The organism is Teichococcus aerophilus (assembly GCF_014490485.1).
Classification (GTDB): domain Bacteria; phylum Pseudomonadota; class Alphaproteobacteria; order Acetobacterales; family Acetobacteraceae; genus Pseudoroseomonas; species Pseudoroseomonas aerophila.
Genome location: NZ_JACTVA010000003.1, coordinates 167,175 through 222,703, shown reverse-complemented (window position 1 = coordinate 222,703; position 55,529 = coordinate 167,175). Strand labels below are relative to the sequence as shown.

The following is a 55,529-nucleotide window of genomic DNA, read 5'->3' as shown; positions in this document are numbered from 1 at the left end:
CTTCACCGCGGCGGCGCGACGCCTGGGCGTCGGCAAATCCCGCATCAGCGCTGACGTGGCGACACTGGAAGCCCGGCTCGGCACCGCGCTGCTGCGCCGGACCACTCGCCAGGTCCTGCCGACCGAAGCCGGTGAAGCCCTGGCCCGCGACGCCGCACAACCTCTGCGGGAGTTGCAGGAGGCGCTGGACCGCGCCGCCTGCGCCCAACGCGGGCTGACCGGCACGCTGCGGCTGACAGCCCCCGCCGACTATGCCAGCGCGGTGCTGGCCCCGTTGCTCGCCGCCTTTTCCCGCCGCCATCCCGGCTTGCGGCTGGACCTGGTGGCGACCGATGCGGTGCTGGACCTGGTGGGGGAGGGGTTCGACCTTGCCATCCGCATGGGCGAGCTGCGCGATTCCAACCTGCGGCAGCGTGGCCTGGGGCGCTTCGGGCAAGTGGCGGTGGCCTCCCCTGATTTGATGGAGAGCCGTGCCGAGGTGCTCGGCCCGCCGGACCTGGAGAACTGGCCCTGCATCGCCTTGGCTGGCCTGAGCCATGCGCTGCACTGGAACTTCGCGCCGGATGCCGGCGGTGCGGTGGTGCCGGTACGACTCTCGTCCTCCCACCGGGCCAGCACGGCCCAGGTGGTGCTGCAATGGGCGCGTGCCGGGCTGGGCGCGGCGGTGCTGCCGGACTTCATGGTGGCGTCCGACTTGGCTGGCGGCCGGCTGCGGCGCATCCTGCCCGGGTGGCACCTGCCACAAGCCGGCATCTACGCGGTCTATCCGGCCATGCGGCACCCACCGGCCAAGGTGGCGGCGATGATCGACTTCCTCGCCGCGGCCATTCCTGGCGCGGTGGTCGGCGAAACCTGACCCCAGCGCCCCTTTGGCGCCGGGGTTGCGGCACCGGTTGAGCATGCTGCGTTCCCATCGTTCGCACATCATGCCCTATGTCTTTGTCTGGACGCGTGATTCAGGCTTTCGGTAATTCCACCTCAGGCCATTCCGATCCAAAGCATTGTCCGGTGACACGGGCTCATGTCAAACGCTCTAGCTTGTTGTTCTACAAAGCAGCTTTACTCCATCAGGTGATCCCCACCTGATGGAAATCTGCTCTAGCGCCAGTGCGGCGGTACCCAGACCCAGCCGCCGCGCTCCATGGCCCAGCGGCCATGCTCCCACGCCACGCCCGTCACGGGGCGCAGCACCCAGCGGCCTTCGTTCCAGCTATAGCCGTTGCCGTTCCAGACCCAGTGCCCGGGCTGCCAGACATAGCGCTCCGCCTGCGGTGGTGGCGCGATGCGGATCTCCTCGCGCAGCGGCGGCACTGGCGGGTAGGCCGCCACCACCGGCGGCGGTGGCACGCAGGCGCTGAGGCCCAACAAGGCCAGTCCGGTCAGGGCAGCGAGGCGGCGGCGATGCATGGTGGGTGACATGGCGGCGGTGTCCCTTGGTTCCAGCCAAGGGGAAAACGGCGCAGCCCCGGCCAGCGTCACATGGCCAAAGGATGAACTCGCCTTAGCCCGGGCAGGCTGGCGGCGGTTTGGCTGGCGCTGACCTGCCGCACGCACGGCCACGCCCGCCAACCGGGGTGGCGTGTGGTGGAGAGGCCGGGGGCCGGACCGGAGCCTCACAGCCCCGGCCCGGCCGCTGAACGCCCACCGGGCTCAGCGGTCCTTCAGTACCCGGGCGGCATCCACGGCGAAGTAGCTCAGCACGCCATCGGCGCCGGCGCGCTTGAAGGCCATCAGGCTCTCCATCATCGCCTTCTCGCGGTCCAGCCAGCCATTCTGTACCGCGGCCATGATCATCGCGTACTCGCCACTGACCTGATAGGCGTAGGTCGGCACGGCGAAGCGGTCCTTCACCCGGCGGACGATGTCCAGATACGGCATGCCGGGCTTCACCATCACCATGTCCGCGCCCTCGGCCAGGTCCAGCGCCACTTCGCGCATCGCCTCGTCCGAGTTGGCCGGGTCCATCTGATAGGTCTTCTTGTCGCCCTTCAGCGTGCCGCCGGAGCCCACCGCATCGCGGAACGGACCATAGAAGGCGGAAGCGTACTTGGCGGCGTAGGACATGATGCGGGTATGGACCAGCCCGGCGCCATCCAGCGTGGCGCGGATGGCGGCGACGCGGCCATCCATCATGTCGGACGGTGCCACGACGTCGATGCCCGCCTGGGACTGCACCAGGGCCTGGGCGGTCAGCACCTCCAGCGACTCGTCGTTGGCAACGTAGCCGTCGCGGATGACGCCGTCATGGCCGTGGTCGGTATACGGGTCCAGCGCCACGTCGCCGATGAGCCCCAGCTCCGGGAACTCGCGCTTCAGCAGGCGGGCGGCTCGGCACATCAGGTTGTCGGGGTTCCTGGCCTCCGTCCCCTCGGCATCCTTCTTCTCGGCCGGCGTCATCGGGAACAGCGCGATGGCGGGCACGCCCAGCTCCACGGCCGGCGCCACGTGTGCGAGCAGCCGGTCCAGCGTCACGCGCTGAACGCCGGGCATGGAGCCGACGTCGGAAACGGTGCCGCTCCCTTCCATGATGAAGATCGGCCAGATGAGGTCATCCACCGACAACCGGTTCTCCGCCACCAGCCGGCGGGTCCAGGCATCGTGCCGGTTGCGGCGCATGCGGATGGCGGGGAAGGCGCCCAAGGCAGAATTCATGGGCGGCGTTGGGGAGGTCATCTGGGTCACACGCTCCACTTCTGGTGGCGGGCAGGAAAAGCCGGAACTTCCTTAGCCCTACTTCCCCGTCATGCAACAGCCACGGCGGACCGATTGGCCCCGGGCGGGACATGCCCGGTTTGCACGCAAGGGGTAGTGGTTGCGGTTTCACCCTGGCCCGAGCCGTGGTAACGAACGCGGCATGAATCCGGCCGAGACCCCCATCGCCCTCGGCGCCGACCATGCCGGCGTCGCCCTGAAGGACAGCCTGCGCGCCGCGCTGGAGGCCGCCGGGCATCCGGTGCGCGACTTCGGCACCCATGGCGACGGCAGCGTCGATTACCCCGACTTCGCGCACCAGGTGGCGCGGGCGGTGGCGGATGGCCAGGCCATCTTCGGCGTCCTGGTCTGCGGCAGCGGCATCGGCATGTCCATCGCCGCCAACCGGCACCCGGAGATCCGCGCGGTGGTGGTGCACAACACCACCGAGGCGCGGCTGACCCGTGCCCATAACAACGCCAACATCGCCTGCTTCGGTGCCCGGACGGTGGGTGCCGAGGTGGTGCTGGACAGCCTCTCCGCCTTCCTGTCCACGCCGTATGAGGGCGGGCGCCACGAGCGCCGCGTTTCCAAGATCAATCCGGGCCAGGAGGCCTGAGCCGATGACCGACCAGAACGTGAGCCACTTCTTCTCCGCCCCCCTGGCCGAGTCGGACCCGGATATCTTCGACGTCATCGGCAAGGAGCTGGTGCGCCAGCAGGATGGCATCGAGCTGATCGCCAGCGAGAACATCGTCTCCCGCGCCGTGCTGGAAGCGCAGGGTTCCGTTCTCACCAACAAGTATGCCGAGGGCTATCCGGGCCGCCGCTACTACGGCGGCTGCGAGTTCGTGGACATCGCCGAGACCCTGGCGATCGAGCGCGCCAAGAAGCTGTTCGATGTCGGCTTCGCCAATGTGCAGCCGCATTCCGGCGCGCAGGCCAATCAGGCCGTCTTCTTCGCGCTGATGCAGCCGGGCGATACCTTCATGGGCCTCGACCTGGCGGCCGGTGGCCACCTGACGCACGGCTCGCCCGCCAACCAGTCCGGCAAGTGGTTCAAGGTCGCGCCCTATACGGTGCGGCAGGACGACCAGACGATCGACATGGAGGAAGTCGCCCGCATCGCGCGCCAGTCCCGCCCGAAGGTCATCGTCGCCGGCGGCTCGGCCTATTCCCGCGCCTGGGACTTTGCCCGCTTCCGCCAGATCGCCGATGAGGTCGGCGCCTATTTCATGGTGGACATGGCGCATTTCGCCGGCCTCGTGGCCGGTGGCGCGCATGACAGTCCGATCCCGCACGCCCATGTCGTGACGACCACGACCCACAAGACCCTTCGTGGTCCCCGTGGCGGCATGATCCTCACCAATGACGAGGCGCTCGCGAAGAAGTTCAACTCCGCGGTGTTCCCCGGCCTGCAGGGCGGCCCGCTGATGCACGTCATCGCCGGCAAGGCCGTGGCCTTCGCCGAGGCGCTGCGCCCCGAGTTCAAGGCCTACGCCAGGCAGGTCGTCGCCAACGCCAAGGCGCTGGCGGAGGAGCTGAAGGCCCAGGGCGCCGGCATCGTCACTGGCGGCACGGACAACCACCTGATGCTGGTGGACCTGCGCCCGGTGAAGCTGACCGGCAAGGGCGCCGAGGCCGCGCTGGGCCGCGCGCACCTGACCTGCAACAAGAATGCCGTGCCGTTCGACCCGGAGAAGCCGGCCATCACCTCTGGCATCCGCCTCGGCACCCCCGCCGGCACCACGCGCGGCTTCGGCGAGGCCGAGTTCCGCGAGATCGGCCAGCTGATCGGCAAGGTGCTCAAGGGCCTGGCCAACGCCAACGCGCCGGAAGCCAACGAGCTGGTGGAGAAGGAAGTGGGCCAGAAGGTCCTCGAGCTCTGCACCCGCTTCCCGATCTACAAGGCCTGAGGCGGTAGGGAAGGGGGCGGGACATGCGCTGTCCGTTCTGCGGCAGCGACGACACCCAGGTGAAGGACAGCCGCCCGGCCGATGACGGCGCGGCGATCCGGCGCCGCCGTTCCTGCCCCTCCTGCGGTGCCCGCTTCACCACGTTCGAGCGCGTCACGCTGCGCGAGCTGACCGTGGTGAAGTCCGACAACCGCCGCGTGCCGTTCGACCGGGAGAAGCTGGCGCGTTCCATCCGCATCGCCCTGCGGAAACGCCCGGTGGATGAGGACCGGATCGAGCGCATCGTCAACGGCATCCAGCGCCGCCTGGAAGCCGAGGGCGAGAGCGAGATCACCAGCCGCGCGATCGGCGAGACCGTGATGGAGACGTTGAAGGAACTGGACCCGGTGGCCTATGTCCGCTTCGCCTCCGTCTACCGCAATTTCCGCGAGGCCAAGGATTTCCAGGCATTCCTGGGCTCCTTGAGCAAATCGACAGACGCCGACAACGGCTGAAGGCACTATCGTGAAGATTGTTCCCAAGGCGGCGCCGATGCCGCGCGTGGCCGGCGCCCTGTCCGCCATCCTGCCAAGCCAGAGCTTTGCCATCCGGGAGGCCGAGCTGACGGACCGCCCGGCCCTCGCCACCCTGGCCGCTGCCGCCTTCGCGCAGGGCGTGGCCGTGCTGCTGCCGCCGGACCTTCGGGTACGGGCCAACGTGGCGCGGTTCAGCTGCCTGTTCGGCGCCACCCCCGGCCCGCTGCTGCTGGCTGAGGCCGATGGCGTGCCCGTCGGCTGCGCCATGGCCTCCCTGCCCACCGAATCCGACCCGCCGGCCCGCCTGCTGGGCCTGTGGGTGGCACCGGGCGCGGCTGGCCGTGGCATCGGCTCCGCCCTGTTGGCGGGGATGGAGGAGCATCTCTCCGGCCTCGGCGTGCAGGCGCTGCGGGTGCGCGTGCCCAGCGGCCAGTTGCGCGCGCTCGGCCTGTTCCGCCGCCGCGGCTACCTGTTCCAGGATGCCGGGCTGCGGACGGAACCGGTGCTGGAAGCCCTGCTGCGCCACAGCGTGCTGTCGAAGCGCCTGGCCGCGCCCGTGACCGTCGCCGCCTGAGATGGCCGGGGAGGCGTCCCGGCGGGCGGAGGACGAGGCGCATATGCGCGCCGCCCTGCTTCTGGCGGGGCGCGGCCTGGGGAATACCTGGCCCAATCCTTCGGTCGGCTGCGTCATCGTCAAGGACGGGGTGGTGGTCGGCCGCGGCTGGACCGCCCCCGGCGGCCGCCCGCATGCGGAGACGGAGGCACTGGGCCGTGCCGGCCGCGCCGCCTATGGCGCCACCGCCTACGTGACGCTGGAGCCCTGCTGCCACTGGGGCCGCACGCCGCCCTGCACCGGCGCGCTGATCGCGGCCGGCGTGGCCCGCGTGGTGGTGGCCTTGCGGGACCCCGACCCGCGCGTGGATGGCCAGGGGCTGGACCAGCTGCGCGCCGCCGGCATCGAGGTGACGGAAGGCGTGTTGCGGGAAGAGGCAATGGCGGTGACCGCCGGCTTCATCAAGCGCGTGGCCGATGGCCTGCCGCTGGTGACGTTGAAGCTGGCCAGCACGCTGGATGGCCGCATCGCCACCCGCACGGGCGAAAGCCGCTGGATCACCGGCCCCGCCGCCCGCCGCGCCGTGCACGCCATGCGGGCGCGGCACGATGCCGTGCTGGTCGGCAGCGGTACCCTGCTGGCCGATGACCCGGATTTGACCTGCCGGCTGGACGGCGCCGCCAAGATCCCGACCGTGCGGGTGGTGGCGGATGCGCGGCTGCGCACCCCACCCACCGCCCGGCTGTTCACCAGTACCGCCCCCGCCTGGGTCGCCACCCGCCCCGGCCATCCGGCGCAGGCGCTGGAAGCCTTGCAGGCCCGTGGCGCCGAGATCATCGAGGTTCCCGCTGCCGAGACCGGCGCCGGACTGGATGCCGGCGCGTTGATGCGGGCGCTGGCGGTGCGCGGGCTGACGCGCGTGATGGTTGAGGGCGGCGCTGGGTTGGCAGCAGCCCTGTTGCGTGCCGGGCTGGTGGACCGGCTCGCCTGGTTCCATGCTCCGGCGGTAATGGGCGCGGATGGCCGTCCAGCGGCCGATGCATCGCCATTGGATGTGCTGGCCGCCATGCCCAGATTTCGCCGTGTCTCGGCCGTCTCCCTTGGCCCGGACCTGCTCAGTGAGTTCGAGGCCGCCTGAATGTTCACCGGAATCATCACCGCCATCGGCGTCGTCGCCGCCATCGATCCGATCGGGGAGGGGCAGGACATGCGCCTCGCCATCGACACGCCGGAAGGTTGGCTGACGGGGGCCGAGATCGGCGCCTCCATCGCCTGTTCCGGCTGTTGCCTGACGGTGGTGACACTGGAGACCAACCGCTTCACGGTGGAGGTCTCGGCCGAATCGCTGTCCAAGACCACGCTGGGCGGCTGGAAGGTCGGCAGCCGCATCAACATGGAGCGCGCCCTGAAAATGGGCGACGAGATGGGTGGCCACGTCGTCTCCGGCCATGTGGACGGACTCGCCGAAGTGCTGTCCGAGACGCCGGAGAACGGTTCCACCCGCTGGTTGTTCCAGCTGCCGCAGGGGTTGGCGCGCTTCGTGGCGCCGAAGGGCTCGGTCACCATCAACGGCGTCTCCCTGACGGTGAATGAGGTGGAGGGCGCCACTTTCGGGGTGAACATCATCCCCCACACCAGCACCGTCACCACTTTCGATGAGCTGAAGCCCGGGCAGCGGGTGAATATCGAGATCGACATGCTGGCGCGCTACGTCGCCCGCCTGCAGGAGTTCAACGCATGAATATGACCACCCAGCAGACCTCCCTCCACCAGTTCCTCAGCCCCACCGAGGAGCTGCTGGAGGAGGCGCGGCGTGGCCGCATGTTCATCCTGGTGGATGACGAGGACCGGGAGAATGAGGGCGACCTCGTCATTCCCGCCCAGTTCGCCACGCCGGATGCCATCAACTTCATGGCCCGCTTCGCGCGTGGCCTGATCTGCCTGGCGATGACCAAGGGGCGCGTCGAGCAGCTCGGCCTGCCGCTGATGGCGCAGGCCAACGGCACGCGGCACCAGACCGCCTTCACCGTCTCCATCGAGGCCCGGGAAGGCGTCACCACCGGCATCTCCGCCGCCGACCGCGCCCGCACCGTCGCCGTCGCCATCAATGGCGAGACGAAGCGCGAGGATATCGTGACACCCGGCCACGTCTTCCCGCTGGTGGCGCGGGAAGGCGGCACGCTGGTGCGGGCCGGGCATACCGAGGCCGCGGTGGATTTCGCCCGCATGGCGGGGTTGAACCCCTCCGGCGTGATCTGCGAGATCATGAACGACGACGGCACCATGGCCCGCCTGCCGGACCTGGTGGCCTTCGCGCAGCATCACGGCCTGAAGCTTGGTACCATCGCCGACCTGATCGCCCACCGCCGCCGTACGGAGCGGCTGGTCAAGCGCGTTGAGGAAGGCAAGCTGCCGGATGCCGCCGGCAATGGCGACTGGCGCCTGGTGGTCTACGCCAACACGCTGGAATACGGCGAGCACATCGCCCTGGTGAAGGGCGACCTCTCCCGCCCCGACCCGGTGCTGGTGCGGATGCATGCGGTGAACATCCTCTCCGACCTCGTCGGCATCGCCGGGCCGCATGACGTGCAGCGCTCGATGGCCGAGATCTCGGCGGCCGGGCGCGGCGTCGTCGTCATGATCCGCGACGTCAAGCCGACCTCGATTTCCGAGCGCGTGCGTGCCGGGCGGGACCGCGCTGCACCGCCCGAGCTGCGGGACTACGGCATCGGCGCGCAGATCCTGGCCGATCTGGGCGTGAAGGACATGATCCTGCTCTCCAACCACCCCAAGGCCATCGTCGGCCTGGAAGGGTACGGCCTGACCGTGGCCGAGACCCGCCGTATCGATGAGGAAGGCGCAGAATGAGCACGATTGACGCCCCGGAGCGCGCCACCCCCGCCGTGCCCGGCCCCGCGCCGCGCATCCTGCTGATCCAGGCGCCGTATTACGACGGTGTCGTCTCCGGCATGCGCCGGGGGGCGGAGCGGGTGCTGGCCGAGGCCGGTGCCGAACTGGAGGTGGTGGATGTCGCCGGGGCGTTCGAGCTGCCGGCGGCGCTGCGGCTGGCGCTGAAGAAGGGCGGCTGGGACGGCTACCTGCTGCATGGCTGCGTGGTGAAGGGCGAGACCGACCACTACCAGTTCATCTGCGAGGCCGTGTGCCAGGGCGTGATGGACATCAGCAGCGAGACCGGCGTGCCGCTGGGCTTCGGCCTGCTGACGGTGGAGAGCCTGGACCAGGCCGAGGCCCGCAGCGCTGACGACCGCCACAATAAAGGCGCCGAGGCCGCCATCGCGCTGTTGACCCAGGTGGCGCTGGCCCGCAATTGGGGCGTCCGATGAACACGACCCCGCCCACTGACCAGAAGAACAAGTCCCGCCCCCCGAAGGCGGGCACGGCACCGCAGCAGGGCCGGCCGCGCACCGGCGCGCGCGTCGCCGCCATCCAGGCCCTGTTCCAGAGCGAGCAGGCGGGCGAGAGCGCTGAGGCCGTGATCGACCAGTTCGTCCGCTTCCGCCTCGGCCCCGATGCCGGCGGGTTTGAGGATGGGCGGGTGGAACTGGTGGACGTTCCGCTGTTCACCCACATCGTCCGCGGCGTGGCCAAGCAGGGCGAGACGCTGGACGCCATCATCGGCAGCCATCTGGCCGGTGACTGGACCGTGGCGCGGCTGGACCCGGTGCTGCGCGCGCTGATGCGCTCCGCCGCCTTCGAGTTCTCCTCCTCCGGCGAGCCGCCGGCTCGCGTGGTCATCAACGAATACATGGACATCGCCCACGGCTTCTTTGGCGGCGAGGAGCCGCGTTTCGCCAACGGCGTACTGGATGCGCTGGCCCGCCACCTGCGCGGCGCCGAATTCAACCAGCCGCGCTGACACCCGCCATGTCCCAGGGCCTGCCGCCGGAGTTCGCGCTGATCGCGCGGCACTTCCTGCCTTTGGCGGGGCCGGGGGCGTTGGGGCTGGGCGACGATGCCGCGCTGCTGGACCCGCCGCCGGGCCGGCAGATTGTCATCGCCGCCGATGCCATGGTGGCCGGCGTCCACTTCCTGCCGGATGACCCGCCGGAGACGATCGGCCGCAAGCTGCTGCGCTGCAATCTCTCTGACCTCGCCGCCATGGGCGCGGCACCGCTGGCCTATCTGCTGACCGCCAGCCTACCGCGCGGCCTGCCGGCCGATTGGATCGAGCGCTTCTCCGCCGGCCTTGCCGCCGACCAGGCCGAGTTCGGCCTGCAGGTGCTGGGCGGCGATACCACCTCCACCCCCGGGCCCATCACCCTTTCCCTGACCATCCTCGGCCAAGTGGTGCCGGGCCAGGCGCTGCGGCGCGTTGGCGCCATGCCGGGGCAGGATGTCTGGGTCTCCGGCAGTATCGGCGACGGCACGTTGGGGCTGGCGGTGCTGCAAGGCGAGTTGCCCGCCGATGATGCCGGCTTCCTGGCCGAGCGCTACCGCCTGCCGCGCCCCCGGCTGGGCCTCGGGCAGGCTCTGGTCGGGCTCGCCATGGCGGCGATGGATGTGTCGGACGGGCTGGTCCAGGATCTCGGCCACCTGTGCCGGGCCGGTGGCTGCGCGGCCGAGATCCGCGCGGCGGACGTGCCGCTTTCGGCCGCCGCCCGGGCTCTGCTGGCTGCCGATTCGGCGCTGCTGCCGCGGATTCTGACCGGTGGCGACGACTACGAGTTGCTGTTCGCCGCGCCGCCTGAGGCCGCCGCCGAGATCGCCGCCCGCGCCGCTGCCCAGGGCGTGGCAGCCACCCGGATCGGCCGGTTCCTGGCGGGCGAGCCGGCGGTGACGGTGCTGGACCATGCCAACCGGACCCTGCCCTTGGCGAGGGGCGGCTGGAGTCATTTCTAGGCGTGATGGCTTGCGGTGCAATCACCAGGAAGCCTGGGTCACGACGAGAGCATGGTGCATGAACGGATGTGAACGCATCGGGCCCTAAAGTCGCGCGACGGTCACGACGTAGAGCGCTTTCTTAACCACTCCTGGCGCTTCTTTGCCCCGCACACAGTTCGAGCGGGATCATCCACGCCATGCAGAGTCTTACGATCCGGGCCAAGCTACTGCTGGCCTTCACCCTTCTCCTCCTGGGGACGAGCGGCCTTGGCCTGTTCTCCATCCAACGCCTGGCTGGGGTGAATGCGGTGGTGCGGGACCTCGCCACCAACTGGCTGCCGTCGGGGCAGGTGCTGGGCGACGTCGCCGTCAACCTCGAGATGCTGCGGCTTAACCAGTACAAGCTTATGGTGACCGATACCGCGGAGATCCCGCGCCAGATCACCGCGCTGGAGGCCGCCGCCAGCCGCGTGCGCGATGCGATCCGCCGCTATGAGCCGATGATCGGCCCGGGCGAGGAGCACCGGCTGGCGACGGCGATGTCGGCCGCCATCGACGCCTACGTGGCGGCGACTGCCACCACCACCACGGCGATGCGGCAGGGCAACCAGGACCAGGCCGCGCAGATCGCCGGTGACAGTATGCGCGTCATGGAGGTGGCCCGCGCCGCCGTGCAGACCCTGCGTGAGTTCCAGACGGCCGGCGGCAACGCAGCGTCCCAGTCCGGCCAGAGCCTCGGTGAGGTGGCCAGCTGGATGATCGGTGTCGTCATGGCGGTGATGGTGGCGCTGTGCGTCGCGGTTGGCATCGCGCTGGTGCGCGGCATCTCCGTGCCGGTGACGCGGCTGACCCAGACTATGACCCGGCTGGCGGACCACGATACCTCGGTGGAGATTTCCTTCGTCGAGCGCTCGGACGAGATCGGTGGCATGGCCAAGGCGGTGCTGGTGTTCAAGGAGAACATGCTGCGCGCGGACAGCCTTGCCGCCGCCCAGCAGGACGAGCAGGCCCATAAGGAGAAGCGCTCCGCCGCCCTGGTGACCCTGGTGCGGGATTTCGAGCGCGATGTGGGCGACATGGTCGGCATCCTCTCCTCCGCCTCGACGGAGCTGGAGGCGACGGCGCGGTCCATGTCCGCCACGGCGGGCCAGACCAACAACCAGGCCAGCGAAGTGACCGCCAGTGCCAACGAGGCCAGCGGCGGCGTGCAGACCGTGGCCAGCGCGGCCGAGGAGCTGAGCGCGTCGATCGGCGAGATCAGCCGTCAGGTCAGCCAGGCCACCGGCGTTGCCGCCCGCGCGGTAGAGAATGCCCGGCAGACGGACATGACGGTGCGCGCCTTGTCCGAAGGCGCCACCCGCATCGGGCAGGTGGTGGAGCTGATCAGCAACATCGCCGGGCAGACCAACCTGCTGGCGCTGAACGCGACGATCGAGGCGGCGCGGGCGGGCGAGGCCGGCAAGGGCTTCGCGGTGGTAGCCAGCGAGGTGAAGAACCTCGCCGCGCAGACCAGCAAGGCGACGGAGGAGATCGGCAGCCAGATCACCCAGATCCAGGCGGCGACGCGGGACGCCGTGGCGGCCATCCAGGGCATCGCCACCACCATCGACGAAGTGAACAGCATCACCGGCAGCATCGCCGCGGCGGTGGAAGAGCAGGGAGCGGCGACCAACGAGATCGCCCGCACCGTGCAGCAGACCGCGCGGGCGACCGAGGCGGTGACCCACACCATCGCCGCTGTCAGCGCCGGGGCCAGCGACACCGGGGCGGCCGCCGGCCAGGTGTTGTCCGCCGCGTCCGAGCTCTCCCGCCAGTCCGAGGGGCTGACGGGCATGGTCGGCAGCTTCGTCAGCAAGGTGCGGGCGGCCTGAGGGCAGTGGGCCGAAAAAGACAGGGCCGGAAGCCTGTTGCCCGTGCGGCAACCTGCTTCCGGCCCTGGCCGTCGTTTGGGGTTGGGTGGTTAGCGGCCCGGCCCGGTGCCCGGCCCCTGGTTGTCGGCGCCGAAGCCGTTGGCGCCGACGCGGCCGATATTGCCGAACAGCGCCTGCAGCAGGGTCCGGTCGGTGCCCGGCACCGGCGTCGTACGGTCCACCACCGCGACGTCCCGCATGTCCTGCGGGCCGAGCTCGCGGATGTTGCGGATCATGCCACGGTCATCGAACTGGATGGCCACCACGCGCTGGGAGGACACGCCAGGGGTCTGGCCCGGGCGGATACGGGTGATGGAGCTGATGTAGAACCATTCCTGGTCATCGAAGGTGCCGGTGGCGCTGGGCGGGCCCAGCAGCGCTTCGACATCCGACTTGCCCTGCACGCCGGGGCTGAGCTGAGCCACCAGGTCCGGGTCCGCCCGGTTGCCGCGCGGCACGGCCGGGGCTTCGAAGAGCGAGCAGCCCGTCAGCAACAGGCCGAGGGCAAGCAGGCCCGCGCGCGCCGGGTGCCGGCGCGCCCTCGGGGCTTGGGTGGTGTCGCTGCTGGCCATATGCGCGCCGATCCTCATGGGTTGGTTCATCCGCCGCGCCGTCGCGATTGACCGGGGGCGGGTTGCAGTCCATCTGCTCGGTCGATTGCCACCGCCCCGCATCGGGGTCAACCGGCGCCTGCTTTCTGGCGGCCGGGTAGAGGGAGCCGCGCCGCCCATGGCCCTGTTTGGCCTGTTCCGCCGCAAGCCGCATGAACGCGCTGGCTATGAGCTGTATGGTGCGGCCGTCGCAGCCGCGCGCCAACCGTATTTCTTCACGCAGCTGGCAGTCCCGGATACGCTGGATGGGCGGTTCGACCTCGTCGGGCTCCATGTCGCGCTGTTGATCCGCCGCCTGCACCGGGATACCGACCCGCGCGGCGCCGCCCTGGCCCAGGCGGTGTTCGACGCCATGTTTGCCGACATGGACACCAATCTACGGGAAATGGGCGTCAGCGACATGTCCATCGCCAAGCGGGTGAAGCGGATGTGGGAGGCGTTCCACGGCCGCGCCCAGGCTTACGAGGCGCCGTTGGAAGCCGCCGACCGCGATGCGCTGGCCGTGGCGCTGGCCCGCAATGTCTGGCGCGGCGCCGTGGAGGCCGGGTCGCCGGCAGCGCTGCGCCTGGCCGATATCGTCATGACTATGGATGCGGCCCTGGCCGCCCAACCTGTGGCCACGCTGCTGCGCGGCCAGGTTCACTTTCCGGAGGTCGCGGCATGAGCGACGCAGCACCCGAATTTTCCCGCCCCTTTCCCTGGGGCACCATCGGCAAGCAGGAGCGGCGGGAGGAGGTGCAGGCCACTCCGAAGGAATGCGCCGCCCTGGCCGCCCGCTTCGGCATCCTGGCGATCGAGGCGCTCTCGGCCAGCCTGCGGCTGCGGCAGGAATCCGGCGGCGCCGTGCGCGTGCGCGGCCGGTTGGCCGCCACCGTGGTGCAGCCCTGCGTGGTGACGCTGGAGCCGGTGCGCCAGACGGTGGACGAGGCGGTGGACCTGCGCTTCCTGCCGCCCGGCGCCGAGATGGACGAGGATCCGGAAGGCCCGGACGAGATCCCGACCGAGAACGACGTGCTGGAGCTGGGCGAAGCGCTGGCGGAGCAGCTGTCGCTGGCGCTGGACCCATATCCGCGTGCCCCGGGCGCCAGCCTGGAGGAGGGGTTCTCGGTCGGCGATGACGAACCCGCCCCCGAGTCGCCGGCACCGCGACCCAACCCGTTCGCGGTGCTGAAGGGCCTGAAGCGGGATAACTGAGGCCAGGGCCACCGCCCACGCCTGTTGGCGCAGCGGTGATCGCACCAAAGGCTGGAAAGCCCTGCGCGCGAGGGCTATGCACAGCGCCATGCGCCGCAGAAATGCCTGTCTGTTATTCCTGGCCGCCGCCATGCCGCTACCGGCATTGGCAGCGAGCCCGACCGGGCTGCAGCCCGTCCAACCGAGCTGGGAGGCGCTGTTGCGTCTGTCCGCCCGGCTGCGGCTGCTGGACCAGGACGGATTGAACCCCGGCCACTACGCCATCCCCGAGGATGCGCGAGCGGCCAGTGATCCGCAGGGCTACACCACGGCGCTTTACGCATCGGCCTCGCTGGCGCTGGCGGACCTGACACAGGGCCGCGTGCGCGCCTTGGCAGGCCGTCCGGACATTCAGCGCGAACCCGCTGCCGGCGCCGTCTGGCAGACCCGCCTGTATGGCAGCACCGAGCCGGCGCAGGTGCTGGAGCAGGCGGCGCTGGCCCCTGGCGGCATGGACGCCCTGCGGCTGGCGCTGCGCGAGGCGCGGGCGCGGGTGGAAGCCGGTGGCTGGCCCGTGGTGCCGACCGGCGGCACGATCGACCCCGGCATGACGGATGCGGAGCGCGTGCCCGCCCTGCGCGCGCGCATTGCCGCCGAGGACGCGGCGCTGGCCGCCGCCACGCCCGCCGACCCCGCACTGTATGACGACGTGCTGCTGGAAGCCGTGAAGCGCTGGCAGGGCGCCAATGGGCTGGAGCAGGACGGCCGCGTCGGCGTCAACACCCAGCGCCTGATGAACCGCCCGGCCGATGCGCTGGTCGGCCAGGTACGCGTCGCCATGGACATGCGCCGAGGCTCGCTGCGCCCGGGCCCGGCCCGCCGCATCGAGGTGAATATCCCCGACTACCGGCTGAAGGTGCTGGAGGGGGACAAGGTGCTGCTGGACATGGCCGTGATCGTGGGCAACCGCGCCCGCGCCACGCCGATGCTGGCAGTCACCATGACCACGGTGCAGTTCAACCCGCCCTGGGGCGTGCCCGAGCGCAATGCGCGCGAGGACCTGCTGCCGAAGTTCCGGCGCGATCCGCGCGCGATGATCGAGAAGGGCTTCCGCGTCTACCAGTATATCGGTGGGGAGCGGGTGGAGGTCGATCCGCTGAGCGTGGACTGGGCCTCCGTCAATCCGCAGCGCGTGCCCTATTTCTTCCGGCAGGATGCCGGTGACACCAACGCCCTTGGCCGCATCAAGTTCATCATGCCCAACAGCGAAGACATCTACCTGCACGACACGCCCGACCGGCACCTGTTCCGCCGGCCGGATCGCGCCTTCTCCTCCGGCTGCATCCGCCTGGAGCGGCCGATGGAGCTGCTCGACATCGTCCTGGATGGCATTCCGGGCTGGGACCGGGCGCGGGCGGACCGCGTGCTGGAATCCCGCCAGACTACCGCGGTCGGCCTGCGCCGCACCCTGCCGGTGCGCCTGGGCTATGAGACGGTGACGGTGGATCAGGGCCGGGTGAAGATCCGCCCGGATATCTATGGGCTGGATGCGGTGTATCTGCGCGCGCTGGACCAGCGCTCCGCCCCGCTCGCCGCGCCGGTCATGGCGCGAAGCGCGGCGCCGGCCCCCGTACGCCCGCAGGCGGCCAGTGCCGTGGGGGCGGAGAGCACCGCCGCGGCGGTGGTGGCGCGCTGATGCTGGGCCTGTTCAACCGCCATGGCGGCGCATGCCCGTGCTGCGAGCCGGAGATGGCCGGCCGCCGGCAGATCCTGAAGGCCGGCATCGGCGTGCTCGCCGGTACGGCGTTGCTGTCCGAAAGCGCCGTCGCTGCCAGCCTGCCGCCGGTGCGCCGCCTGAATGCCCAGCGGTTCTCTACCGAGGACAGCTTCGACGGCGTCTATTTCAGCGACGGCAAGTACGACCGGGAAGCCCTGCGCAAGCTGGACTGGGTGTTCCGCGACCTATCCGCCGCCGAGGTCACGCCGATGGACCCCCGGTTGTTCGACGTGCTGAGCAGCGTCGCTGCCCGGCTGGAGACCAACGAGACCTTCAGCATCATGTCCGGCTACCGTACGCCGGAGCACAACGCCAACAACGCCCGCCGTTCGCGTGCCGTCTCGACCGTCAGCCTGCACATGTCCGGCATGGCGGCCGATTTTCGCCTGCAAGGGCGCGACGGCTATGGCGTGGCCCGCACGGCGGCGCAGATGCAGATGGGCGGCGTCGGCTATTACCGCCAGGGATTTGTTCACCTGGATTGTGGCCCGCCGCGCCGCTGGTGAGTCGCGTGGTCTGAAGGGAAGGGGGCAGACGGTCCCTTTCGCTTAAAGCGGGCAACTGCCCCGGCACTCCCACCTTCAGAGCGCCGCCCCAAACTCGAAAAAAAAGAAGGGGTTCGGGGAATTCCTTCCCCGACCTTCTCCCTCAGAGCGTGGTGCGTTCACATTCGTTCACGCACCCACGCTCCATGCCTTTGTTGGGTCGCCGGATTCAGGCTCCCGGCGCTTCTTCCTCAAGCCATCGCGCTCTAGCGGTTCGCCAGGTCCCACACCGTTGCCGCCAGCACCCGCGTCCCGGCCGCGAGCTGCTCAGGCGAAGTGTATTCGGATGGGTGGTGGCTGATGCCGCCGCGGCTGGGCACGAAGATCATCCCGCTCGGGCAGACCGGCACCAGGAACTGGGCGTCGTGGAAGGCGCCGGAGGCCATGCGCAGGCTGCGCAGGCCCAGCGCCTCGGCGGCCGCTTCCACCGCGTCCGGCACCAGCTCCTGAAAGGCGGTGGGCATGGCGGTGAAGCGCTCGGTCACCGTCGCGGTGCAATGGCGCAGGGCGGCCTGCACGGTGCCGGCAATGGCGTCGCCCTTCTCGCGCAGGATATCCGCGTCCGGGTGGCGCAGGTCGATGGTGAAGCGCACGCGGTCGGCGACGGAGTTGGAGGTGTTGGGATGCACCTCCACCCGGCCCACGGTGAAGCGCAGCACATCGGCGGGGTCGTGGGTCAGGGTGTTCAGCGCGTTGACGATGCGCACCATCTCCTGCACCGCATCCTGCCGCAGGGAGACCGGGGCGGTGCCGGCATGGTCCGAACGCCCGGCGACGTCCACGACGAACCAGCGGCTGCCCTGGATGCCGGTGACGACGCCGATATCCAGCATGTCCGCTTCCAGCAGCGGCCCTTGCTCGATATGCGCCTCGATATAGGCGCTGGGACGCGCGGCGCCGACGGGGCCGAGCGGGCGGCGGGGCAGGTCGGCCTCGGCCGCCATCTGCTCCTCCAGCGCGGCGCGGAAGGTGGTGCCGTGCAGGTCCGCCACGCCGTCCCAGGTCGTGGAGGCGCTGTGGCCGGACCACGCCATGCTGCCCATGCAGCCGGGGGCAAAGCGCCCGCCTTCCTCGTTGGTCCAGGCCACGACCTCGATGGGCCGGCGGGTGGTCAGGCCGGCATCGCGGATGGCCTGCACGGCCTCCAGTGCCGCGACCACCCCCCAGATGCCATCGAACCGGCCGCCATTCGGCTGGCTGTCCATGTGGCTGCCGGTCAGCACCGGCGCGGCGCCAGGCTCCAGCCCCTCATGGCGCAGGAACAGGTTGTTCATCTCGTCGACGCTGACGGTCAGCCCGGCCTCGGTGGCCCACTCGATCAGCAGGCGGCGGGCCTGGCGGTCCAGCAGGGTCAGGGCGGCGCGGTCTACGCCATCGCCCGGTATCTCGCCCAGCATGGCCATGCCCATCAGGCGCGCCCACTGCCGGCTTTCGTCGACGGCGGCGGGCAGGGTCGGGGGCACGCGGTTGGTCATGGTGGAGGCTGTCCTGCGAGGAATGGGCCCTGCCATTCGTGACAGGGCCCTGGCGGAAAGCAAGCCTCAGCCGGTGGTCAGCTTCAACCCGGCGATGCCGGCGACGATCAGGCCGATGCAGAGGATGCGCGGCAGCGTCACCGCCTCCCCCAGCAGGGCCATGCCGATGATGGCGGCGCCGACGGTGCCGATACCGGTCCAGACCGCGTAGGCGGTGCCAAGTGGCAAGGCGCGCATGGCGAAGGCCAGCAGGCCGAAGCTGCCGAGCATGGCGATCAGGGTAAAGATGGAGGGCGCGAGGCGGGTGAAGCCGGCGCTCTGCTTCAGGCCAGCAGCCCAGGCGATTTCCAGCAGGCCGGCGAAGAACAGGGCAATCCAGGATGTCGTCACGATCATGTCCTCTCTGGGCCGGGTCGTCCCGGCCAATGGGTCTGATGATCGCGCGGGTCGTCCCGCAGCCCAGGAACTGGGGAAGTCAGGCCCGCGCTTCCAGGGCCGGATGCTGCGGCGCGTCAGGTCAAGGACGCTGACAGCGGGGGGCGCGCGTGTCGGCGGATTTGACGTTCTTACAAAGTAACGAATCTTTAATTTATCTTTGTATGTATTTACATAAGCTTACCAGGCTTCAGTGGCGCGGCACGGCGCTTGCTCAAGGAGTTGCACCGACGGCGAAGGTTATTTCCCACCCGGCGGCACTGCCAATCTGCAACTCCGTGGAGATCGTGTGATGACGATGAAATCCATCCTTCGCCTTACCGTCGCCGCGAGCGCGGTGCTGTTCGCACACTCTGCTTCGGCAGGCGTGGTGCGGGTCAGCGAAGCCGCCTTCGTCGCCGGGTCCGGGCTGATCACCTTCAGCGAATTCGCCCAGGGCACCGTCAACCCCGTCTATGCGCCGGCCACCTATGGCGGCGGCGCCGGCTCCCCCACCGTCACCTTCGACGGCTACTTCACCGGGCAGACGGCCGGTGCCGCCAATCCGGGTGCCTGCCCGGCTGGCGCCGCCGTCTCCGGCTGCGTGCTCGGCAACCCGACCGGTCCGCTCAGCCTCGCGGCGGCGTCCCCGGATACCTTCATTACCCAGGACGGCGCCAACCCGACCTCGCCAGTGCTGTCGGGTACGCCGCAGTTCAACGGCTCGATCGCCATCCTGTTCTCCACGCCGCAGTTTGGCGTCGGCCTGCAGGGCGGCTTCTTCAACGCCATCGCCGGCACCGCCATCACCGCCTTCGACAGCCTGGGCAATGTCCTGGGCTCGGTGACCAATACCGGCCTCGGCATCGAGTTCCTCGGCTTGGTCTCGGATAACGGCCTGGCGCAGATCAGCGGCCTGCTGTTCTCGCTGGTGGGCGCGGAGCCGGCGGGCTTTGCCATCGACAACGTCCGCTTCGGCCTGCAGGGCCAGGTGGTGACGCCGGTGCCGGAGCCGGCGACCGCCGCGCTGTTCGGCGCCGGCATGCTGGGCCTGTTCTTCGCCCGCCGCCGCAAGGCGTGATGTGCGCGGTGGAGGCGCCCGGCCCATCCGCCGGACGCCTCCACCGGTCATCTCCCCGCGCGGCTGACAGCGTTCGCGGCCAAGCGGCCGACGGACGCGGGACCGGAATGCGGGTTCGGACTGGCGTCGGGCGGGGGCGGAAACGCGCCCGGGCCGCCGCGCCAAAGTCGGCAGGTTCATTCCTGCCGGCCGTTTTTTAACGGGCACCGTCGTCGCGGACTGAACCAACCGGAAGCGCGGTGCACGGAAGTAAGTATTTCCTGGGGCAGGAACTGCTTACACACGCTAGCAGGTTCGCGTTAATCTATTGATTCAACGTGTTATTTTCGCCTTCCGGTGGTGCCGCCGCGGGCGACTACGCTCTAATGGTGGTGGCCGCAGGCGTGGGCCCCTTCGGCCTTGGCCACCGGCATGGCCACCGCGCGCTCGATGGCACGGGCAGCACGCAACACCAGGTCGTCCCGCAACTGGGCCGCGGCGAACTGCACACCACGCGGCATGCCGTGCTCGTCCAGGCCGATCGGCACGGAGATGGCAGGCTGCCGGGTCAGGTTGAAGGCGAAGGTCCAGGGCGCCCAGTCCCGCCACAGGGCTTCGGTCGGCCGGATGGTCGGGGCATCGGCGGCGAAGGCGGCGGTCGGCGTGGTCGGGCAGAGCACAAGGTCGTATTTCAGGTGGAAGCGGGCCATGGCGTGCGCCGCCTCGGTCCGCAGCGCCTCGGCCGCCAGATAGTCGGTGGCGGACATCTTGCCCTCGCGCTCGGCCACTTCTTCCAGGCCCTTGTCCAGCAGGGCCCGCTTCTCCGGCGCCATGGTGTTCACCAGCCGCGCCAGCGCCACGCCCCAGACGCGGCCGAAGATCTCCCGCGTATCCGGCAACGCGGGGTTCACGTACTCGACGATGGCACCCTGTTCGGTCAACAGGCGTGCCGCCAGCTCCACGGCGGCCTCGCCTTCCGCGTCGATCGGCGGCGCGTAGCCCAGGTGGCGCACGACGGCGACGCGCAAGCCGGCCACGCCGTCATCGATGCCGTCGCGCCAGTCGCGCATATCGTCCGGCAGGCAATAGGGGTCGCGGATATCGGCCTGGGCCATGGCGGAGAACATCAGCGCCGCGTCCCGTACCGTGCGCGCCATCGGCCCGGCGCAGGAGACCTGGCCGAAGGCGCTGTGCGGCCATTGCGGGATGCGGCCGTAGCTGGGCTTCAGCCCGACCAGCCCGCAATAGGCGGCGGGGATGCGGATGGAGCCGCCGGCATCCGTGCCGACATGCAGCGGGCCGAAATTCGCCGCCCCCGCCGCACCGGCGCCGGAGGAGGAGCCGCCAACGGTGCGTTCCGGGTTCCAGGCATTGCGGGTGATGCCGCCCAGCGGGCAATCGCCCGGCGTCTTCCAGCCGAACTCGGTGGTGTGGGTCTTGCCGAGGATGACGGCGCCGGCCGCCTTCAGGCCCAGAACGGCGGGCGCGTCCTCAGTGGCGGGCGTCGCATCGGTGGTCTTGCTGCCGCGGCGGGTGGGGAAGCCCTGCACATTCAGCAGGTCCTTCACCGTCACCGGCACGCCGTCCAGCGGGCCCATCGGGCGGCCGGCGGCCCAGCGGGCCTCGCTCTCCCCGGCCTGGGCCAGGGCGCGCGGATTCAGCACGGCGAAGGCGTTGACCCAGGGGTTGTAGCGCGCCACCCGCTCCAGCACCGTCTGCAACGCTTCCACCGGGGAGAGCCGGCGGGTGGCGTAGAGGGCGATGAGTTGCTCGGCCGACATCTGGGCCGGATCGGTATCGGACATTCTGGCTTCCGCGCACGGTTCTGATTCGAGGCGCACCATGCGTCCGGCGGCGGCGGGAGGAAAGGGGAGGACCCCCTCTGGCCTCGCACGGCACCCCGGCGCAGACTGCGCGCCCCTACGCCTTGTACCCGGGGCCCTACCGCACCCGCGCGGCCGCGTGCCTTCGAGACAGACCGGAGCTTTGACCATGACCGAGACCCCGAAACAGCAGCCCTGGGAATGGAGCGAGGAGAAGTGGCGTGGCGCCGTGGCCCGCGCCTATGGCGGCCGCAGCCTGGCGCCGCCGGCCTGGCCGGAGGGGGCGCGCTGCTGCGTGGCGCTCTCCTTCGATGCGGACCATGAGACGACGCCGCTGCGCGATGGCGACGAGAGCCCGATGCGGATCAGCCAGGGCCAGTACGGCTCCCGCCAGGGCATTCCGCGCATCCGCCGGTTGCTGGACCGGCACGGCGCCCGCGCCAGCTTCTTCTACCCCGCCGTCTCCGCCCTGCTGCATCCGGAGGAGGTGCGCGCCCTGGCGGATGAGGGGCACGAGATCGGCATCCATTCCTGGATCCACGAAGCCAACACCACCCTGCCGCCCGGCGTGGAGCGCGACCTGACGATGCGCGCCGCCGATGTGCTGGAGAAGATCGCCGGCCGCCGCCCAGTGGGCATCCGCACGGCGAGCTGGGATTTCTCGGTCGACACGCTGGATATCATCCGGGAGATGGGGCTGCTCTATGACAGCAGCCTGATGGCCGACGACGAGCCTTACGAGATCATCGCCGAGGGCAAGCCGACCGGTGTGGTGGAGCTGCCGCCGGAATGGATCCGCGACGACGCGCCTTACCTGAACATGGTGCGCTTTTCCGCCATCCGGCCCTACACGCCGCCCTCGGCCGTGGAAGAAATCTTCCGTGCCGAGTTCGATGGGGCCTTCGAGGAAGGCGGAACCTTCCTGCTGACCATGCACCCGCACATCATCGGCCACCGCAGCCGCATCATGATGCTGGAGCGGCTGGTCGAGTACATGAAGTCCCGGGGCAAGGTGTGGTTCGCCACGCATGAGCAACTGGCATCCTGGTGCAAGCAGCAAGCGGCGCTCTGACGCCAGGGCGTTAAGGCGTGATGGCTTGAGGTTGAATCGCCGAAGGGCCTGAATCCCGGTCAGACAAGTACCGGGAGCACGGAGGTGAACCCACCGTGCTCCCGCGGCCCCTGAACAGAAACAGGCCGTGATGGTGAGCCCATCACGGCCTGTCCTGTCATTCCCAGGTGGACAGGCGGGGCCGGGGCCCCGCCGTACCCTCAGGAGGTCGGCAGCAGCGCGGTGTCCAGGATATGGATCACGCCGTTATTGCCCAGGATGTCGGCGCGGGCGAAGCCGGCGACGGGGCCCGTCACAGTGGTGCGGCCATTGGCCAGCACGGCGCGCTGGATCTTCGCCGTCGGCGCGGGCGCGCCGGTGACGCGCAGCTGGTGGCCAGGCGCCCAGGTGTTGATCTGGCCGTTGCGCACCGCGATGCTTTCCAACCGCAACTGGCCGCTGGCGATCAGGCTGCCCACCGCTTCGCGCAGCTTCGCCTGGTCCGCCTTCGGGTCGGTCAGGATGGCGCGGCTGGCGGGCGGCAGGGCCTCGATGGTCGTGTCGTTCGGCACGAACAGGGTGGCGGGGCCGTTCGCCAGCGTGATGCGCTCGGCCAGGCCGGAACGCTTCAGGGCGTCGGTGAAGATCTTGGTATCCGGGCGCGCGGAGAGCAGCGACATCACATCGATCGTGCCGTCTTCCGGCAGCGGGCCGCTGGCGCGGGGGACAATAGTATCGCAGGCGGCGAGCAGCAGGGGCAGGGCGCCGCCGGCCAGCATCATGGAACGTCGGGAAATCAAGGTGGCTGGTCCTCTCCTGGGTGCCGGCAGGCTGTTTCGGCACACTTGATGGCCGGGATAAGGCGATCTGGTCCGGCCGTCCGCGCCATAGCCCGAAACGACCGGCGCAGCCAGCCATTCCAGGTCAGCCTTATGGCGAATTTACTGAAAGTGCCCGGCGAGGAGAACCCCGCAAGCGCCTGTTACATCACGCGATGAGACGTGCCGCCTTTGTAGCCGCGAGGTCGCGGGGCGGGAAGCCCTGCGGTCTCTCTGTTCCGCCGCCCTGCCGGCTGAAATCCAGCACCCGTCTGCGGGTGGCGGCGAACCGGCCGGAAGGCCGCGAAGCCCGCTTTCAGCGTGGCGATCGGCCGACATCAAAGGGCGTGATCGGCGTCCTTGGCCATCAACGCAGCCCTGAGAGCAGCAGATTGCTGCGTCGGGGCAGCGCGGCCAAGGTGTTGCCATGACCGATACGCTACCTCTCCGCCTGCTCCGCAATCCCCGCCTGGGCGTACCCGGCGTCGTGGTGCTGCCACAGGGTGGCTTCCGCCGCGCCACTACCGAGATCCGCGCCTGGCCGGGTCATGGGCCGGCGCCTGTGTTGCCGCTGCCTGCTTTGGCGGCGGTGGCCGGGGTGGCCTGGGTGCAGAGCGTCGATGGCCGGCGGGCTACCGGCCCGGCCGGTGCCGGAGTGGCGGGCGAAATCCACGCTTTGGGCGCCGGCTACGCGGTGGCCCGGCTGCTGATGGCGGAGCTGGCGCGCGCCGGCATTGCCGCCAGCACCGTCGCGCTGATGCGGGGCGAGCACGCGGCGGCGGCGGGGGACGTGACGCTGGCCTGCGCGCTGGATGGCGGCTTCGCGCCCGCTGTCGCCTGGGCCGCCGCGCAATGTGGTGCTGGATGCGTTGCTTTCGTACCTGTCGGCTCCGACCCGGATGCGAAGCAGGCGCTGGCCGGCTTCGGCGCAGCGCTGCGCGAGGTACCGGGCGATGCCGGCGCTGCGCTGCGCCAGGCGGCGGCGGATGCGGCGCGGGAAGGCTGGACGTTGGTCTCCGATCTCTCCTGGTCCGGCTACACCGAAGTGCCGCGGGACGTGATGCAGGGCTACCGCCTGGCGGTGGAGGATGCGCTGGACGCCTGCGGCGAGACGCCGACCCATGTGTTCGTGCCAGGTGGCGCAGGAGGCATGGCGGCGGCGGCATCCGTGCAACTGCGCCAGCACTACGGCACCGCGCCTGTACTGGTCGTGGTGGAGCCGGAGCATGATGCGCGCCTGCTAGGGGCAGCGCTGGCCGGTGCCGATGCAGTCCTGCCGGAAGCCTCGGCCAGCGGGCCAGAGGGCAGTGCGCCCGGCCTGCTGGCGTGGCAGGAGTTGGAGCGTGCTGCCTTTGCCTTCATGGCCGTGCCACCCGCGCCGGCGGGTTCCGCCGAGGGCCCGGAAGTGCAGGCCCCGGACGGGTTGGCGCTCGGCATCGCCGGGCTGTTGGCCGCCGGGGCGGATGCGGAGGCGCGGCAGTCGTTGGGACTGGATTCGGCCTCCCGCATCCTCTTGCTGCCAGGCTGATGCCTGGCGGGGGCGGTGCCGCGTGGCATGCGGCGATTGGCACCGCCAAGATTGACGCAGTGCGGTGCGGTACCACATAACATGGGGGAATTTTCATAATTACTCTGAACTAAAATTGGGAGTCGTCCATGAAGCGTCGCGATCTGCTTGCCTTCGGTACCGCCGCCACCCTGCCGGCCCTGCTGCCCGGCCTGGCCCAGGCGCAGGGCAACTGGCCTACCCAGCCCGTTCGCCTCGTGGTGCCCTTCGCGGCCGGTGGGCCGACGGACGTTCCGGCCCGCCTGATCGCCGATGAACTCTCCAAGGCCCTGCCGCAGCGCTTCGTGGTGGAGAACCGCACGGGTGCCGGCGTCGTCGTCGGCTCGGACGCCGTGGCGAAGGCGCCGAAGGATGGCTACACCGCGCTCTACACCACCATTGCCCATGCGGCGCTGCGCGAGATTTTCCCCAGCCTGCCGTTCGACCCCATCAAGGATTTCACGCCCGTCGCGCTGACCGGCGTCATCCCGATGCTGCTGATGGTCAACAAGGACCTGCCAGTCAACTCGCTGCAGGAGCTGATCGATCTCTTCAAGAAGAATCCGGGCAAGTACGATTACGCCAGCACCGGCAACGGCGCTGCGCTGCATCTGGCGAGCGAGCTGTTCCTGAAGCAGGCGGGTGACCTGAAGGTCAACCACGTGCCGTATCGCGGTTCCGCCGCCGCTATGCCGGACCTGCTGAACGGTTCCGTCGTGATGATGCTGGACGTGGCCAACAATGCCATGCCGTTCGTAACGCGCGGCGAGGTGAAGGGCCTGGCCATCTCCTCCAACGAGCGCCTGCCGCAGCTGGCCAACATCCCCACCTTCAATGAGGCGGGCGTGCCGGGCTACGAGGCCTATACCTGGCACATGGTGTTCCTGCCGGCCGGCACGCCGGAGCCGATCGTCAACCAGCTGAACCAGGCCATCAACAAGGTGATGGCGATGGACACTGTGAAGGCCCGCCTGTCCGACCTGACGATGCAGACGCGCAGCGACACGACGCCGGCCAGCACGGCGAAGTTCCTGAACGACGAGATCGCCAAGTGGACCGAGGTCATCCGCTCCGCCGGCATCCGCGCGAACTGACGCCGGCTTTAACGGCCTGCGGCAACAGGGGGCGGCCCGGTTCGGGCCGCCCCTTCGTGTTTTCGCCATCGCCGCGCCGGCTGCCACCGACCGGTGGCTTGACGCCGGACAACCGGGCGCCGACCTTGGCGCGGCCTGGGATTGCAGGCTGCAGCGTGGTTCAGGCAGTGGCGCCGCGGCGCGGGTTGGGGAGAGTGCGTATGGCCGGTTTGCCGAGCAACATGACGTTTATCGCGCATGGCGAGGGCGGTGGCCCGGAGGTCATGGTGCCCGCCACCGGCCCGGTGCCGCAGCCCGCCGCCGGCGAGGTGCTGGTGCGCGTGCTGGCCGCCGGCGTGAACCGCCCGGACGTGCAGCAGCGCAAGGGCCTCTATCCGCCGCCGCCCGGCGCCAGCCCGGTGCTGGGGCTCGAGATCGCCGGCGAGGTCGCGGCGCTGGGCGAGGGCGTTTCCCGCTTCGCGATGGGGGATCGCGTCTGCGCCCTGGTCAATGGCGGCGGCTATGCCGAGTACTGCACCGTGCCCGCCACCCAGGCGCTGCACTGGCCGGAGGGCTTCGACGCCATCCAGGCCGCCGCGGTGCCGGAGAACCTGTTCACCGTCTGGGCCAACCTGTTCGGCCACGGCCGGTTGGCGGCGGGGGAATCGGTCCTGGTGCATGGCGGTACCTCCGGCATCGGCGTCACGGCCATCAAGCTGGCCAAGGCCTTCGGCGCCCGCGTGCTTGCCACCGCCGGCAGCCCGGAGAAATGCGCCGCCATCCTCTCCTTCGGCGCAGACGCCGCCATCGACTACCGCCAGCAGGATTTCGCCGCCGAGGTGAAGCGGCTGGCGCCGGACGGCGTGGACGTGGTGCTGGACATGGTCGGCGCCGACTATTTCCAGCGCAACCTGCGTTGCCTGGCTAAGGATGGCAGGCTGGTCCTCATCGCCTTCCTCGGCGGGCACGAGGTCGAGAAGGCCGATATCCGTCCGATCATGGTGAAGCGGCTGACCGTGACCGGCAGCACCATGCGCCCGCGCACCGCGGCGGAGAAAGGCGAGATCGCCGATGCGCTGGAGCAGAAGGTGTGGCCGCTGCTGGCCAAAGGCGAGCTGGCGCCGGTGATCCATGCCACCTTCCCGCTGGCGGAGGCCGCCGCCGCCCACGCCCTGATGGAAAGCAGCACACATATCGGCAAGATCACCCTGCGCGTCGCGGAATAGCGCCGCCCATGATCCGCTGGGCCGATCTGCGGCTGCTGCTGGTGGCCGTCACCCTGTTCGGCGGGGCCTGGCCGATCACGAAATCTGCGCTGGGGGACGCGACGCCGCTATGGTTCGCGGTGTCCCGCACCCTGCTGGGCGCCAGCATGGTTGGTGCCATCCTGGCGGTTCAGGGCAAGCTGCGCTTCCCGGTGCGGCAGGACTGGCCGGCGGTGCTGGGCGTGGGGTTGTTGCAGCTCGGCGGCTATTTCGCGTTGACGCATCTGGCGGTGGCGCTGGTGCCGGCGGGGCGGACGGCAGTGCTGGCCAATGTCACCATCTTCTGGCTGGTGCCGCTCTCGGTGCTGGTGCTGAAGGAGCAGGTCTCGGCCACGCGCTGGGTGGCGGCCGGGCTGGGACTGGCGGGTGTGCTGGCACTGGCCGGGCCATGGGCGGCCGGTGCGGGGGACCAGGGCACGCTGCTGGGCCATGTGATGCTGCTGGCGGCGGCCTTCCTGTGGTCCTGGGCCATCATCGCCACGCGGCTGTTTCCGCCGCAGCGGCCGATGCTGGAGAACCTGCCCTGGTGCTTCCTGCTGGGTGCCATGGTGCTGGTGCCGATGGCGCTGATCCGCGAACCGTTCTCGGCCGGCGGGGGCATCGGCCTGGGCGCGCTGTGGCAGGTGGTGGTGATCGGCTGCCTCGTCGCACCGCTCGGCACCTGGGCGGTGATCGAGGCGGGGCGGCGGCTGCCGGGCTCGGTGGCGGCGGTCGGCTTCCTGCTGGCGCCGGCCATCGGCGTCATCGTCTCCACGCTGTGGCTGGGGGAGCCGGTGGGGTGGGACGTCATCATCGGCGGCGCGTTGATCGCCGCCAGTGTCGTGGTGGCGACGAGGGGTTGATACGATGCTGCTGAACGTGATCGAGATGGGTGAGGGCACCGGCACGCCGCTGGTGCTGCTGCACGGGCTGTTCGGCCAGGCAACGAATTTCGGTGCCGTGCAGAAGGCGCTGGCCGCCGCCGGCCGCCGCGTGCTGGCACTGGACCTTCGCAACCATGGGGCTTCCTCGCACGCGGCGGTGCCCGACTATGCCGCCCTGGCAGCGGATGTGGCGGAAACGCTGCGCGCGTCCGGTGCCGTACCGGCTGACGTGCTCGGCCATTCCATGGGCGGCAAAGTGGCGATGACGCTGGCACTGACCGAGCCGGCGATGGTGTCCCGCCTGATCGTGGCCGACATCGCCCCGGTGGCCTACCCGCCGGCTTTCCGCCCCTATGCCGAGGCGATGCTGGCCGTGACGCTGGAGGCCGGACTGACGCGCCGGCAGGCGGATGCGGCGCTGGCCGGTGCCGTGCCTGCCGCCGGGGTGCGCGGCTTCCTGCTGCAGAACCTGGATTTTGCCGCGAACCCGCCGGCCTGGCGGATCGGCCTGACGCAGATTGCCGACAGCCTGCCAATGGTAGAGGCCGCACTCCCGCTGCCGGACGGCGCCCGCTACGACGGCCCGACGCTCGTGCTCTCCGGCGAACTCTCGGACTATGTGCGGGAGGAACACCGGCCGGTGTTCCGCGCCCTGTTCCCGGCGGCGCGCTTTGGCAAGGTGAAGGGCGCCGGCCACTGGCTGCATGCCGAGAAGCCGGAAGGCTTCCTGGCGGCGGTGCGGGCCTTCCTGGGCTAAGTGCCCATCAGATCGCTACAGGAGCCTTGAAGCGGTTTTCCTTCGCCAGATCCGCCGCCCGCCACAGATACCACGCGGCGGCGGAGCGGAACGGCGCCCAGGCCTGGCCGATCGCCGCCAGTTCCTTCGGTTTTGGCTGGGCATCCAGCCCTGCGGCGTGGCGATAGCCCTCCCGCACGCCGAAATCGTCGATCGGCAGGATATCGGGCCGGCCGAGCGTGAAGATCAGCAGCATCTCCACCGTCCAGCGGCCGACGCCGCGCAGCGCGACCAGGCGGGCAATCAGCTCCTCATCCGGCAGGCGGGCAGCGGCGCGGCGGGTGGGCACCAGCCCGCCGACGCTCTTATGCGCGATGTCCAGAATGGCGGCGACCTTGGCGCCGGAGAAGCCGCACGCCCGCAGCGCGCCATCCTCCATCGCCAGGATGCCGGTGGGGTCGGGGAAGTCCTGGCCGGGAAAATGGGCGATCAACCGGTTCAGCATCGCTTCCGCCGCCCGGCCATGCACCTGCTGGTGGGCGATGGCGCGTATCAGCGCCTCATACGGCTCGCGCTTGATCGGCTTCAGGGTGAAGGCCCCGACCTGCCGGACCACCGGGCCCATCACCGGGTCGGCAGCCAGGAAGGCCCGCGCGGCGCGGGCGCCGGTACCGACGCTGCTGCCCTGGGGGAGAGGGGTGGAGGGTGCCAGCATCGATGCGGTTTCCTGCGGAACAACTGGCGAACATGATGCATGCGGCGGCGCTGGCCGCAACCCCGGCCCGGCAACGCTTCGTAACCTTCAGCGTTGGCGAAGCATCGCCAAGGGCAGGGAGGGGGTCCCATGGACCAGCAACGCGCCAAATCCGAGGTGTTCGAAACGGATGTTCCCGCCCGGCTGGACCGGCTGCCCTGGGACCGTTTCCACTGGCTGATCATCATTGCCCTGGGCGTGACCTGGACGCTGGATGGGCTGGAAGTCACCCTTGTCGGCTCCCTTGCCGCAGCCATCCATGAGAGCCCCAGCCTGGCACTGAGCGAGACGCAGGTGGGGCTCTCGGCCTCTGCTTACCTGATCGGCGCGGTGCTCGGCGCCGTGGGATTCGGCTGGGCGACGGACCGGTGGGGGCGGCGCAAGCTGTTCTTCATCACGGTGGGGCTCTACATGCTGGCCAGCATCGCCACCGGGTTCTCCTGGGATTTCTGGTCCTTCGCCTTCTTCCGGGCACTGACCGGCGCCGGCATCGGCGGCGAATACGCGGCGGTGAATTCCGCCATCCAGGAGATGATCCCGGCCCGCCGGCGCGGCACCGTGGACCTCGCCGTCAACGGCACCTTCTGGGCCGGCGCGGCGCTCGGCGCGTCCTCCGCCCTGGTGGTGCTGGACCCGGCGATCGTGGACCCCGAGATCGGCTGGCGGGCGGCCTTCGTGGTCGGCGGCGTGCTGGCGCTCGGCATCATATTCCTGCGCAACTGGGTGCCGGAAAGCCCGCGCTGGCTGATGACGCATGGGCAGGAAGAGAAGGCGCACCGCATCGTCGCCGAGATCGAGGCGCGGGTGGAAGCACGGCACGGCAAGCTGCCGCCGCTGCCCTACGGCCCGGTGAAGTTCCGCCGGCGCGGCCATACCTCGCTGAAGGAGGTGCTGAACATCATGCTGCAGCAGCAGCGGCGGCGCACCGTGCTGGGCGTTACGCTGATGGCCTGCCAGGCCTTCTGCTATAACGCCATCTTCTTCACCTATGCGCTGGTGCTGACGAAGTTCTATGGCATCGCCTCCCAGCATGTCGGCTGGTACCTGCTGCCCTTCGCGCTGGGCAACCTGGCGGGGCCACTGCTGCTGGGGCCCCTGTTCGACAGCGTCGGGCGCAAGGTGATGATCACCCTGACCTATGCCATGTCCGGCATCCTGATGGCGGCCTCGGCCTTTGCCTTCCAGCAGGGTTGGCTTTCTGCGTGGGAGCAGACTCTGGCCTGGACGGTGATCTTCTTCTTCGCATCCCCCGCCGCGTCCGCCGCCTACCTGACCGTGGGCGAGGCCTTCCCGCTGGAGATGCGCGCCATCGCCATCGCGCTGTTCTACGCCTTCGGCACCGCCATCGGCGGCGTGGCCGGGCCGGCGTTGTTCGGCTGGCTGATCGAGGGCGGGCAGCGCGGCGATATCTTCTGGGGCTTCCTGCTGGCCGCCGTGCTGATGCTGGTGGCCGCCGCCACGGAATGGCGGCTGGGCTTCGCGGCGGAGCGGATGCCGCTGGAGGACGTGGCGGCACCACTCGGGCTTCACCGTGACGATGACGCCATGGTGAAGCGCTGAAAGCAGTGCTTCCGTCCCGTTTCGGGAGTCTGCTAGCGTCTGGTGCAACGGGCCGGGTATCAGGCCCGAGCAAGACGGCTCGACGAGCCGGGGGAACACGGACCAAGGAGCGACCATGAAAAGGCGTTCACTGCTTGCCATGCCTGCGGCCCTGGGCCTGGGCGCGGCACTGACCACGCGTGCCCAGGCGCAGGAAAAGCGTACCCTGGCTTTCGTCGTGAATGTCTCCGCCGATTTCTGGACGATTTGCCGGCGGGGCATCGATAAGGCCAATCGCGAGCACACCGACTTCAACATGGAGATGATCGTTCCCGGCCAGGCCAGCGCGGCCGAGCAGCGACGCATCGTGGACGAATTGCTGGCGCGCAAGGTGGCCGGCATCGCCATCTCCCCGATCAACCCGGCCAATTCGACGGAGATGCTGAACCGCGTTGCCTCCCAGGCCGTGCTGTTCACCAGCGACAGCGACGCGCCGAACAGCAACCGCGCCGTGTATATCGGCACGGACAACGTGGCGGCCGGGCGGGAAGCCGGCAAGCAGATGAAGCGGGCGCTGCCGAATGGCGGCAAAGCCATGCTGTTCGTCGGCACCATGGACGCCGACAATGCGCGGGAGCGCGTGCAGGGCATCCGCGAGGAACTGCAAGGCGGCAACATCAACATCGTTGATATCCGCACGGATGAGAGCGACATCGCCCGCGCGCAGCGCAATGTCGAGGACACGCTGGCCCGCTATGCCGACATCAACCTGCTGGTCGGCCTGTGGGCATACAACACGCCGCAGATCTACCAGGCGGTGAAGGGCGCGGGGCGTGAGGGCAAGGTCAAGATCGTCGGCTTCGACGAGGATGGGCTGACGCTGCGCGGCGTGGCGGAAGGCGTCATCGAATCCACCGTGGTGCAGCAGCCCTTCGAGTTCGGCTACCAGAGCATGGTCGGCATGGTGAAGTACCTGAACAACGACCGCGGCTTCATCCCGGCCAACAAGCAGATCATCATCCCCACGCGCATCATCGACAAATCCAACGTCTCCGAATTCCAGGGGCAGATGCGGGACCTTCTACGCGGGCGGTAGCGTGTCATGACCGCGCTGTTGGAGTTGGACGGCATTAGTAAGACCTATCCAGGCGTGCGCGCCCTGGATGGCGTCAGCCTTGCGCTGAATGCCGGCGAAGTGTTGGGGCTGATCGGCGAGAATGGCGCCGGGAAGTCGACCCTGATGAAAGTGCTGGGCGGCGTCGTGCCGCCCAGCGGCGGCGAGATCCGCCTGAATGGCCGCAGCTACGACCGGCTGACGGTGACGGAGGCGCAGGCCGCCGGCATCGCCTTCGTGCACCAGGAACTGAACCTGTTCGACAATCTCGACGTCGCCGGGAACATCCTGTTCGGGCGGGAACCGCTGAAGGGCGGTCCCCTGCGGCTGGTGGACCGCAAGGCGGCGGCGGAGCAGGTGGCGCCGCTGCTGCGCCGCCTGGGCGCCGACTTCACGCCCTGGACGTCCGTGGCCGAACTCTCCATCGCGCAGCGGCAGCTGGTGGAGATCGCCAAGGCACTGGCGACGGAAGCCCGCATCATCATCCTCGATGAGCCGACTTCGTCTCTGACCCTGTCCGAGACGGCGAGATTGCTGACCGTGCTGGGCGAGCTGCGCGCCAGCGGTACCGCGCTGATCTATATCAGCCACCGGCTGGGCGAGATCATCGACTGCGCCGACCGCGTCGTGTGCCTGCGGGACGGCAAGCTGGCCGGCGCGCTGGCGCGGGAGGATATCAGCCACGCCAACATGATCCGCCTGATGATCGGGCGGGACCTGCGGGCGCTCTACACCCCGCCGGCACGGCCGCCGGGCGAGGGCGGGCTGGCGATCAGCGGCCTCATCACCAGTGCCTTCCCGCAACAGGAGGTTGATCTGCGCATCCGGCCAGGCGAGATCGTCGGGCTGGCCGGCTTGGTGGGCTCTGGCAGGACCTCGCTGGCGCGGGCGTTGTTCGGCATCGACCCGCCCATGGGTGGCAGCATCACGCTGGATGGCGCGGTGCTGCGCGTGCGCGCCCCGCGCGATGCCGTGGCGGCCGGCCTGTACCTAGTGCCGGAGGACCGCAAGAAGGACGGCTTGGTGCTGGACATGCCCATCGCCGAGAACATTACCCTGGCCGACCTGCCGCACTATGCCAGCGCCGGGCTGGTGGACCGGGGCGCCGAGCGGCGCGCGGCGGAGGGGCAGGGCAAGTCCCTGCGGATCAAGGCGCCGGGGGTCGAGGTCATCGCCGGCACGCTCTCCGGCGGCAACCAGCAGAAGGTGGTGCTGGGCAAGTGGCTCAGCATGGCGCCGCGTATCATCCTGTTCGACGAGCCGACGCGTGGCATCGATGTCGGCGCCAAGGGCGAGATCTACACGCTGATGCGGGCGCTGGCGGATAAGGGCGTCGGCATCCTGATGATCTCCAGCGACATGGAAGAGGTCATCGGCGTCTCCGACCGCATCGTGGTGATGCATGAAGGCCGCATCAGCGGCACGCTGCAGCGGGACGCCTTCAGCGAGAAGGCGGTGCTGCGACTGGCGATCGGCCAGGATGGAGAGGCAGCAGAGACATGAGCAAGAAAGAGCTGGGCCTGGCGCTGCTGCTGATCGTCATCGGCGGCATCACGGCGGCGCTGAACCCGTTATTCCTCTCGGGCGTCAATCTGCTGAACATGGCCAACCTGATCGGCCTGTTCGGCGTGTTCAGCATCGGCCAGGGGCTGATCATCATCACCGGCGGCATCGACCTCTCGGTCGGGTCGATGTTCGCGCTGCTGGGCGTGATCTTCATCGACCTGCTGGTGAACTACGAACTCGCCTGGCCGCTGGCACTGCTGGTGGTGCTGGTGATGGGTCTGGTGATGGGCCTGCTGCACGGCCTGCTGGTGACGCGGCTGAAGCTGCAGCCCTTCGTCGTCACGCTGTGCGGGTTGCTGATCTACCGTGGCATTGCCCGCTACTACACCAATGATGGCACCATGGGCTTCGGCTATGCCGGCAACCTGGATACGCTGACCTGGCTGGCCGCCGGGCGCAGCTTCGGCGTGCCGCATCCCTTCATTATCCTGATGGTCGTCGCGGTCGCCATGTGGGTGCTGCTGCATCGCTCCGTCTTTGGCCGCTACCTGTATGCGGTGGGGCGGAACGAGGAAGCGGCGCGGCATTCCGGCATCAACACCAATGCCGTCATCGCCGGGGCCTACCTGATCGGCGGCGGGCTGGCCGGGCTCTCCACCGTGCTGCTGGTGTTCTACACCAGCTCGGTCTCGCCTTCCTCCTTCGGCAATTTCTACGAGCTCTACGCGATCGCCGCGGCGGTGCTGGGCGGCTGCTCTCTGCGGGGTGGGGAGGGCAGTATCCTCGGCATCGTCCTGGGCACGGTGCTGCTGCAGATTCTGCAGAACCTGGTGAACATCCTGGGCATCCCGTCCTCACTGAACTTCGCGGTGATGGGCAGCGTCATCCTGCTGGGCGTCATCGCCGACCAGCAGCTGGGGCGGCGCAAGCAGGCGAAGGCGCTCAACCGCTCCCAGGCCGTGGCGGTTCCGGCGGAATAGACGATGCCTGCCGCCGCAGCTGGCGGATGAAGGCTTGGGTGGCGGGCGCGGCCTCGTTGCGGCGGAAGGCCGCGGCGAGTTCCGCCCGGGGCGGCGTACCGGCCAGCTTGCGGTATTCCAGCCCCGGCAGCCGCACGCAGTGACGGAAGGATTCCGGCACCAGCGCCACGCCCAGCCCCAGCCCGACCAGGCTGACCACCGCGACGAGGTCCCGCCCGCGGTGCGCGATGCGCGGGGTGAAGCCGGCGGCCTGCCCCAACGCCATGGTGTGATGGTGGAAGCCGGTGCCGGTGTCGAAATCCGGGCTGACGAAGGGCTCCTCGGCCAGTTGTGCCGGCGCGACCTCGGGCAGGGCGCAGAGGGCGTGGAAGGCGGGCAGGGCCAGCCAGAGCGGTTCCTGCAACAGAGGCGTGGTGGCAATGCCGTCCGGCGCCTGCACCGGCGGGCGGATGAAGCCGATATCCAGTTGCCCCGCCGCCAGCGCAGCCAATTGCGGGATGGTTTCCAACTCCTGCAGCCGTAGCTCGACCTCGGGGTGGATGGCGCGCCAAGCGTTTACGCTGGCGGCCAGCACGCCGGAAAACGCGGCCGATGCGGCGAAGCCGATGGCGACGATGCCGCGCTCCCCGCGCCCGGCGAGGCGGCCGATCCGCTCCGCCCGTTCCACCTGGGCCAGGGCAGGGGCGGCTTCCTGCAGGAACAGCCGCCCGGCATCGGTCAGCGCCACGCTGCGCTTGGTACGGCGAAACAGCCGGGCGCCCAGCAGCGCCTCCAACCCCTGGATCTGCTCGGTCAGCGCGGGTGGGGAGAGGCCAAGACGTTCCGCCGCCTGCGTGAAATGCAGCGTCTCGGACACAGCCAGGAAGGCGCGAAGGTGGCGGAGTTCCATCGGATGCTTTCCACGGCCAGGAAGACAGTATTCGGCGCCACCGAATTATTTCGCAGGTGCAGCACCGTGGCAAGCGGCACCGTGAAGCGGGCATGCTGGCACCACCCGCTGACTGGACGCTGCCCCGCCGATGAACATGCCCCTGACCGCCCGGCCCATTGCCGCACCGCTGCCCGGACAGGCCACGGCCGAAGCGGTTTCCGAGACCCCGTATATCGAGCGCGGCACCAGCGCCTTCCTGCGCACCAACATCGCCTTCTTCTGCGCCGGCATCGCGACCTTCGCGCTGCTCTACTGCGTGCAGCCGCTGATGCCGGTCTTCTCGGCCGAGTTCGGCGTCAGCCCGGCGGTCAGCAGCCTGTCGCTCTCCCTGCCCACGGCGGCCATGGCGGTGTGCATGCTGGTGGCCAGCGCGGTGTCGGAGGCGGTGGGGCGCAAGCCGGTGATGTTGGTCTCGGTCTTCGCCTCCGCCACCATTACCATCGCCTGCGCGCTGATGCCGGGCTGGGATCAGTTCCTGATGCTGCGGGCGTTGCAAGGGGTGCTGCTCAGCGGCCTGCCCGCCGTTGCCATGGCCTTCATCGCGGAGGAAGTGCACCCGCGTTCCTCTGGCTACGCCATGGGGCTGTATATCAGCGGCTCCGCCATGGGCGGCATGATGGGGCGGGTGCTGACCGGCGTGCTGATGGAATGGGGCGGCTGGCGCCTGGCCATTGGCGGCATTGGCGTGTTGGGATTGATGGCGGCGGTGGTGTTCTGGCGCTGCCTGCCACCCTCCCGCCACTTCGTCGCGCGGCCGCTGGCGATGCGCGGGCTGGCGGCGAACTTCGCCTTCCACCTCCGGGATGGCGGGCTGCGCTGGTTGTTCCTGGAAGGCTTCCTGCTGATGGGGTCGTTCGTGACCCTGTACAACTATATCGGCTACCGCCTGCTGGCCGAGCCGTTCTCGCTCAGCCACGCCGTGGTCGGGCTGATCTTCACCGTCTATCTGGTCGGCATCGGCAGTTCCACACTGGTGGGCGGCATGGCGGACCGCTTCGGGCGCCGCCGGCTGCTCTGGGTGATGCTGCTGGCCATGCTGGGCGGGCTGAGCCTGATGAGCATCGACTCGCTGCCCTTCATCGTCACCGGCATCGCCCTGATCACCTTCTGCTTCTTCGGCGCGCATTCCCTGGCCAGCTCCTGGGTCGGGCGGCGGGCACGGATGGCGCGGGCGCAGGCGTCGTCACTGTACCTGTTCAGCTACTACATGGGCTCCAGCATCGTCGGCGCCGTCGGTGGCCTGGCCTGGAGCGCGGCAGGGTGGCAGGGCGTCACCTGGCTGGTCGGCGGCTGCCTGCTGTTGGCGCTGCTGGGCGGCATCCGCCTGGCCTGGCTGAAGCCGTTGCCAGCGCTGTAGCCGGCTGGCCGGAGCGCGGCTACGGCGGCGGGCAGGGCAGCCGGCGCTACCCCCCCCCCGGCCGATAAAGCCCCGCCCTGGCTTGCCCCCGGGCGCCGTCCGGCCGATCCTGTCGCCAAGGCCGCGGGGCAATCACCGTGGCAGAAGGAGGACCGCCGACCCATGCACACCATCTCCCTCGTCGCCCCACGTAAGTTGCTGATCGGCGGCGGATCCCTGGCGAAGCTGCCGGCGCTGCTGGCCGAATTCGGCCTGTCCCGCCCGCTGGTGGTGACCGATCCGTGGATGGTGTCGTCCGGGTTGATCGATCGTGTGCTGGCGCCGCTGGCCTCGGCCAACATGACGGCGCATGTGTTTTCGGACACCGTGGCGGACCCGACGGATACCGTGGTGAAGGCGGGTGTCGACGTGCTGAAGGGCGGGCATTTCGATTGCCTCGTCGGCTTCGGTGGCGGCAGCCCGATGGACACCGCCAAGGCCATGGCCATCCTGGCCGCCGCACGCACCGGGCAGGTGATGCGGGACTTCAAGGTGCCGGCCTCGGCCGACCGGGCCGCCCTGCCGGTGATCTGCATTCCCACCACCGCCGGCACGGGCAGCGAGGCGACGCGCTTCACCATCGTCACCGACACGGCGCATGACGAGAAGATGCTGATCATGGGCCTGGGTGCGCTGCCGCTGGCCGCGTTGGTGGATTACGAGCTGACCTTCAGCGTGCCCGCGCGCATCACCGCCGATACCGGCATCGACAGCCTGACCCACGCGCTGGAGGCGTATGTCAGCAGCAAGGCCAACAGCTTCTCCGACCTCTACGCCACGGCGGCGATGCGGCTGATCGCCGCCAATCTGCGCACCGCGCATGCGGAGCCGCGCAATGCCGCCGCCCGTGCCGCGATGATGGAGGGCGCGACGCTGGCGGGGCTGGCGTTCTCCAACAGCTCCGTTGCGCTGGTGCATGGCATGAGCCGGCCGTTGGGCGCGCATTTCCATGTACCGCACGGACTTTCCAACGCCATGTTGCTGCCGGCCGTCACCCGTTTCGGGCTGGAAGCCGGCCTGAAGCGCTATGCGGAAGCCGCCCGCATCATGGGCGTCGCGCCCGCCGGCACACCGGATGCCGAGGCCGGCCGCCTGCTGGTGCAGGAGCTGGAAGCGCTGAACCGGGAGCTGCGCGTGCCCGCACCTGGCGAATACGGCATTCCGAAGGAAGGGTTCGAGGGACTGCTGCCACTGATGGCGGAGCAGGCGCTCGCCTCCGGCAGCCCCGGCAACAACCCGCGCGTGCCGGATGCGGCGCAGATCATCGCGTTGTATCGGGAGGTCTATGCCGGATAGAGCGTGATGGCCTCGGCGGGCGACTTGCGCTTGTGGCGGGCCGCATGAGCGCGGCTGGGCGCTCTGGCTAGCGCCGGGTCGGGCTCAGGAAGCCGCGCCCTGGCCTGGCCGCACTGGCTGGCTGCGCCAGGCGTAGTTCCAGGCGCCAAGGGCGGCCGCCGGCAGAGGCCGGCCGATGGCGTAGCCTTGGGCGTGGTCCACCCCGGCTGCGGCGACGGCACGCCAGAGGCAGCTATCCGAAACACCTTCCGCCGTCACGGTCATGCCGGCGGCGTGGGCCATCCGCACCAGGCGCTGCACTTCGGCCCGGGCACGGCGCTTGGAGGGCATGGCGCTGATCAGGTGGCGGTCCAGCTTGATGCCAGCGAAGGGCAGGGAGAGCAGCTCCGCCCGGTCCTCCTCCAGCCCCATGTCGTCGATCAGCACGGCGAGCCCGGCCTCCCGCAGCCGCTCCAGCGCCCGGCGCAGGGCCGAACGGTCCAGCACCGGCGCCGTCTCCGTCATCTCCAGGATGAGGGAGGAGAAGGGGAAGCGCGTCTGCACCTGTAATTCGCGCAGCCAGCCCAGCACGTCCCGCTCCACCAGCACGTTCAGCGGCAGGTTGAGGGACACCGCGGCGCCGATGCGGGCAGCGGGCCGGGCCATCTCGGTAAAGGCGCGGTGGGCGACGGCGATGGAGAGCGCCCGGCCCAGCCCGGAACGCTCGGCCAGCGGGATGAAGGAATCAGGGCTCAGCGGTGTGTCGTCCCGCCGTTGCCAGCGGGCCAGCCCCTCCAGCAACACCGGCTTGCGGTCGGCGATGCGGACGGCGGGCTGGTAGCGGACGGTGATCTCGCCGCGCTTGAGGCCGATGGCGAGGTCGTTGGGATTGTCGGTCGGGATCTGCCGGCGGGTGCTGGCGGCGCGCCGCAGGGCGTGGGCCAGGGCCACCGGCTCCGCCGTCGCCCAGGTAATGCCCTGGGCATGGTCCCGCTTGCCGAGACGATGGCGGCCAGCGTCATCGGCGATGACCACCATGTCGGTAGCGCTGAACGGGTCCATCGCCGTGGCAACCAGCACGGGCCAGGACGCCCCGGCGGCCGAGGCCTGGCAGACGATCTGCCGCGGCGGCTCCCCGGCCGAGAACAGATGCGCGAGAACATCCCGTCCATCCTGCATCAGCAGGGGGGGAGAGCTATCCAAGCCCAGCGCAGCCTCGCGAGCTGCCGAAATCACGGCAGGGTCACGGGCCAGCAGCAGCATTCGAGCCTCGTCCAAACGCGTTGGACGGAAGCGCAGAGACATGGAAGTTCTCCAGAGAACCGCAAGGCGGCTGCTCTCTTTTACGTGTGTTCCATGTCCAAGGCAAAGCCTTGTCTCAGTTTGCGCGGATTTTTGCGGAATAGACCGGAAGGCGCTTCATTTCGGTCTGTTTTGCCTCAAAGAAATGACGTTATACAAATAAAGACATCATTCTGATGAATAAAAAAGAGCGGCCACCGGATTCGGGGCCGCTCTTTTTCGATCTGGCAAGGCATTGATCCGTCACCGGAATGGTGGTGGATCGCTGCTCTCAGCGGGTGCTGGCCCTGCCGCCCAGCGGCGCCGCGACTTCGGCGCCGCGCCGCAGCTTGTTCTCGCCCAAGTAGAGCAGGATGGGTGCGGCGATGAACACCGAGGAGGAGGTGGAGGCAATGATGCCGAACACCATGGTGTAGGCGAAGCCCGACAGCGCATCCCCGCCGAACAGCGCCAGCGGCAGGGCCGAGAGCAGCAGGGTCATCGATGTGCCGAGGGTACGGTTCATCGTCTCGTTGATCGACCGGTCGATCAGCTCGCGCAGCGGCATCGTCTTGTATTTGCGCAGGTTCTCGCGCACCCGGTCATACACCACGACCTTGTCGTTCACCGAGAAGCCGATGATGGTCAGCACCGCCGCCACCGTGGTCAGGTTGAACTCGATGCGCGTCACGGCCAGGAAGCCGATGACCTTGGTGGTCTCCAGCAGCAGGGTGACGATGGCGCCGACGGCGAACTGCCATTCGAAGCGGAACCAGATGTAGATCATCATGGCGACCATCGAGATACCCAGCGCCAGCAGGCTGCCGAGGAACAACTCGCCGCTGACGCGGTTGCCCACGGCCTCGGTCCGCAGGATGCGGGCGCCGGGGGCGACACTCTCCAGCACGCCGCGCACGCTATTGACGGCGGTCTGGGTGGCGGCCTCATCGCCCTGCACGGGCAGGCGCAGCAGCACCGTGTTGGCATCGCCGAATTGCTGCAGGCCGACATCGCCAAGGTTCAGGCCGCCGGTGGCGTTGCGCAGCGCGGAGAGGTTGGCGGGCTCGGGCGTCCGCACTTCCATGACGATGCCGCCACGGAAGTCGATGCCCTTCTCCAGCCCGGGGTAGAAGGCCAGGATCACCGAGGCGATGGAGAGGAAGATCGAGAAGGCGATGCCGATCTTCCCGCCCTTCATGAACGGGATCTTGGTGTCGTCCGGCATCAGCCGGAACAGGGGGCGAGCGAGGAACATGGTCGTAACCCCTCAGACCGGCAGGGTGCGCGGGCGGCGGGCCCGGTACCACCAGGAAACGAATAGGCGCACCAGGGTCGTCGCCGTCCACATCTGCACGATGGTGCCGATGGCGACGGTGACGGCGAAGCCGCGCACCGGGCCGGAGCCCATGGCGTAGAGCACGCCCATGGCGATCAGGTTGGTCAGGTTGCTGTCCAGGATGGTGCCAGAGGCCTTGCTGAAGCCCGCTTCCAGCGCGCTGGCGGGCGGCCGCCCGGCGCGGGCTTCCTCCCGGATGCGTTCGTTGATCAGGATGTTGGCGTCCAGCGCCGTGCCCAGCGTCAGCACCACGCCGGCGATGCCGGGCAGGGTCAGCGTCGCTTCCAGCAGGGAAAGGGCGGCGGCCATCATGATCAGGTTCACCAGCAGGGCGATATTCGCCAGCCAGCCGAACAGCCCGTAGGCCAGGCCCATGTAGAGGAACACGAAGGTCGCGCCCGCCGCCAGGCTGATCAGGCCGGCGCGGATGGCGTCCGCACCCAGCTCGGGGCCCACGGTGCGCTCCTCCACCACGGTCAAGGGCGCGGGCAGGGCGCCGGCGCGCAGCAGCACCGCCAGTTCGTTGGCGCTCTGCGCGTTGAAGCTGCCGCTGATCTGGCCGCTGCCGCCGGTGATCGGCTCGTTGATGTTCGGCGCGGTGATGACCTTGTTGTCCAGCACCACGGCGAAGGGGCGGTTGACGTTCTGGCGCGTCACCTCGGCGAAGCGGCGGGTGCCGACGCTGTCGAAGGTGAAGTTCACCACCCACTGGCCGGTCTGCGGGTTCTGGCCGGCGCGGGCGTCGGACAGGTTGGCGCCATCCACCTCGATCCGGCGGCGCACGGCGTAGCGGGTGCCGGGCTGCTCGCCGTCCAGGAACTCGACGCCCGGGGGCGGCGTGGCGGCCTGCAGGTTGGCGGTGTCGTCCACCAGGCGGAAGGTCATGCGGGCGGTACGGCCCAGCAGGTCCTTGATCCGGTTGGGGTCCTCGACACCCGGCAACTGCACCAGCACGCGGCTGGTACCCTGGCGGGCGATCAGTGCCTCGGACACGCCGGTCTGGTCGATACGGCGGCGGACGATCTCCACCGACTGCTCGACGGCGCCGGCGGCGCGGTCCCGCAGCGCTGCCTCGCTCAGCGTTACCGTCACCAGCCCGTCGGCATTGGCCACTTCCAGGTCCGGCGTGGAGACGCCGGTGGCGAGGCTGGTGATCGGGTTCGCCAGCTCCCGCAGCGCCGCGACGGCCGCTGGCGCCTGGCCGGGGTCGCGCAGGCGCAGGGAGAGGCGGCGCTGCTCCGGCTGCGCGGCGAGGTTGGTGTAGCCGATATTGGCCTGCCGCAGGCGCGTGCGGGCACCGTCAGCCAGGCCTTCCAGCCGTTCCTTGATCACCGCGTTCAGGTCCACCTCCAGCAGGAGGTAGGACCCGCCGCGCAGGTCGAGGCCCAGCGAGATCTGCCGGGCGGGCAGCCAGGACGGGATGGCGGAGCGTGGCAACAGGTTCGGCAGCGTGAGCAACACGCTCAGCAGGATGACGCCGAGAATGGCGGCGACCTTCCACCGCGCGAAATACAGCATGGCCGGCAAGGCCCCCCAGTTCAGTGGCTGCGGAAAATGCTGTCGCGCGAGCTTGGACGCAACCCATCATGCATGCGGGGCCACACTCTGCTACACGCCGGGCCGTCAGAGACTTGTGGATGGAGCAGGCAGATGGGGCTGAAGCTGGGGATTCTGGGGGCAGGGCATTTTGGCCGCTTCCACACGCTGAAGGCCGTGAAGTCTTCTCAGGCGGGGGCCGCCGCCGGCCAGGTGGAGTTCCTCGGCCTGGCCGACGCCAGCCCCGAGCGGGCCGCCCAAGTGGCGGCCGAGGCCGGAACGCGGGTCTGGCAGACGGCGGAGCTGATCGCCGCCGCCGACGCGCTGATCATCGCCGCGCCCACCGCCTTCCATTTCGAGCTGGCCGAGGCGGCGCTGAAGGCCGGCAAGCACGTCTTCGTGGAGAAGCCCATCGCGGCGACGCTGGAGCAGGCCGACGCCCTGGTGGCCCTGGCCGCCCAGGTGGGCCGTACCCTGCAGGTCGGCCATGTGGAGCGCTTCGGGGCGGGCTTCGCCACGCTGCTCTCCTCCGCCGGGGTCGGGCGGCCTCTTTATATGGAGGCGGTGCGGATCGCGCCGTTCCGGCCGCGCGGGCTGGATGTCTCCGTGGTGCTGGACCTGATGATCCATGACCTGGACCTCGTCATTTCCCTGGCCGGTGGCGCGGTGGAGGACGTGCAGGCGGTCGGCACCGCCGTGGAATCGGACCGGGTGGACATCGCCAATGCCCGGCTGCGCTTCGCCGGCGGCGCCCAGGCGACCATCACCGCCAGCCGCGCCAGCCTGAAGATGGAGCGCCGGCTGCGCGTCTTCGGCACCGAGGGCTATGCCAGCATCGACTTCCTGGCGCGCGAGCTGAAGCTGGTCCGCAAGGGACAGGGCGCATCGCTGGAGCAACTGCCCAGCCATGGGCTGGAGACCCTGTCCTGGACCGACCATGACAACCTGGAGGCCGAGCAGGCCGCCTTCGTCCACTCCTGCCTGACTGGCAGCCCGGCCGTGGTCGATGGCCGGGCCGGGCGGGCGGCGCTGGACGCGGCGTTGCGGGTGGAGGCCGCGATCGGCGCTTCTTTGGCCGCCGCGGGCTTGCCCTCCGGCGCTGTCTGAACGAGCTTGCCTGCTGGCTGCGGCGTGGTCACCCGGGTGGAAGCAACGAGAAGCGCTTGACCCGACCAGCCTGGGCCAGGAGGGGACGCGCTGTGACCGCATGGAAGCAGCCCGCCACCCTGGCGTGACCGACGCGCGATACCGATGAGAGGGTGGCAAATCCCAGCCGCCCGCCGTGCCTAACGTTCTGGAGAGAAGCAATGAAGCTCGACAACACCGCCAAGGGCGTCTTCCCGATCGCCCCCACGCCCTTCCACGCCGATGGCCGGGTGGACGAAGCCTCGGTCGACCGCATGACCGACTTCTACCTGGAGTGCGGCAGCACCGGCATGACCGTGCTGGGCGTGATGGGCGAGGCGCCGAAGCTGGATGGCACCGAGTCCCTGGCGCTGGCCAAGCAGTTCATCAAGCGCGCTTCCTCCATCCCGGTCGTCGTCGGCGTCACCGCGCCGGGCTTCGCCGCCATGCAGACCCTGGCGCGCGCCTCCATGGACGCCGGCGCGGCGGGTGTGATGATCGCGCCCCCCAACACGCTGCGGACCGATGACCAGATCGTCGGCTACTACCGCCAGGCGGTGGAGGCCATCGGCAGCGACATCCCCTTCGTCGTGCAGGATTTCCCGCAGACCTTTTCCGTGGTGATGACGCCGGGCGTGCTGCGCCGGATCATCGAGGAGAACTCCTCCTGCGTCATGGTGAAGCATGAGGACTGGCCTGGCCTGGAGAAGATCTCCGCCCTGCGGAAGTTCGAGAAGGAAGGGATGCGCCGCGTCTCCATCCTCTGCGGCAACGGCGGCATGTTCCTGGACTTCGAGGTCGAGCGCGGTGCCGATGGCGCCATGACCGGCTACGCCTTCCCGGACATGCTGGTGGACATCGTGAAGCTGACCCAGGCCGGGGAGCGCGACAAGGCGCACGACCTGTTCGACGCCCACCTGCCGCTGCTGCGCTACGAGCAGCAGCAGGGCACCACCGGCCTTGCCGTGCGGAAATACGTGATGGCCCGCCGCGGCATCATCGCCTCCGACGCGCAGCGCAAGCCGGCGGGCTCGATCTCCGCGACGGCGAAGGCGGAGGTCGAGTACCTGCTGAGCCGCGTCGCGCGCGTCGATCCGCGCGCCAAGCTCTCGCCGGTCTGATACGGCGCGGGGAGGGGCGGTGCTCCCTCCCGCCGGGCATATCCGATGCGCAGACCCCGTATCCCGCGTGAATGCCGGGGTGCGGGGGTAGCGCCCCCGGCCTTACCGGCTCAGCGGAAGCGGCCGAATCTCTGCAGGACTTCGATGCGGTAGCCATCCGGGTCCGCGATGAAGAAGAAGCGCGCCATCGGCTGCCCCTGGTGCAGCAACTCGCGCAGCGGGCCGGGGCTCAGCTCCTCGGCCTCCATCCGCACGCGCTCGGCGGCCAGGTCTTCCACCACCACCGCCAGATGGCCGTAGCCCTCGCCAAGGGCGTAGGGCTCGGCACGGCCGGCATTCACCGTCAGCTCCAGCTCGAAGTCGCCGTACGGCGTCCGCAGGTAGATCAGGGTGAAGTCGTCGAAGGCGATGCGGTCCGCCACCTCCAGCCCGAAGGCGCGGCGGTAGAAGTCGAGCGAGCGTGCTTCCTCGAGCACGCGGATCATGCTGTGGACGAGCCTGGCCATCGGGACCTCCTGCCGCTGCGATTGACAATCCTGCCCCCCCTCCTACCGTGACGGCCGGGAACGGAACAGGGACGTGCGGGACAATGACCAGCGGTTTGCGTAAGGGACTGACCAGCTACGGCGATGCGGGATTTTCGCTGTTTCTGCGCAAGGCCTTCATCAAGGCGGCAGGCTATTCGGATGATGCGCTGGACCGGCCGATCGTCGCCATCACCGACACGGCCAGCGATTTCAACCCCTGCCACGGCAACGCGCCGCAGCTGATCGAGGCGGTGCGGCGCGGCGTCATGCTGGCCGGGGGGCTGCCGATGAGCTTCCCCACCATCTCGATCCACGAATCCTTCGCGCATCCGACCAGCATGTATCTCCGCAACCTGATGGCGATGGATACGGAGGAGATGATCCGCGCCCAGCCGATGGATGCGGTCGTGCTGATCGGCGGCTGCGACAAGACGCTGCCGGCCCAGATCATGGGCGCTGCCAGTGCCGGCATTCCGGCTGTGGTGGTGCCGGTGGGGCCGATGGTGGTGGGCCACCACCGGGGCGAGGTGCTGGGCGCCTGCACCGATTGCCGCCGCCTGTGGGGCCAGCACCGTGCCGGCAAGATCGACGAGGCGGAGATCGAGGTAATCAGCGGCCGGCTGGCGCCTTCCGTCGGCACCTGCATGGTGATGGGCACCGCCAGCACCATGGCCTGCATGATCGAGGCGATGGGCATGTCGCTGCCCTACAGCGCCGCCATCCCGGCCCCGCATGCGGAGCGCCTGCGGATCGGCGAGGCCAGCGGCAAGGCAGCGGTAGCCATGGCCCAGCAGCACGCGCCGAAGCCGGCCGAGATCCTGACGCCGCGCGCCTTCCGCAACGCCATGGTGGTGTTGCAGGCCATCGGTGGCTCCACCAACGGGCTGGTGCATCTGGCGGCGATCGCCGGACGCACGGGCCACAAGATTGACCTTGAGGAGTTCGACCGCATCGGCCGCGAAGTGCCGGTGTTGATCGACCTGAAGCCCAGCGGCGACCACTACATGGAGCATTTCCACCATGCCGGCGGCATGCCGCGCCTGCTGGCGGAGCTGGAGCCCTTCCTGGACATGGACGCGCCGACCGTGACCGGCGGCACCCTGCGCGACTATGCTGCGATGGCGGAGGACGTACCGGGCCAGACCGTGATCCGCCCACGCACTGCGCCGTTGAAGCAGACCGGCGGCATGGCGGTGCTGCACGGCAACCTGGCGCCGGGCGGCGCCGTCATCAAGCACGCCGCCGCCACCCCGGCGCTATTGCAGCACACCGGCCGCGCCGTGGTGTTCGAGAGCGTCGAGGACCTGACCAACCGGATCGACGACCCGGCGCTGGAGGTCTCGGCCGAGGATGTGCTGGTGCTGCGCAATGCGGGGCCGAAGGGCGCGCCGGGCATGCCGGAAGCCGGCTACCTGCCCATCCCGCGCAAGCTGGCGCAGCAGGGGGTGAAGGACATGGTCCGCATCTCCGATGCCCGGATGAGCGGCACCGCATTCGGCACCATCGTGCTGCACATCACGCCGGAATCCGCCGTGGGCGGCCCGCTGGCACTGGTGCGGACCGGAGACCAGATCCGGCTGGACGTGGCCGCGCGGCGGATCGAGCTGCTGGTGGATGCCGCCGAGTTGGAGCGCCGTGCCGCCGAGCCGCGCCCGACCCGGGCCGCCCCGCGGCGTGGTTACGCCAAGCTGTTCCATGAGACAGTTACCCAGGCGGACCAGGGCTGCGACTTCGACTTCCTCATCGGCACGGACGAGGAAGAGGAGGGGGAGGAGCGCACGACAAGGTGAAGTTCGCCCGAGTCGCGCGCGACCTGGCATGCACCATGGGCAAATAACGTATTCACCATGAAGCGTTTCACAGAACGAAACTAGACCCTGTGCCGCATTAGTTTCATTTGGTGGAACTAATGCGGTGCACAATTCCGTCTAATAACATAGCGATGAGTGCACTGATTTTGTGCGGGAAACCGGCCACCCCGCCATTGCTGCGATGCAGCACATCAGCTTCGAAGCCTATCTCCGGCCGCCTCTTCCTCTGGCACGGCACTTGCTGAAGCGCTGGGGCACCCGATCAGGCTGCCGGCCCACAGCCCGAAGATGCGTGGACGGACGCCGAGATTCTCTGCTCTTGTTGGCAGCGACGCTGCTTCGCTGATGCCCTGGCCTGGAGATCCCTGATGACCCCGACCCGTCGCGCCTTGCTCCTCGCCGCTGGTACCGTACCGTTCCTGCGCGTCCCGGCCCGTGCCCAGGCCAGCGCGGGCGTGCTGCGCTTCGGCCTCTCGGCCTTCCCGCCGAACCTGCAGCCCTGGGTCAGCACCGGCGCCTCGGCCGGCACGGTGAAGATGCTCATCCACCGCCGCCTCATCTCCTACGACGAGAAGGGCGAGTTGCGGGGTGAGCTGGCGACCTCCTGGGCCCATGGGGATGACGGCGTCTGGACGTTCCGCCTGAACCCTGCTGCCAAGTTCCAGAATGGCGAGCCGGTGACGGCCGAGGACGTGAAGTGGAATATCGAGCAGATCGCCGGGGAGCGCTCCACCGCCTATATGCGGACGCAGCTCCAGGCCATCTCGAGCATCGAGACGCCGGACGCGCACACGGTGCGCCTGATTACGCGGGAGCCGGTGGCACCGCTGCCGCATTGGTTCGCCGGCTACAACATGGGCATCATCTGGCGGAAGTCGGAGGCCAATAACCCGATCGGCGCCGGCCCCTTCCGCGTCACCGCGCAGGAGCGTGGCAGCTCGATGGAGCTGACGGCGGTGCCGAACCACTGGCAGGCCGGCCTGCCGAAGGTGAAAGGCATCAAGCTGACGGTGTATGCGGACGAGAACCTGCGCGCCGCCGCCCTGCAGTCCGGCGATGTCGACATGATCGAGTACGTGCCGTGGCAGTCGATGGACGCGGTGGAGGCCGATCCGCGCCTCAGCCTGGATGCCGTCGAGGGCCCGTTCATGGACGTGGTGTTCAACGGCGCGCGCGGCCCGTTCACCGATGCGCGGGTGCGGCGCGCGGTGGCGCATGCCATCAAGCGGGAAGATATCGTCAAGGCCGCCTTCTTCGGCCGCGGCAAGGCACTGGAGGGCATCCCGATCATCGAGGGTTCGCCCTACTACGATGCGGAGCTGGCGAAGGGCTGGGCCTACGACCCCGCCCGCGCCAAGGCTCTGCTGGCTGAGGCCGGCGTGCCCAACGGCTTCCAGACGACGCTTCTGGCCACCGCCCAGTACGGCATGCACAAGGACACGGCGGAAGTGGTGCAGCAGCACCTGGCCGCCATCGGCATCCAGTGCGAGCTGCGGCTGCCGGATTGGTCCACCCGCGTCAGCCTCGGCACGCGCGGGCAGTACGAGATCGCCATCCATGGCACCGCCGCCGAGAATAATGACCCCGACGGGCTCTCGGCCTTCTTCGATACCTCGCTCTCGCCGTCCCACGGCCGCTCCTACATGGTGCAGGCGCCGCGCACGGTGGAGGCGCTGGCGAAGGGCCGCGCCGAGTTCGACCCGGCCCGGCGTATCGAGGCCTACAAGGCATTCCAGCGCGCGGCGCTGGAGGAAGTGCCGATGGTTTGCCTCGCCTGGCGTTCCCAGGGCTATGGCTTCGACAAGAGCGTGAAGGGCTTCGTCAACCTGCCCGGCGCGCTCACGACCTCGTCCGGTGCCATGCTCGAACAGACGTATTTCGGCTGATGTGGTGGTTGCTCCGCCGCATCGGCGTCTCCCTCGCCCTGGCCTGGATCGTGGCCACCATCGTCTTCATGACCCTGCACATGGTGCCGGGCGACCCTGCGGAGATCCTGCTCTCCACCGGCGGCGTGGCGCCGGACCCGGCCGCCGTGGCCGAGCTGCGGGAACGGCTGGGGCTGGAACAGCCGTTGTTGACGCAGTACGGCCAGTTCCTGCTCGGCCTGACGCGTGGCGACCTCGGCACCTCGCTGGTAGATGAGTACCCGGTGTTGGATGAGATCGCGCTGCGCCTGCCGCGTACGCTGGAACTGATCTTCGCCGGCACCATCCTGGCGGTGATCGTCGCCATTCCCGCCGGTACCTGGGCGGCGCTGCACCGGGGCGGGGTGTTCGACCGTATCGCCTCCGGCACCGCGGCGTTCCTGCTGGCAGTGCCGGTGTTCGTGGTCGGCACCGTGCTGGTGCTGGTATTCGCGCAGATGCTGCGCATCATGCCGGCCGGCGGCTACGTGCCCTTCGCGCAGAACCCCGGGCAGCACATGACCTTGCTGGCCATGCCGGCCGTGGCCATCGCCAAGGGCCTGGCCGCGGTGGTGTTCCGCATGACCCGCGCTTCGGTGCTCGATGCACTGTCCCGCGACTATGTGCGGACTGCGCGCGCCAAGGGCATTTCCCCGACCCGCGTGCTGGTGCGCCACGTGGTGCGCAATGCGCTGACGCCGGTGCTGACGGTGCTGGGCCTGCACATGGGCACGCTGCTGGGCGGCACGGTGCTGGTGGAATACGTGTTCAACTGGCCCGGCATGTCCACGCCGCTGCTGCGCGCCGTGGAAGCCCGCGACTACCCGATGGTCGTCGGTATCGTGCTGACCATCTCCGGCTTGTTCCTGCTGATCAACCTGATCATGGACCTGCTCTACGCCGCCCTCGATCCGCGGATCCGCACGGCATGAAGAAGCTCTGGCTGCCTGGCACGATCGTCGGGCTAATCATCCTCGTCGCCATCCTGGCCCCGCTGCTGGGGCTGATGGACCCGGTGCGGCAGGACATCGCCAACCGCCTGGCCGGGCCGATGAATGGCTCGCCGCTCGGGCGGGACGAATTCGGGCGGGATGTGTTCTCCCGCCTCATCTGGGGCGCGCGTACCAGCCTGGGCGTCGCCTTCGCCTCGGCGCTGATCGCCGGTGTCATCGGCACCGCCTTCGGCCTGATCGGCGGCTGGTTTCGTGGCTGGGGCGAGATCTTCACCGTGCGCAGCATGGATATCATCCTATGCTTCCCGCCGGTGCTGCTGGCGCTGCTGGTGGTCACGCTGATGGGCCCGGGCGCCGGCACGCTGATCCTGGTGCTGTCCGTGCTCTACCTGCCCGGCTTCGCCCGCGTGACCTATGCGGAGGTCCTCTCCGCCCGTAGCCTGGACTATGTGGAAGCGGTGCGCGCACTGGGTGCGCCGACCTGGCGCATCCTGTTCCGCACCGTGCTGCCGAATGTCGCCGGCCCTGTGCTGGTGCAGCTCTCGCTGGCCGTGGCCTCCGCCGTGGTGCTGGAGAGCGGGCTGAGCTTCCTCGGCCTCGGCGTCGTGCCGCCATCGCCCAGCTGGGGCCTGATGATCCGTGGGGCGCGCGCCACCATGGAGCAGGCGCCGATGCTGCTGCTGTGGCCCTGCGCCGCGCTGACCCTGACCATCCTGGCGATGAACCTGCTGTGCGACGGCCTGCGCGACGCGGTGGACCCGCGCACCCCCGCCACCCGCCGCCGCATCCGGGTGGTGGACCGCCTGCTGCCTGGCTTGCTGCCGGCGGCTGCACCGCAGACCGAGGCGGTGCTGGACGTCCGCAACCTGACCGTGGAGATTGCCACGCCACGCGGCGCCATCCGCCCGGTACAGGGTGTTTCCCTGCAGGTCTTCGCCGGTGAGACGCTGGCGGTGGTGGGCGAGAGCGGCTCCGGCAAATCGGTGACGGCGACGACGGTGATGGGGCTGATGCCGCCTATCGCCCAGGCGGTGGAAGGCCAGGCCTGGCTGGGTGGGCGGGACCTGCTGCGGCTGACGGAGCCGGAACTGCGCGCGCTACGCGGTGGCCCGATGGCCATGGTGTTCCAGGACCCGATGAGCAGCCTGAACCCGGTGCACACCGTGGGTGCCCAGGTGGTCGAGGCGATCCAGGCGCACCAGAAGATTTCCTCCTCCGACGCCTGGAAGCAGGCGGAGCAGCTGTTCAAGCGCGTTGGCATCGCCGATCCGCAGAAGCGGCTGCGTGTGTATCCGCACGAGATGTCCGGCGGCATGCGGCAGCGCGTGATGATCGCCATGGCCATCGCCAACCGGCCGAAGCTGCTGATCTGCGATGAGCCGACCACGGCGCTGGACGTGACGGTGCAGGCGCAGATCCTGGACCTGCTGAACGCCCTGAAGCGCGAGACCGGCATGGGGATGATCTTCATCACCCACAGCCTCGGCGTCGTCTCGGAAATCGCCGACCGGGTGGCGGTGATGTATGCCGGGCAGGTAGTGGAGCAGGGCAGCGTGGCCGAGGTGTTCGGCAACCCGCTGCACCCCTATACCCGCGCCCTGCTGGAAGCGGTGCCGGAGGGCGATGAGCCGCCGGTCGGTATTCCCGGCATCGTGCCGCAGCCGCATGCCTTTCCCGTCGGTTGCCGTTTCGCCCCGCGCTGCCGCTTCGCCACCCCGGCTTGCGAGGCCGCGCCGCTGCCGCTGGAGGAAATCCGCGCCGGTCGGGAGGTGCGCTGCATCCGCTGGCATGAACTGACCCCCACGGAGGCCGCGGCATGAACGCCCCGTTGATCGAAGCCGTAGGCCTCTCCAAGACCTTTCCCGGCAAGGGCCTGTTCCGAAAGGGCAAGCCGGTGCAGGCGGTCAAGCATATCGACGCCTCCGTGGCGCGCGGTGAGGCCGTCGGCGTCGTCGGCGAAAGCGGCTCCGGCAAGAGCACGCTCGGGCGGCTGATGCTGGGGCTGATGCCGGTGACGGAAGGCAGCGTCCGCTTCGACGGCAAGCTGATGAACGAGGCGTCGCGCAGCGAGTGGCGCCAGCTTCGCAAACGCATGCAGATCGTCTTCCAGGACCCGTATGGCAGCCTGGACCCGCGCCGTCGGGTGGGCGACCAGATTGCCGACGGCATGAAGATCCATCGCCTGCTGCCGGCCGAACAGCGCCGGCAACGGGTGGCGGAGCTGCTGGCGAAGGTCGGGTTGGACCCCAGCCACGCGCAGCGCTACCCGCACGAATTCTCCGGCGGGCAGCGGCAGCGCATCGGCATCGCCCGCGCGCTCTCCACCGGCGCCGAGTTTCTGGTGGCGGACGAGCCCGTCTCCGCCTTGGATGTTTCCATCCAGGCGCAGGTCATCCAGCTGTTGAGCGAGCTGCGGCGGGATCTCGGCCTGGCGATGCTGTTCATCAGCCACGACCTGCCCGTGGTCGCCAATCTGTGCGACCGGGTGATCGTGATGTATCTGGGCCGGGTGATGGAGGAGGGGCCGGCGAAGCATATCTTCGCCAATCCCGTGCACCCCTATACCCGGGCGTTGCTCTCCGCGACGCCGATGCTGGACCCGGAGAAGCGCGCCAAGCGCATCCTGTTGCAGGGCGATCCGCCCAGCCCATCCAACCCGCCATCCGGCTGCGTCTTCCGCACGCGCTGCGCCCATGCGCGCGATGCCTGCGCGGAAGCCGTGCCCGAATTGCGGCCCTTCGGCGACGGCACCGCGCGCGTCGCCTGCATCCGGGCGGAAGAGATCATCTGAGCCCGCCCGGCTCTTTCTCGAGAATGGAGTATCAAGCGTGGCAGCACTGACCAAGCCCAAGGTTCATATGGGTACGCTGACCGGCGGGGAGGGGCGTGAAGCCTTCGCCAAGAATCCCATCATCCTGCTGCCCATGGGCAGCCATGAGGACCAGGGCCCGCACGCGCCCATGGGCGACTACCTGCTGGCCGAGAAGGTGGCCGAGCTGGCCGCCATCCGCGCCACCGAGGCCGGCACGCCCACCTATGTCGCGCCCGTGCTGCCCTTCGGCGGCGCCGACTGGTTCGGCCCGATGGTCGGCGGCATCGCCATCAGCCAGGCGACGCTGATCAGCGTCATCACCGACATGGTGGAGAGCCTGCACCGCAACGGCCTGACGCGCATCATCGTCGTCAACGGCCATGGCGGCAATGTCGGGCCGATCGCCGAGGTGGCGCGCAAGCTCTACCTGGAAAAGAAGGTCGTCCTGCCCAGCCTGTACCTTTGGAAGATCAGCTACGGCCTGCTGCCGGGCCTGATCGGCGCCGAGAAGGCCAAGGCTGTGTCCGGCCACGGTTCGGACCCGCTGACCAGCATCGGCCTGCACCTGTTCCCGGAACTGATCCGCAAGGATTTGATCCCCGAGGGCAAGAAGCTGAAGAACGATAGCGTGCTGGGCCTGCCCTATACCGGCCTCGGCACCGCCAGCTTCGACGGCGCCGAGGTGGGCCTGCCGATGGAGTATGACGACACCTATCATGACGGCGTCGCCGGCGGTGACCCGAAGCTGTGCTCGGCCGAGACGGGTGCGGTGCTGGTGGAGAAGCTGACGGATATCGTCGCCCGCTTCTCCGCCCACTTCGCGAGCAAGATCAAGGCCTGATCTGAAAAGTAAGGCTGGGGGAATGAATTCCCCCAGGCCCCCTTCTTTTCTTTTTGCGGAGTTTGAGGTCGTGGCCGTTGCGGGCGGACCTCAACAGCCGGGATGCTTCGGAAGGTCCGCGATTTCAGCAGCCGAGCGTTTGGCCTGCTCCACATGCGGCCTATTGGTACAAAGCCAAAACTCGAAGAAAAAAGCAGGGGTCCGGGGAATTCATTCCCCGGCCTTTCTCATTTCTGGCCGGTCTTCACCGCCGGCATTCCCGCCGCGATCACCAGCGCCAGCGCCGCCGCGCAAAGCCACCAGTTCTGCCACGCGCCGAAGCTGGCGAAGAAGGTGACGAAGCCGGAGGCCAGCGCACCCATAGCGGCGGCTGGCACCGCCCCACGCCCTGCCGCCAGCCCCAGCAGCAGCAGCGCCAGCGCCGCTAGCCCGGTGCCGACCCAACCGAGTTCCAGGCGGATCTGCAACGGCCCGTTATGCGGGTGCAGCGGCAACAATCGCAGATGCGGCTCCGCGAACCAGGCGAGCAGGTCCGGCCGCGTCACGCCCAGCCGCGCCAATTGCTCGGGCGAGGGGCGGGCATCGCCGCCGGGGACGATGCGGGCGGATTCCATGCCCCAGCCGGTCAGTGGCTTCTCGGCGGCGCGGCCCAGCGCGAAATCCCAGATCAGCAGGCGGTGGATGGCGGAAGGCGGGATGCGCTCGATCTGCGGCCGCGCGGCGCTGATGGCAGGACCGAGCAGCGCCGGGGTGGCGACCATCGCCAGCGCCAGCAGCACCGCGATGGGCCGCGCGGCGCATGGGCGGAACGCCACCAGCGCGGCCACGGCCAACCCGGCCAGGGCGGCGAGCTTGGCGGTATCGCCCGGCAACGCCAGCAGCACGGCGCCGCCGGCCAGAAGCGCCAACACGCGCCAGCGCGCCGGCAACCAGGCCCCGGCCAGCAGCGGCAGCAGCAGCGCCATGACGGAGGCGGCCGGCTTCAGCCCGAAGGCCAGGCTGGGCGGCACCTCCCTCAGCCCGCGCACGCCGGCGCGGATGGCGTTTCCACTCACATGGTCGGCCAGCGCCGTCGCCAGGCCGATGCCCAAGCCGATCAGCACCGCATGCCCGAGGCGGCGGCGCTGGGCGGGGTCGTCGCGGCGGACGGCCTCGGCGGCGGCGGCGGCCAGCAGGATCATCCCCGCCAGCACCAGCCCTTCGGAGAGCGAGCGGCGCGGATCGATGGCCCAGAGCGCCGAGAGCGCGCCCCAGCCACCCAGCACCAGCCCGGCCCACAGCACCGGGCCCCGCGGTACCGCCCAGGCCCCCTGCCGCAGCCGCGCCAGCAGGATGCAGGCCACCAGCGCCACCAGCCCGATCGGCGTCATCGCCTTGGATTGCAGCACGGCGGCGAAGGGCGCCACCAGCGCCGCCACCATCAGCGGCAGGCTGGGGGAGCGCCAGTCGATCGATGTCGCTTCGATCGGCTTGGTCGGGGTCATGCGGCGGGCCTCGGGCGGTTCGCCTTCCCTCTAGAGCATGATCGCCCGGGGTGAAATCGCGGAAGCCCGGGGGCTGTGTGGGCGACGAGGCCAATGGCGCTGGGCAGGTTGTGAACGGAGCGTGATGAACGCGCACCGCATCACCGATTGTAGCGGCGCCTTGGCCGGGACATAGCGAAGGGGACAGGGAGAGTTCAGGTCATGCAGGCAGTGGAAACGGCCCGGCGGCAGCGGGAATGGATGTGGGCCGGCCTGGCCATCCTGGGAATCATCCTGGCCATGGCGGCGACGGAGCTGGCCATGGGCCGGGTGCTGATCTGCACCTGCGGCACCGTGAAGCTGTGGCATGGCGCGGTGAACAGCGCCGAGAATTCGCAGCAGCTGATGGACTGGTACACCCTGTCCCACGTCATCCACGGCCTGTTGTTCTACGGCGCCACGCGCTGGCTGTTCCCGCGCCGCGGCCTGCCATTCCGAGCCGTGGTCGCCACCGTGGTCGAAGCCGCGTGGGAGATTGCCGAGAACAGCCCCCTCATCATCAACCGCTACCGCGAGGCGACGATGGCGCTGGGCTATACCGGGGACAGCGTGGTGAACTCGGTGGCCGATGTGCTGGCCATGCTGGTGGGCTTCGCACTGGCGGCAC

General features: G+C 69.4%; 52 protein-coding genes (2 of these 52 cut by a window edge). 38 read left to right on the top strand and 14 right to left on the bottom strand.

Translation table 11 applies throughout. From position 1 onward, the window contains the following. Positions 1-856, top strand: partial view of a LysR family transcriptional regulator gene (locus IBL26_RS03460; protein ID WP_187783040.1) — the 3' portion only. The gene continues 59 nt to the left of window position 1, outside the view; the window shows 856 of its 915 coding nt (coding positions 60-915); its start codon lies beyond the left edge, outside the window; it ends in the stop codon at positions 854-856. 242 nt (positions 857-1,098) lie between these two features. Here IBL26_RS03460 and IBL26_RS03455 read toward each other — a convergent pair whose 3' ends face one another. Together IBL26_RS03455 and hemB are read right to left on the bottom strand one after the other, a co-directional pair. Continuing rightward, positions 1,099-1,419: a YXWGXW repeat-containing protein gene (locus IBL26_RS03455; RefSeq protein WP_187783039.1), complete on the bottom strand. Its 321-nt coding sequence runs from the start codon at positions 1,417-1,419 to the stop codon at positions 1,099-1,101. Positions 1,420-1,650: 231 nt separating this feature from the next. Next, positions 1,651-2,652: a porphobilinogen synthase gene (hemB, locus tag IBL26_RS03450; RefSeq protein ID WP_187783083.1), complete on the bottom strand. Its 1,002-nt coding sequence runs from the start codon at positions 2,650-2,652 to the stop codon at positions 1,651-1,653. A gap of 202 nt (positions 2,653-2,854) precedes the next feature. On the opposite strand from hemB, the gene rpiB reads away from it, so the two are divergent. The 11 genes from rpiB to IBL26_RS03395 all read left to right on the top strand — a co-directional run bounded on the left by rpiB (position 2,855) and on the right by IBL26_RS03395 (position 12,388). After that, positions 2,855-3,310, top strand: a complete 456-nt coding sequence (gene rpiB, locus IBL26_RS03445; protein WP_187783038.1) for a ribose 5-phosphate isomerase B — start codon at positions 2,855-2,857, stop codon at positions 3,308-3,310. 4 nt (positions 3,311-3,314) lie between these two features. After that, positions 3,315-4,607 carry a serine hydroxymethyltransferase gene (gene glyA, locus IBL26_RS03440; RefSeq protein WP_187783037.1) on the top strand — a complete coding sequence of 431 codons (1,293 nt, stop codon included), beginning with the start codon at positions 3,315-3,317 and terminating at the stop codon, positions 4,605-4,607. A 23-nt stretch (positions 4,608-4,630) separates the two neighbouring features. Then, positions 4,631-5,101 carry a transcriptional regulator NrdR gene (gene nrdR / locus IBL26_RS03435; RefSeq protein WP_187783036.1) on the top strand — a complete coding sequence of 157 codons (471 nt, stop codon included), beginning with the start codon at positions 4,631-4,633 and terminating at the stop codon, positions 5,099-5,101. A gap of 10 nt (positions 5,102-5,111) precedes the next feature. Continuing rightward, positions 5,112-5,696, top strand: coding sequence for a GNAT family N-acetyltransferase (locus IBL26_RS03430; protein ID WP_187783035.1), 585 nt, complete (start codon positions 5,112-5,114; stop codon positions 5,694-5,696). Between the two features lies 1 nt (position 5,697). Further along, entirely contained in the window at positions 5,698-6,813 is a 1,116-nt protein-coding gene (ribD, locus tag IBL26_RS03425) for a bifunctional diaminohydroxyphosphoribosylaminopyrimidine deaminase/5-amino-6-(5-phosphoribosylamino)uracil reductase RibD (RefSeq protein WP_277817285.1), read from the top strand. Beyond that, on the top strand, positions 6,814-7,416 hold the full coding sequence (locus tag IBL26_RS03420; RefSeq protein ID WP_187783033.1) for a riboflavin synthase: 603 nt from the start codon (positions 6,814-6,816) through the stop codon (positions 7,414-7,416). Next, the gene (gene ribB, locus IBL26_RS03415) at positions 7,413-8,543 is read left to right on the top strand and encodes a 3,4-dihydroxy-2-butanone-4-phosphate synthase (protein ID WP_241748954.1); all 1,131 of its coding nucleotides are present in this window, start codon (positions 7,413-7,415) and stop codon (positions 8,541-8,543) included. The genes IBL26_RS03420 and ribB overlap by 4 nt, the downstream gene beginning before the upstream one ends. After that, on the top strand, positions 8,540-9,019 hold the full coding sequence (gene ribH / locus IBL26_RS03410) for a 6,7-dimethyl-8-ribityllumazine synthase (protein ID WP_187783032.1): 480 nt from the start codon (positions 8,540-8,542) through the stop codon (positions 9,017-9,019). Before ribB ends, ribH begins: the two co-directional genes overlap by 4 nt. Further along, the gene (gene nusB, locus IBL26_RS03405) at positions 9,016-9,552 is read left to right on the top strand and encodes a transcription antitermination factor NusB (RefSeq protein ID WP_187783031.1); all 537 of its coding nucleotides are present in this window, start codon (positions 9,016-9,018) and stop codon (positions 9,550-9,552) included. Before ribH ends, nusB begins: the two co-directional genes overlap by 4 nt. 8 nt (positions 9,553-9,560) lie before the next feature. Further along, positions 9,561-10,535, top strand: a complete 975-nt coding sequence (thiL, locus tag IBL26_RS03400; RefSeq protein ID WP_187783030.1) for a thiamine-phosphate kinase — start codon at positions 9,561-9,563, stop codon at positions 10,533-10,535. A gap of 179 nt (positions 10,536-10,714) precedes the next feature. Next, complete coding sequence (locus IBL26_RS03395; protein WP_187783029.1) at positions 10,715-12,388, top strand: methyl-accepting chemotaxis protein; 1,674 nt, start codon at positions 10,715-10,717, stop codon at positions 12,386-12,388. An 89-nt stretch (positions 12,389-12,477) separates the two neighbouring features. On the opposite strand, the gene IBL26_RS03390 is transcribed toward IBL26_RS03395, so the two are convergent. Next, positions 12,478-12,999 carry an outer membrane protein assembly factor BamE gene (locus tag IBL26_RS03390; RefSeq protein WP_187783028.1) on the bottom strand — a complete coding sequence of 174 codons (522 nt, stop codon included), beginning with the start codon at positions 12,997-12,999 and terminating at the stop codon, positions 12,478-12,480. A 157-nt stretch (positions 13,000-13,156) separates the two neighbouring features. Between IBL26_RS03390 and IBL26_RS03385 the strand changes: the two genes are divergently transcribed. From IBL26_RS03385 to IBL26_RS03370, 4 genes are all read left to right on the top strand, one after another. Beyond that, entirely contained in the window at positions 13,157-13,702 is a 546-nt protein-coding gene (locus IBL26_RS03385) for a ubiquinol-cytochrome C chaperone family protein (RefSeq protein ID WP_187783027.1), read from the top strand. Beyond that, a complete protein-coding gene (locus tag IBL26_RS03380; protein ID WP_187783026.1) occupies positions 13,699-14,232 on the top strand; it encodes a YceD family protein in 534 nt (177 codons plus the stop codon). Before IBL26_RS03385 ends, IBL26_RS03380 begins: the two co-directional genes overlap by 4 nt. 88 nt (positions 14,233-14,320) lie before the next feature. Then, positions 14,321-15,907 (top strand): L,D-transpeptidase family protein, encoded by a 1,587-nt coding sequence (locus IBL26_RS03375; protein WP_241748953.1) that lies wholly within the window; start codon positions 14,321-14,323, stop codon positions 15,905-15,907. Further along, on the top strand, positions 15,907-16,494 hold the full coding sequence (locus IBL26_RS03370; protein WP_187783024.1) for a YcbK family protein: 588 nt from the start codon (positions 15,907-15,909) through the stop codon (positions 16,492-16,494). Before IBL26_RS03375 ends, IBL26_RS03370 begins: the two co-directional genes overlap by 1 nt. Before the next feature lie 245 nt (positions 16,495-16,739). On the opposite strand, the gene IBL26_RS03365 is transcribed toward IBL26_RS03370, so the two are convergent. Further along, the gene (locus IBL26_RS03365; RefSeq protein WP_241748951.1) at positions 16,740-18,008 is read right to left on the bottom strand and encodes a hydantoinase/carbamoylase family amidase; all 1,269 of its coding nucleotides are present in this window, start codon (positions 18,006-18,008) and stop codon (positions 16,740-16,742) included. 66 nt (positions 18,009-18,074) lie between these two features. Continuing rightward, a complete protein-coding gene (gene sugE / locus IBL26_RS03360; protein WP_367615362.1) occupies positions 18,075-18,398 on the bottom strand; it encodes a quaternary ammonium compound efflux SMR transporter SugE in 324 nt (107 codons plus the stop codon). A gap of 337 nt (positions 18,399-18,735) precedes the next feature. Here sugE and IBL26_RS03355 point away from each other — a divergent pair, with 337 nt between their 5' ends. After that, positions 18,736-19,503, top strand: a complete 768-nt coding sequence (locus IBL26_RS03355) for a PEP-CTERM sorting domain-containing protein (RefSeq protein WP_241748950.1) — start codon at positions 18,736-18,738, stop codon at positions 19,501-19,503. Between the two features lie 362 nt (positions 19,504-19,865). On the opposite strand, the gene IBL26_RS03350 is transcribed toward IBL26_RS03355, so the two are convergent. After that, the gene (locus tag IBL26_RS03350; RefSeq protein ID WP_187783021.1) at positions 19,866-21,287 is read right to left on the bottom strand and encodes an amidase; all 1,422 of its coding nucleotides are present in this window, start codon (positions 21,285-21,287) and stop codon (positions 19,866-19,868) included. Between the two features lie 187 nt (positions 21,288-21,474). On the opposite strand from IBL26_RS03350, the gene IBL26_RS03345 reads away from it, so the two are divergent. Further along, complete coding sequence (locus IBL26_RS03345; protein ID WP_187783020.1) at positions 21,475-22,377, top strand: polysaccharide deacetylase family protein; 903 nt, start codon at positions 21,475-21,477, stop codon at positions 22,375-22,377. A gap of 200 nt (positions 22,378-22,577) precedes the next feature. Here IBL26_RS03345 and IBL26_RS03340 read toward each other — a convergent pair whose 3' ends face one another. Continuing rightward, a complete protein-coding gene (locus IBL26_RS03340) occupies positions 22,578-23,156 on the bottom strand; it encodes a fasciclin domain-containing protein (RefSeq protein ID WP_187783019.1) in 579 nt (192 codons plus the stop codon). Positions 23,157-23,601: 445 nt separating this feature from the next. Here IBL26_RS03340 and IBL26_RS03335 point away from each other — a divergent pair, with 445 nt between their 5' ends. The 5 genes from IBL26_RS03335 to IBL26_RS03315 all read left to right on the top strand — a co-directional run bounded on the left by IBL26_RS03335 (position 23,602) and on the right by IBL26_RS03315 (position 28,678). Then, complete coding sequence (locus IBL26_RS03335) at positions 23,602-24,702, top strand: pyridoxal-phosphate dependent enzyme (protein WP_187783018.1); 1,101 nt, start codon at positions 23,602-23,604, stop codon at positions 24,700-24,702. 128 nt (positions 24,703-24,830) lie between these two features. After that, positions 24,831-25,814, top strand: a complete 984-nt coding sequence (locus IBL26_RS03330) for a Bug family tripartite tricarboxylate transporter substrate binding protein (RefSeq protein ID WP_187783017.1) — start codon at positions 24,831-24,833, stop codon at positions 25,812-25,814. A 200-nt stretch (positions 25,815-26,014) separates the two neighbouring features. Continuing rightward, positions 26,015-27,019 (top strand): NAD(P)H-quinone oxidoreductase, encoded by a 1,005-nt coding sequence (locus tag IBL26_RS03325; protein WP_187783016.1) that lies wholly within the window; start codon positions 26,015-26,017, stop codon positions 27,017-27,019. Between the two features lie 8 nt (positions 27,020-27,027). Continuing rightward, a complete protein-coding gene (locus IBL26_RS03320; RefSeq protein WP_187783015.1) occupies positions 27,028-27,900 on the top strand; it encodes a DMT family transporter in 873 nt (290 codons plus the stop codon). 4 nt (positions 27,901-27,904) lie between these two features. Next, positions 27,905-28,678 carry an alpha/beta fold hydrolase gene (locus IBL26_RS03315; protein WP_187783014.1) on the top strand — a complete coding sequence of 258 codons (774 nt, stop codon included), beginning with the start codon at positions 27,905-27,907 and terminating at the stop codon, positions 28,676-28,678. Between the two features lie 7 nt (positions 28,679-28,685). Here the strand turns inward: IBL26_RS03315 and IBL26_RS03310 are convergent, their stop codons facing one another. Further along, positions 28,686-29,372, bottom strand: coding sequence for a DNA-3-methyladenine glycosylase family protein (locus IBL26_RS03310; protein ID WP_187783013.1), 687 nt, complete (start codon positions 29,370-29,372; stop codon positions 28,686-28,688). A gap of 129 nt (positions 29,373-29,501) precedes the next feature. Between IBL26_RS03310 and IBL26_RS03305 the strand changes: the two genes are divergently transcribed. From IBL26_RS03305 to IBL26_RS03290, 4 genes are all read left to right on the top strand, one after another. Further along, positions 29,502-30,971 carry an MFS transporter gene (locus IBL26_RS03305; protein WP_187783012.1) on the top strand — a complete coding sequence of 490 codons (1,470 nt, stop codon included), beginning with the start codon at positions 29,502-29,504 and terminating at the stop codon, positions 30,969-30,971. Positions 30,972-31,110: 139 nt separating this feature from the next. Further along, positions 31,111-32,046 carry a sugar-binding protein gene (locus IBL26_RS03300; RefSeq protein WP_206684128.1) on the top strand — a complete coding sequence of 312 codons (936 nt, stop codon included), beginning with the start codon at positions 31,111-31,113 and terminating at the stop codon, positions 32,044-32,046. 6 nt (positions 32,047-32,052) lie between these two features. Beyond that, positions 32,053-33,567 carry a sugar ABC transporter ATP-binding protein gene (locus tag IBL26_RS03295; RefSeq protein ID WP_187783010.1) on the top strand — a complete coding sequence of 505 codons (1,515 nt, stop codon included), beginning with the start codon at positions 32,053-32,055 and terminating at the stop codon, positions 33,565-33,567. After that, positions 33,564-34,550: an ABC transporter permease gene (locus IBL26_RS03290; RefSeq protein ID WP_187783009.1), complete on the top strand. Its 987-nt coding sequence runs from the start codon at positions 33,564-33,566 to the stop codon at positions 34,548-34,550. The genes IBL26_RS03295 and IBL26_RS03290 overlap by 4 nt, the downstream gene beginning before the upstream one ends. On the opposite strand, the gene IBL26_RS03285 is transcribed toward IBL26_RS03290, so the two are convergent. Next, positions 34,513-35,439, bottom strand: coding sequence for a LysR family transcriptional regulator (locus tag IBL26_RS03285; RefSeq protein ID WP_187783008.1), 927 nt, complete (start codon positions 35,437-35,439; stop codon positions 34,513-34,515). The genes IBL26_RS03290 and IBL26_RS03285 overlap by 38 nt on opposite strands. 130 nt (positions 35,440-35,569) lie before the next feature. On the opposite strand from IBL26_RS03285, the gene IBL26_RS03280 reads away from it, so the two are divergent. Continuing rightward, positions 35,570-36,838 carry an MFS transporter gene (locus IBL26_RS03280; RefSeq protein ID WP_241748948.1) on the top strand — a complete coding sequence of 423 codons (1,269 nt, stop codon included), beginning with the start codon at positions 35,570-35,572 and terminating at the stop codon, positions 36,836-36,838. Positions 36,839-37,000: 162 nt separating this feature from the next. Then, positions 37,001-38,173 carry an iron-containing alcohol dehydrogenase gene (locus IBL26_RS03275; RefSeq protein WP_187783007.1) on the top strand — a complete coding sequence of 391 codons (1,173 nt, stop codon included), beginning with the start codon at positions 37,001-37,003 and terminating at the stop codon, positions 38,171-38,173. 84 nt (positions 38,174-38,257) lie between these two features. Here IBL26_RS03275 and IBL26_RS03270 read toward each other — a convergent pair whose 3' ends face one another. From IBL26_RS03270 to secD, 3 genes are all read right to left on the bottom strand, one after another. Continuing rightward, positions 38,258-39,355 carry an EAL domain-containing protein gene (locus tag IBL26_RS03270; protein ID WP_187783006.1) on the bottom strand — a complete coding sequence of 366 codons (1,098 nt, stop codon included), beginning with the start codon at positions 39,353-39,355 and terminating at the stop codon, positions 38,258-38,260. A 370-nt stretch (positions 39,356-39,725) separates the two neighbouring features. Next, entirely contained in the window at positions 39,726-40,688 is a 963-nt protein-coding gene (gene secF, locus IBL26_RS03265) for a protein translocase subunit SecF (protein WP_187783005.1), read from the bottom strand. 12 nt (positions 40,689-40,700) lie between these two features. Then, a complete protein-coding gene (secD, locus tag IBL26_RS03260) occupies positions 40,701-42,287 on the bottom strand; it encodes a protein translocase subunit SecD (RefSeq protein WP_187783079.1) in 1,587 nt (528 codons plus the stop codon). A gap of 132 nt (positions 42,288-42,419) precedes the next feature. Between secD and IBL26_RS03255 the strand changes: the two genes are divergently transcribed. Then, positions 42,420-43,412, top strand: coding sequence for a Gfo/Idh/MocA family protein (locus IBL26_RS03255; protein ID WP_187783004.1), 993 nt, complete (start codon positions 42,420-42,422; stop codon positions 43,410-43,412). 200 nt (positions 43,413-43,612) lie between these two features. Next, positions 43,613-44,551: a dihydrodipicolinate synthase family protein gene (locus IBL26_RS03250; protein WP_187783003.1), complete on the top strand. Its 939-nt coding sequence runs from the start codon at positions 43,613-43,615 to the stop codon at positions 44,549-44,551. Positions 44,552-44,661: 110 nt separating this feature from the next. Here the strand turns inward: IBL26_RS03250 and IBL26_RS03245 are convergent, their stop codons facing one another. Beyond that, positions 44,662-45,057: a VOC family protein gene (locus IBL26_RS03245; protein ID WP_187783002.1), complete on the bottom strand. Its 396-nt coding sequence runs from the start codon at positions 45,055-45,057 to the stop codon at positions 44,662-44,664. A gap of 83 nt (positions 45,058-45,140) precedes the next feature. Between IBL26_RS03245 and IBL26_RS03240 the strand changes: the two genes are divergently transcribed. From IBL26_RS03240 to IBL26_RS03215, 6 genes are all read left to right on the top strand, one after another. Then, complete coding sequence (locus IBL26_RS03240) at positions 45,141-46,868, top strand: IlvD/Edd family dehydratase (protein WP_187783001.1); 1,728 nt, start codon at positions 45,141-45,143, stop codon at positions 46,866-46,868. A gap of 389 nt (positions 46,869-47,257) precedes the next feature. After that, complete coding sequence (locus tag IBL26_RS03235) at positions 47,258-48,775, top strand: ABC transporter substrate-binding protein (protein ID WP_241748947.1); 1,518 nt, start codon at positions 47,258-47,260, stop codon at positions 48,773-48,775. Then, a complete protein-coding gene (locus tag IBL26_RS03230; RefSeq protein ID WP_187783000.1) occupies positions 48,775-49,725 on the top strand; it encodes an ABC transporter permease in 951 nt (316 codons plus the stop codon). The genes IBL26_RS03235 and IBL26_RS03230 overlap by 1 nt, the downstream gene beginning before the upstream one ends. Next, a complete protein-coding gene (locus IBL26_RS03225; RefSeq protein ID WP_187782999.1) occupies positions 49,722-51,566 on the top strand; it encodes a dipeptide/oligopeptide/nickel ABC transporter permease/ATP-binding protein in 1,845 nt (614 codons plus the stop codon). The genes IBL26_RS03230 and IBL26_RS03225 overlap by 4 nt, the downstream gene beginning before the upstream one ends. Continuing rightward, positions 51,563-52,537: an ABC transporter ATP-binding protein gene (locus IBL26_RS03220; protein WP_187782998.1), complete on the top strand. Its 975-nt coding sequence runs from the start codon at positions 51,563-51,565 to the stop codon at positions 52,535-52,537. Before IBL26_RS03225 ends, IBL26_RS03220 begins: the two co-directional genes overlap by 4 nt. Positions 52,538-52,574: 37 nt before the next feature. After that, positions 52,575-53,399 (top strand): creatininase family protein, encoded by an 825-nt coding sequence (locus IBL26_RS03215; RefSeq protein ID WP_367615361.1) that lies wholly within the window; start codon positions 52,575-52,577, stop codon positions 53,397-53,399. A 227-nt stretch (positions 53,400-53,626) separates the two neighbouring features. Here the strand turns inward: IBL26_RS03215 and IBL26_RS03210 are convergent, their stop codons facing one another. Next, on the bottom strand, positions 53,627-54,883 hold the full coding sequence (locus tag IBL26_RS03210) for a hypothetical protein (RefSeq protein ID WP_187782997.1): 1,257 nt from the start codon (positions 54,881-54,883) through the stop codon (positions 53,627-53,629). 201 nt (positions 54,884-55,084) lie between these two features. Between IBL26_RS03210 and IBL26_RS03205 the strand changes: the two genes are divergently transcribed. Next, on the top strand, positions 55,085-55,529 hold the 5' portion of the coding sequence (locus tag IBL26_RS03205) for a DUF2585 domain-containing protein (protein ID WP_187782996.1). It continues 140 nt past the right edge of the window; the window shows 445 of its 585 coding nt (coding positions 1-445); its start codon is at positions 55,085-55,087; its stop codon lies beyond the right edge, outside the window.

What these genes read in the sequence shown, in the direction of transcription:
- IBL26_RS03390 (WP_187783028.1), bottom strand. Translation starts at nt 12,999, where the DNA reads ATGGCCAGCAGCGACACCACCCAAGCCCCGAGGGCGCGCCGGCACCCG.
- hemB (WP_187783083.1), bottom strand. Translation starts at nt 2,652, where the DNA reads ATGAATTCTGCCTTGGGCGCCTTCCCCGCCATCCGCATGCGCCGCAAC.
- IBL26_RS03300 (WP_206684128.1), top strand. Translation starts at nt 31,111, where the DNA reads ATGCCTGCGGCCCTGGGCCTGGGCGCGGCACTGACCACGCGTGCCCAG.
- IBL26_RS03380 (WP_187783026.1), top strand. Translation starts at nt 13,699, where the DNA reads ATGAGCGACGCAGCACCCGAATTTTCCCGCCCCTTTCCCTGGGGCACC.
- IBL26_RS03335 (WP_187783018.1), top strand. Translation starts at nt 23,602, where the DNA reads ATGACCGATACGCTACCTCTCCGCCTGCTCCGCAATCCCCGCCTGGGC.
- IBL26_RS03210 (WP_187782997.1), bottom strand. Translation starts at nt 54,883, where the DNA reads ATGACCCCGACCAAGCCGATCGAAGCGACATCGATCGACTGGCGCTCC.
- IBL26_RS03325 (WP_187783016.1), top strand. Translation starts at nt 26,015, where the DNA reads ATGGCCGGTTTGCCGAGCAACATGACGTTTATCGCGCATGGCGAGGGC.
- IBL26_RS03245 (WP_187783002.1), bottom strand. Translation starts at nt 45,057, where the DNA reads ATGGCCAGGCTCGTCCACAGCATGATCCGCGTGCTCGAGGAAGCACGC.
- ribD (WP_277817285.1), top strand. Translation starts at nt 5,698, where the DNA reads ATGGCCGGGGAGGCGTCCCGGCGGGCGGAGGACGAGGCGCATATGCGC.
- IBL26_RS03320 (WP_187783015.1), top strand. Translation starts at nt 27,028, where the DNA reads ATGATCCGCTGGGCCGATCTGCGGCTGCTGCTGGTGGCCGTCACCCTG.
- IBL26_RS03295 (WP_187783010.1), top strand. Translation starts at nt 32,053, where the DNA reads ATGACCGCGCTGTTGGAGTTGGACGGCATTAGTAAGACCTATCCAGGC.
- IBL26_RS03375 (WP_241748953.1), top strand. Translation starts at nt 14,321, where the DNA reads ATGCGCCGCAGAAATGCCTGTCTGTTATTCCTGGCCGCCGCCATGCCG.
- thiL (WP_187783030.1), top strand. Translation starts at nt 9,561, where the DNA reads ATGTCCCAGGGCCTGCCGCCGGAGTTCGCGCTGATCGCGCGGCACTTC.
- nrdR (WP_187783036.1), top strand. Translation starts at nt 4,631, where the DNA reads ATGCGCTGTCCGTTCTGCGGCAGCGACGACACCCAGGTGAAGGACAGC.
- IBL26_RS03355 (WP_241748950.1), top strand. Translation starts at nt 18,736, where the DNA reads ATGACGATGAAATCCATCCTTCGCCTTACCGTCGCCGCGAGCGCGGTG.
- IBL26_RS03365 (WP_241748951.1), bottom strand. Translation starts at nt 18,008, where the DNA reads ATGACCAACCGCGTGCCCCCGACCCTGCCCGCCGCCGTCGACGAAAGC.
- IBL26_RS03345 (WP_187783020.1), top strand. Translation starts at nt 21,475, where the DNA reads ATGACCGAGACCCCGAAACAGCAGCCCTGGGAATGGAGCGAGGAGAAG.
- IBL26_RS03255 (WP_187783004.1), top strand. Translation starts at nt 42,420, where the DNA reads ATGGGGCTGAAGCTGGGGATTCTGGGGGCAGGGCATTTTGGCCGCTTC.
- IBL26_RS03230 (WP_187783000.1), top strand. Translation starts at nt 48,775, where the DNA reads ATGTGGTGGTTGCTCCGCCGCATCGGCGTCTCCCTCGCCCTGGCCTGG.
- IBL26_RS03315 (WP_187783014.1), top strand. Translation starts at nt 27,905, where the DNA reads ATGCTGCTGAACGTGATCGAGATGGGTGAGGGCACCGGCACGCCGCTG.
- IBL26_RS03350 (WP_187783021.1), bottom strand. Translation starts at nt 21,287, where the DNA reads ATGTCCGATACCGATCCGGCCCAGATGTCGGCCGAGCAACTCATCGCC.
- IBL26_RS03250 (WP_187783003.1), top strand. Translation starts at nt 43,613, where the DNA reads ATGAAGCTCGACAACACCGCCAAGGGCGTCTTCCCGATCGCCCCCACG.
- IBL26_RS03305 (WP_187783012.1), top strand. Translation starts at nt 29,502, where the DNA reads ATGGACCAGCAACGCGCCAAATCCGAGGTGTTCGAAACGGATGTTCCC.
- IBL26_RS03235 (WP_241748947.1), top strand. Translation starts at nt 47,258, where the DNA reads ATGACCCCGACCCGTCGCGCCTTGCTCCTCGCCGCTGGTACCGTACCG.
- secF (WP_187783005.1), bottom strand. Translation starts at nt 40,688, where the DNA reads ATGTTCCTCGCTCGCCCCCTGTTCCGGCTGATGCCGGACGACACCAAG.
- IBL26_RS03285 (WP_187783008.1), bottom strand. Translation starts at nt 35,439, where the DNA reads ATGGAACTCCGCCACCTTCGCGCCTTCCTGGCTGTGTCCGAGACGCTG.
- IBL26_RS03395 (WP_187783029.1), top strand. Translation starts at nt 10,715, where the DNA reads ATGCAGAGTCTTACGATCCGGGCCAAGCTACTGCTGGCCTTCACCCTT.
- IBL26_RS03290 (WP_187783009.1), top strand. Translation starts at nt 33,564, where the DNA reads ATGAGCAAGAAAGAGCTGGGCCTGGCGCTGCTGCTGATCGTCATCGGC.
- IBL26_RS03370 (WP_187783024.1), top strand. Translation starts at nt 15,907, where the DNA reads ATGCTGGGCCTGTTCAACCGCCATGGCGGCGCATGCCCGTGCTGCGAG.
- ribH (WP_187783032.1), top strand. Translation starts at nt 8,540, where the DNA reads ATGAGCACGATTGACGCCCCGGAGCGCGCCACCCCCGCCGTGCCCGGC.
- IBL26_RS03385 (WP_187783027.1), top strand. Translation starts at nt 13,157, where the DNA reads ATGGCCCTGTTTGGCCTGTTCCGCCGCAAGCCGCATGAACGCGCTGGC.
- glyA (WP_187783037.1), top strand. Translation starts at nt 3,315, where the DNA reads ATGACCGACCAGAACGTGAGCCACTTCTTCTCCGCCCCCCTGGCCGAG.
- rpiB (WP_187783038.1), top strand. Translation starts at nt 2,855, where the DNA reads ATGAATCCGGCCGAGACCCCCATCGCCCTCGGCGCCGACCATGCCGGC.
- ribB (WP_241748954.1), top strand. Translation starts at nt 7,413, where the DNA reads ATGAATATGACCACCCAGCAGACCTCCCTCCACCAGTTCCTCAGCCCC.
- IBL26_RS03220 (WP_187782998.1), top strand. Translation starts at nt 51,563, where the DNA reads ATGAACGCCCCGTTGATCGAAGCCGTAGGCCTCTCCAAGACCTTTCCC.
- IBL26_RS03275 (WP_187783007.1), top strand. Translation starts at nt 37,001, where the DNA reads ATGCACACCATCTCCCTCGTCGCCCCACGTAAGTTGCTGATCGGCGGC.
- IBL26_RS03330 (WP_187783017.1), top strand. Translation starts at nt 24,831, where the DNA reads ATGAAGCGTCGCGATCTGCTTGCCTTCGGTACCGCCGCCACCCTGCCG.
- IBL26_RS03455 (WP_187783039.1), bottom strand. Translation starts at nt 1,419, where the DNA reads ATGTCACCCACCATGCATCGCCGCCGCCTCGCTGCCCTGACCGGACTG.
- nusB (WP_187783031.1), top strand. Translation starts at nt 9,016, where the DNA reads ATGAACACGACCCCGCCCACTGACCAGAAGAACAAGTCCCGCCCCCCG.
- secD (WP_187783079.1), bottom strand. Translation starts at nt 42,287, where the DNA reads ATGCTGTATTTCGCGCGGTGGAAGGTCGCCGCCATTCTCGGCGTCATC.
- IBL26_RS03240 (WP_187783001.1), top strand. Translation starts at nt 45,141, where the DNA reads ATGACCAGCGGTTTGCGTAAGGGACTGACCAGCTACGGCGATGCGGGA.
- IBL26_RS03420 (WP_187783033.1), top strand. Translation starts at nt 6,814, where the DNA reads ATGTTCACCGGAATCATCACCGCCATCGGCGTCGTCGCCGCCATCGAT.
- IBL26_RS03280 (WP_241748948.1), top strand. Translation starts at nt 35,570, where the DNA reads ATGAACATGCCCCTGACCGCCCGGCCCATTGCCGCACCGCTGCCCGGA.
- IBL26_RS03225 (WP_187782999.1), top strand. Translation starts at nt 49,722, where the DNA reads ATGAAGAAGCTCTGGCTGCCTGGCACGATCGTCGGGCTAATCATCCTC.
- IBL26_RS03310 (WP_187783013.1), bottom strand. Translation starts at nt 29,372, where the DNA reads ATGCTGGCACCCTCCACCCCTCTCCCCCAGGGCAGCAGCGTCGGTACC.